Genomic DNA, 57,671 nt, shown 5'->3' on the forward strand with positions numbered 1-57,671 from the left:
TTTCCAACGTCAGCGCCGAGAGCAGCGTCAACTTGATGTCAGGATCGGCACAGGCACGCGCATAGAGAGCGTTGACCACATGATTAGCCTTGCCGAGGCCGAGCGGCAGTCCGACCACCAAATCGGTTCCGACATCGCGAACGATCTCCTCCGCGAGAGCATCGGAATCGGAGAAGAGCTTCGGCATCATCCGTGGGGTCCGGACTACATGACAGGCACCTGACGGATTGGAAGCCGCCAAGCTCCCTATAACGCATCCTGGAGGGGATTGGTGTGTGACGCACCTGCAACAAGCACGGAATACATGGGGGTTTTCCCCGCGGCAGTTTGCCTGCGGGACGTCGGCTGGTTAAACAGTTAAGAGAGCCGCCGTCGGCGGGGGCGGACAGCCGGGATTTGCGGGATTACATGATTGGGCGTGCCGCCAGAGTTGGTCGCGTGATGACGCGGCATCGATCGGGCGTGGCTCCTGTGCTCGCGACATGGACCACGCTGGCGCTCTGTTGCGCCCTGCCCTCCGCCGCATGGGCGGAAGCCCTGCCGGAGGCGCTCGCCAAGGCCTACCAGACCAACCCGCAGCTCAATGCCGAGCGCGCGCGTCAGCGCGCCACCGACGAGAACGTGCCGCAGGCGCTCGCCGGCTATCGGCCGCAGATCGTGGCAAGCCTCAGCGCCGGCCTGCAATCGGTGCGCAATCTGCTGCCCGACAACACCATCCAGACCGCCAATCTGAAGCCGTGGATCATCGGCGTCACTGTGACGCAGACCCTGTTCAACGGTTTCCGCACCGCCAACAACGTGCGCGCCGCAGAACTCCAGGTGCAGTCGGGCCGCGAGGCGCTGCGCAATGTCGGCCAGGGCGTGCTGCTCGACGCGGTCACCGCCTACACCAACGTGCTCGCCAACCAGTCGCTGGTCGAGGCGCAGCGCTCCAACGTCTCCTTCCTGCGCGAAACGCTCGCCGTCACCCAGCGCCGCCTCAACGCCGGCGACGTCACGCCGACCGACAGCGCCCAGGCCGAGGCGCGGCTCAACCGCGGGCTTTCCGATCTCAACGCCGCCGAAGTCGCGCTGGCGGTGAGCCAGGCGATCTACGCGCAGGTGATCGGCAATGCACCGTCGCAGCTTCGAGCCGCCGAAGTCGTCGACCGCTATCTGCCGAAGAGCCGCGAAGACTCGCTGATGATGGCTATCCGTCAGCACCCGGCGGTGATGGCGGCGGGCTTCGACGTCGATGTCGCCTCCACCAACATCCGCGTCGCAGAAGGCGCGCTGCTGCCGAGCGCGAGCATCCAGGGCAGCGCCAGCCGGAGCCGCAACAACGACCCGACGCTCGGCACCTTTGCCGAGGACCAGGCCTCGATCGTCGCCAACGTCACTGCTCCGATCTACGACGGCGGCCAGGCTGCTGCGCAGACCCGGCAGGCCAAGGAGATCACGGCGCAGAGCCGGCTCGTGCTCGATCAGGTGCGCAACCAGGCGCGCACCGCGGCCACCAGCGCCTGGGTTGCCAACGAAGGCGCCAAGATCGCGGTGTCCGCTTCCGAGTCCGAGGTGAAGGCGGCAACCGTCGCACTCCAGGGCGTGCAGCGCGAGGCCGCCGGCGGACAGCGCACGACGGTCGACGTGCTGAACTCGCAGGCCGATTTGATCCAGGCCAAGGCCCGCCTGATCGGCGCCAGCCGCGACCGCGTGATCGCCTCCTACACGCTGCTCAGCGCCGTCGGCCATCTCGACGTCAAGACCTTGGGCCTGAACACGCCGGACTATCTGCCCGAGGTGCACTACCAACAGGTCCGCGACGCCTGGCACGGCCTGCGCACGCCGTCTGGGCAATAATTCCAAATCGTCTGGGGTGGTGCCGATGAAGAGCCGCCGCATCCATCTGATGGGAGCTTCAGGCTCCGGCGTGACGACGATCGGCCGCGCGCTCGCCGGCCGGCTTGCGCTGCCGCATCACGACAGCGATGATTATTTCTGGCTGCCGACCGCGCCGCCCTACCACGCGCCCCGCCGCCGAGCGTCTGCGCCTGATGCGCGAAATGTTTCTGCCGCGTCTCGATTGGGTGCTGAGCGGAACCGTCACCGGCTGGGGCGAGGAGCTTGTCCCGCTTTTCGATCTGGTCGTCTTCGTGAGCACGCCGCGCGAAATCCGGCTGACGCGATTGCGCGCCCGCGAGGCCGCCCATTTCGGCGCTGACGCCGTCGCGCCAGGCGGCTGGCGCCATGATGAGACTGAATCTTTTGTCGAATGGGCATCGCACTACGAAGCCGGAGATCGCGAAGGCCGCAGTCTTGCAAAGGATGAAGCGTGGCTCGCGGGCTTGCCCTCCCCGGTGGTGCGCGTTGACGGCTCACGCCCGCTTGCGGGCCTCGTCGAGCAGCTATGCAGCGAAGCGGAGCAGGTTCCGGACTGATGTGATAGTGTCACTACCTCCAAATGACGAAGCGGGGAGAGAAATCATGCTCAGCCGACGTAGCGTCCTGCTTGCCTCCCTTGCCGCCGGAGTTGCCATGTCCAACAAAGCCCACGCCCGTGCGGCACAGCCCGCGACGCCGGTTAACTTCGACGTTCCGCTGCATGCCTGCGACTGCCACACCCACATTCACGGCGATCCCGAAAAGTTTCCGTTCTTCGCTGGGCGCGTCTACACGCCGGAACAGGCAAGCCCTGAAGAAATGGCCGCGTTGCACAAGTCGCTGCATATGGAACGCGTGGTGATTGTCACCCCAAGTGTCTACGGAACCGACAATTCGTCGACCCTGTTCGGCATGAAAGCACGCGGCGCCAATGCTCGCGGCGTCGCCGTGATCGACGACAAGACGCCGGAGAGCGCGCTGGACGCGATGCATCAGGACGGCTTCCGCGGCGTCCGCCTCAATCTCGCGACCGGCGGCGTCAACGACCCCAATGTCGGCCGACCGCGTTTCACCGCTGCAGTCGAGCGCATGAAGGCGCGCGGCTGGCACGTGCAGCTTTACACCACGCTGCCGATGATCTCTGCGATCAAGGACCTCGTCGAGACGGCGCCGGTGCCTGTCGTGTTCGACCATTTCGGCGGCCTCGAAGCCTCGCGCGGCCTGGAGCAGCCGGGCTTCTCCGATCTCGTCGCGCTGGTGAAGTCGGGGAAGGCCTATGTCAAGATTTCGGGCGCCTATCGCTCGTCAACGCTCGCGCCGGATTACAAGGACATTGTGCCGTTCGCGCAGGCGCTGATCACTGCGAACGCGGACCGCATCGTCTGGGGCACCGACTGGCCGCATCCGGATTCGAGCCGCGTCGAGGGACGCAAGCCAACCGACGTCGCGCCGCTCTACCAGATCGACGACGGGCGTCTCCTCAATCAGCTTCCGGTGTGGGCACCGGATGCGGATGTGCGCAAGAAAATCCTGGTCGACAATCCGGCGCGGCTCTACGGATTTTGATTCGCCAAACTGGTTGAGACTTCGCCGCGCGGACATGGCCGCGAAGCGGAACGCGATTCCAGCTCGAACAGGTCAGCGTGCGCGGCGGGAGAAGAAGGAGATCAGCACCGGCAACGTCACCAGGATCACGATCGGCGCCAGCATCATGCCAGTGACGACGACGACCGCGAGCGGCTTCTGCACCTGCGAGCCGATGCCTCCAGACAGCGCAGCCGGCAGCAGACCGACGCCCGCGACCACGCAGGTCATCAGCACGGGTCGGAGCTGCAATTCGCCGGTGCGGATCACCGCGCTCATGCGGTCCATGCCTTCGTCGATCAACTGGTTGAACTGCGACAGGATGATGATGCCGTCCATCACGGCGATGCCGAACAGCGCGATGAAGCCGATGGCCGCGGAGACACTGAAGGCGGTGCCGGTGATCAAGAGACCGAGCACGCCGCCGAAGATCGCCATCGGGATCACGCTCATGGCGAGTAGCGTGTCGGTCATCGAGCCGAAATTGAACCAGAGCAGGACGCCGATCAGCGCGAGCGAGATCGGCACCACGATCGACAATCGCCGGATCGCGTCCTGGAGATTGCCGAATTCGCCGACCCAGTCCATGTGCGCGCCGGGCGGCAGCTGCACCTGATCGGCGATCTTCTGCTGCGCCTCGCGGATCGCGCTGCCGAGGTCGCGCTCACGCACCGAGAACTTGATCGGCAGATAGCGTTCCTGCTGTTCGCGATAAATGTAGGCCGCGCCCGAGACGAGGCTGATGGTGGCGACCTCGCTCAGGGGTATCTGCGCGACGGTGCCGTTCGGCCCGGGGGCGCCGATCCGCAAATTCTGGATCGCCTCGGCGCTCCTGCGGAATTCCGGCGCAAGGCGAACGATGATCGGGAAGTGGCGGTCGCTTCCGGCCTCGTAGATGTCGCCGGCGGTGTCGCCGCCGATCGCGACCTTGATGGTGGCGTTGATGTCGCCCGGTGCAAGGCCATAGCGCGCAGCCTTGGCACGGTTGATGTCGATCTGGATGGTCGGCTGCCCGAGTGAGGTGAACACCGCAAGGTCGGTGACCCCCTGCACGGTGGCCAGCACCGACTTGATCTTGTTGGCGGTGTCGGTCAGCGCCTGGAGATCGCTGCCGAACAGCTTGATCGAGTTCTCGCCCTTCACGCCCGAGACGGCTTCGGAGACGTTGTCCTGGAGATATTGCGAGAAATTGAACTCGACGCCGGGGAAACGATCGTCGAGCTGCTTGAGCAGTTGCGCGGTCAGCTCTTCCTTGTCGCGGGTGCCGGGCCATTGGCTGGCGGGCTTGAGCGGCGCGAAGAACTCGGCGTTGAAGAAGCCGGCGGCGTCGGTGCCGTCGTCGGGGCGGCCGTGCTGCGACACCACGGATTCCACTTCAGGCCGCGCGCGGATCACCTTGCGCATCTCGTTGACGTAGGAGTTGCCTTCCTGGAGCGAGATGGTCGGCGGCAGCGTCGCACGGATCCAGAGATTGCCCTCCTCCAGCTTGGGCAGGAATTCGAGGCCGAGCAACCGGCTGAGCGCAACCGTCATCAGCACGAGGCCGAGCGCGCCACCGAGCATGATGCCGCGGTTGGCGACCGCCCAATGCAGCAACGGCATGTAGAGCCGATGCAGGATCCGCATCACCCTGGTCTCGGTCTCCCGGACATGAGCCGGCAGGATGATCGCGGACAGCGCTGGCGTCACCGTGAACGTCGCAAGCAGGCCACCGGCAAGCGCGTAGGCATAGGTGCGCGCCATCGGCCCGAAGATGTTGCCCTCGACGCCGGAGAGCGTGAACAGCGGCAGGAAGGCCGCGATGATGATCGCCGCCGCAAAGAAGATCGAACGTGAGACGTCGGCCGCCGCGCTGAGGATGGCGTGGCTTTTCATGCCGAACAGCGTCTCGGACGACATCTGCTCGGATTCCGACATCGGTGTCGTCTGCGTCAGGCGCCGGAAGATCGCCTCCACCATGATGACGGTGGCATCGACGATCAGGCCGAAATCGATCGCACCGACCGACAGCAGGTTCGCCGATTCCCCGCGCAGCACCAGGATGATCACGGCAAAGAACAACGCGAACGGAATCGTGGCGCCGACGATCAGCGCACTGCGGAGATCGCCGAGGAAGATCCACTGCAGCAGCACGATCAGCAAAATGCCGACCACCATGTTGTGCAGCACGGTGTGGGTGGTGAGCTCAATCAGATCCCCGCGGTCGTAGATGCGCTCGATGCGCACGCCCGGCGGCAGGATGCTGGAGTCGTTGATGGTTTGAACGAGCTGGTGGACGCGCTTGATGGTTGGCGAGCTCTGCTCGCCGCGGCGCATCAGGACGATGCCTTGCACGATGTCGTCGGAATCGTCGAGGCCGGCAATGCCGAGACGAGGCTTCTGGCCGACGGTGACGGTGGCGACGTCCTTGACCAGCACCGGGTTGCCGTTGGTCTGCGCCACCATGGTGTTGGCGAGGTCGTCGATCGAGCGAATCAGGCCGACGCCGCGCACCACGGCCGATTGCTGACCGATATTGACGGTGTTGCCGCCGACATTGACGTTGGAATTGCCGACCGCCTGAAGCAATTGCGGCAGCGTCAGGCCGTTGGCGACCAGCTTGTTGAAGTCGACCTGGAGCTCGTAGGTCTTGCTCTTGCCGCCCCAGCCGGTGACGTCGATCACACCAGGCACGGCACGGAAGCGGCGCTGGAGGATCCAGTCCTGGATGGTCTTGAGGTCGAGCACGCTGTAGTTCGGCGGACCGACGAGACGGTAGCGGAAGATTTCGCCAATTGGGCTGAGCGGCGAGATCTGCGGCTGCACGTTGCCGGGTAGTGGCGCGAGCTGCGCCAGGCGGTTCAAGACCTGCTGCAACGCCTCGTCATAGGTGTAGGCGAAGGAAAATTGCAGTTTGACGTCGGAGAGGCCGTAGAGCGAGATGGTGCGAATGGTCGTCAGGTTCTTCAGACCGGCGACCTGGGTCTCGATCGGAATCGTGATGTAGCGCTCGATCTCCTCCGCCGACAGGCCCGGGCTCTGCGTCACGATGTCGACCATCGGCGGGGTCGGATCGGGGTAGGCCTCGATGTTGAGCTGGTTGAACGCAATGAGGCCACCGAAGAGCACGGCGACGAACATGCCGACCATCAGGAAGCGCCGATTGACGGCAAGGGCGACGAGGCGATCCATTCAGGTCTTCAATTTTCTTGGGTCGTCGATCAGCTGCCGGACGCCGCGCGGTCGATGAACAGGCTGCCTTTGGTGACGACCTGCTCGCCGGGCTTCAGATTGCTGGTGACCTCGACGAGGTTGCCATTGATGAGCCCGATCTTGATCTCACGCAGCTCGACCGACTTGTCCTCGCGTGCAACCCAGAGGCGGACCTTGTCGGCTTCATAGATCAAGGCCTGCTTCGGTACCGCCGGCGCGGCGCGGTCGCCGGCCGAATAGATCGTGACGTTGGCGAACATCTCCGGCTTGAGCAGGCCGTCCTTGTTGTCGATGGTGGCGCGGACCAGCAGACGGCGGGTGTTGGCGTCGATCGCAGCGGCGACGTAGTTGATTTTCGCAGTCAGCGGACGACCCGGCAGGGCCATCACGTTGACGGTGATGTCCTGCCCGATGCACACGGCAGCCGCGTCACTCTCGCGCACGAAGGCGGTGAGCCAGACCGTGGAGAGGTCGCCGACGACGAACACCGGATCGCTGGCGCCGGAATTGACGTACTGGCCGGGACCGATCTTACGCTGCACGACCGTGCCCGCGATCGGCGAATAGATCGTGACTTCCGGATTGATGACCCCCTTGTCCTGGAACGCCTTGATGGTCTCGTCGGTGAAGCCGAGGATGCGCAGCTTGTTGCGCGCGGCCTCCAGCGCCGTCGCCGAGGAGCGCATGTCGTTCTGCGCCTGAACCTGGGTCGCTTCAGCCTGCTGATAGTCCTTCAGCGGGATGGCATGCCCCTCGTAGAGGTCCTTGGCGCGCTTGAACTGGATGTCGGCAAGATCGATCGCCGACTTCGCCTTGTTCTGCGAAGTCATCGCCGCGATGAAATCGTTCTGGGCCTGCACAGTGTCGGCGGCCTCGATTGTGAACAGCGGTTGACCTTGCTTCAGCATCTCGCCCGGTTTGGCGAGCAGCTTGGTCACCCGCCCCGCATAGGGCGAGAACACCGGCGTCGAACGGTCCTCGTCGACCGCGACCTTGCCCTCGGTGACATATTCGGCCCGGAAGGTCTTGGCCTTGACCGGCTCGATCGTCAGCGTCGCCCATTCCGACGGCGTCGGTGTGAAGTTCTGCGCATTCCTGCGCGACTGGCTGGAGATCTCGGAGTGGCTCTTGTCCTTGGCTCCCGCATAGAGGAAGCCGTAGGCCCCGGCACCGGCAAGAGCTAGTAAAACTACGGATGTGATCACCCGCTGTTTTGTAAGCACCTGCAATCGCTTGGTATTTCCAACTACCATGGGGCCCGGTCATGTCTGCGATGATACCGGCGGATGCCTGCCTCATCGGTCGCGCTAATAGTGCCGAATTGTGATTTCAAACAACCTAAAAAACGCGGCGCGCCTTTCGGTTTGCGTTAAAATTCTGCAACGCGTCAGGTCCAAGTAAGCTCGGTGTCAGTTTCGTGCCGGCCATTGTGCCGGATGACTGCCAAGCGGCATCGCCGGACGGCTCCATTGCGCGGGCGTCTTCGACAGCAGTGCTGAATGACGCACCGCCTTCAACGTGCCGAAACCAGATGGCATGCTCTCGATGAATGCAGCATGTACGGCCTCGCCCAAAATATCCGGGGTGTTCAGGCCGCCTTCGAGCCGTCCGAGATTCCACAGCCAGCGCCCGGTCTGCGCCAGCGACACGCGCACGTGCCAGCTACCGCCTTCGCGGGCCTGGCGCGCCCTAGCCATCATCGCGCCGAACGCCATCAGATAACCGGTGGCGTGATCGAGCATCTGTGCCGGCAATTCCTTCGGCCCGTCGAGGCCGGCGGCCTGTCCCTCGGCATGGTTGAAGCCGGTCGTGGTCTGCACCAGCGAATCGAAGCCGCGCCGCTCCGCCCAGGGACCGGAATGGCCGTAGGCCGACAGCGTCACGGAGACGATGCCGGGATTGATTTTCGCTGCGTCCTCCGGCGTAAAGCCGAGAGCCGCAAGCGCGCGCGGGCGATAGCCTTGCGAGAAGATGTCTGCGTCCTTCAACAGCGCGCGCATCTGCGCCCTGCCCGTCTCGCTCTTCAACTCGATGAAGGTGGTGAGCTTGCCGCGGCCGGTGTCGATGGTGAGCCACGGGATGGCCGGCAGCTCGGGGCCTGATACGAGCAGAACATCCGCGCCGTGCGCGGCGAGCGTGCGGCCGGCCACGGGGCCCGCGATGACGCGGGAGAGATCGAGCACGCGCAGGCCTGCGAGCGGACGATCGCCGTTCGACAGTCCTTGCGGCCACGGCTTTGGCGGAGCCTCGCCGATCTTCTCGATCGAGACCAGCGGCAATTCGGCGAGCGCGCGGGCCTGCGGCAGCGCCGACCATTCGTCGTAGGAGCGCATGAGGGCAACGACGCCGCCCGCAGCATAGGCCGCAGTCTCAAAATCCTCGCCCTTCCATTGCATCAACGCGGCCTGCACCTTCTCGCGCTCGGGTTCGCAAGCGAGCACCTTGCAGACGGCATCGCGATGATGCGGGAAATTGGTGTGGCAGCGGACGAAGCGGTTGTCGCCGGTCCTGTAGACGCCGGCGATGGCGTCCCAGGCGGGTGGCGGCGGCTTGTCGTCGACGCGTAAATAGCGCTCGGAGCGGCATTCGGCGACAGCATGGCGCATGTCGACATGGACGTCCTGCGCCTCGCCGCTGCGCAATCTCCAGATTTCCGCGGCGGCGAGGCCGGCGGCGGCGATCGTGGTTTGTCCGGCGACGGCGACGCGAAACGAGGACGGGATTTGCGGCTCCTCGCCGGTCAGCCGCACGCGTTCGAGCGCGGCCATATCGCCGCCGACGGAGATCCAGATATCCCTGAGAATGTTGGCGGGGCTTTGCATAGCCGCTTCTCTCCCTTTAGTTTTGCGAACTTCTCACTATCCCGGAAGGAAATGCAATGGCCGCCATCGATCCCCTCACCGCAGGCGCCGTGTTCATCGCAACGGCAGCCACCGACGCGGTCTATGTCATGTTCACCTCGGCCGTGATCGCGCGCAAGCGCGTGCCCGCGGCGAACTGGAGCGCGGTCTGGTACATGCTCTCCTCCTACGCCGTGATCAGCTACACCGAAAACGCTTTCTATGTGGCTTTCGCGGCGATCGGCTCCTGGGCCGGCGCCTACGCCTCGCTGACCTTCCTGCACCGCCCGCCCGGCGGCCCGCCGGTGGGGGCGGCACCGGAGTGAGGGCCCGCCTCTCTCCAATTCGTCATTGCGAGGAGCCCTTGCGACGAAGCAATCCGGATTGTTTCCGCGGATGCATTTCTAGATTGCTTCGCTGCGCTCGCAATGACGAATTGGAGAGTTCAGCATATCCTCCGAAACAGCTACAATACCCTGCATCAACAAGAAGGAGCCAAACAATGGATCTCGGTCTCAAAGGCAAGAACGCCATCGTGCTCGGCGGCACGCGCGGCATCGGGCGGGCAATTGCGGCGACGCTGGCCGGCGAAGGCACCAATGTCGCGGTGTGTGCACGCAACGCCGATCAGGTTGCCGCCACCGTCACGGAGTTGAAGGCCAGCGGGATCCGCGCGACCGGCGGCCCCGTCGACGTCACCGACGGCACGGCGCTGAAATCCTGGATCGAGAATGCTGCAAAGGAGCTTGGCGGCATCGACATGCTGTTCTCTAACGCGGGGGCGATGGCGCAAGGCCATGATGCCGCATCGTGGGAGCAGAATTTTCGGCTCGACCTGCTCGGCGCCGTCCATGCGTTCGACGCCGCGCGGCCGTTTCTCGAGGCCAGCGGTGAGAAGAGTGGCGACGCCGCCTTCGTCATCATCTCCTCGATCTCAGCGGCACAGGCCGATCTCGCCAGCTCCTACGGCCCGATCAAGGCGGCACTGATCCACATGGCCAAGGGGCTGGCGCGGCAATACGCAAAGAAGAAGATCCGCGTCAACGTGGTCTCGCCCGGCACCGTCTACTTCAAGGGCGGCGTCTGGAACATGATCGAACAGAACATGCCAAAACGCTACGAAGATGCGATGAGCCGCAATCCGACCGGCCGCATGGCGACCCCGCAGGAAATCGCGAGCGCGGCGGTGTTCTTGGCAAGCCCGGTGTCGGCGTTCACCACAGGCTCCAATCTGGTGGTGGACGGCGCGATTTCGAACCGGGTGAATTTTTAGCAGTTCCTCATCCTGAAGAGCCGCGCTTACGCGGCGTCTCGAAGGATGAAGGCCCCGCTGGTGGCCACGTGCTTCGAGACGGCCGCTGGGCGGCCTCCTCAGCATGAGGGAGATCGATTTTTCACAACCTCAGTGAAAATCCCGCGACGGCGGCAGGATGCGGACGTTACGGGGGTGGCGGATTTTTTGCGCGGGCGCATCCGCATGGGCGCGGGGATCGTCGTTGAGCGGCTCGATCAGGGCGGCGCCTGCCGGCACCGGGTGCTTGCGGCTCAGGGCGTCGTTGGCGAGGCCGACCAGATCGTGCGAACGGTCGATCATGCGCTGGGCGATAAGGTGCGTCACCTTTTCGGGGCTGCTCTGGATGTAGCCCTCGACCAGGATGAGGCGCGCACCCATCACCTCTTTGCGGTACTGCTCCATGATCTTGGGCCATACCACGACATTGGCGATTCCGGTTTCGTCCTCCAGCGTCATGAACACGACGCCGCTGGCGCTGCCCGGCCGCTGCCGTACCAGGACGACGCCGGCACAGCGCACGCGGCGCCGCTCGTTCTCATGATTGATGTCCTTGCAGGCGACGATGCGCTCGCGCGTAAACATCTCGCGCAAGAATTCCATCGGATGGCCTTTGAGCGAAAGGCGAATGGTCTGGTAGTCTGCGACCACCTGTTCGGCGCGCGGCATCACCGGCAACGGCTTGGCGTGCTCGTCCGGCTGCTCGCGTGCGGTGGCCGCTTCGAACAGCGGCAGCGGCACATCGTCGGGCAGGCGCCGCACCTGCCACAGCGCCTCGCGGCGGTCGAGCCCGAGCGAGCGGAACGCGTCGGCATCGGCGAGCAGGATCAGCGCGCGCTTGGGCAGTCCGGTGTCGCGGGCGAAGTCTTCCAGCGAGGTAAAGGGCCGGCGGTTGCGGGCGGCGACGATGCGGTCGGCCCAGTCTTCCTGGCTGACGTATTTCTTGCCCTGCCGCTCTGCCTGTTGTTTTTTGAGTGCGTCCTCATCCGGATCGAGCCAGTGAAAGCTGTCGATCTGGCGGAAACCGAGACGGACAGCACAATACTTGCCTTCTGTATTTTCCAGCGTGTTTTGTGCGGAACTATGAGACACGTCGATGTCGCGCACCTCGACGCCGTTCTTGCGGGCGTCGCTGACGATTTGCGCCGGGGCGTAAAAGCCCATTGGCTGCGAGTTCAGGAGACCGCAGCAGAACGCATCGGGATGATGAAGCTTCAGCCATGAAGAGACGTAGACAAGCTGCGCAAAGCTCGCCGCGTGACTTTCCGGGAAGCCATAGGAGCCAAACCCCTTGATCTGCTCGAAGCAGTTTTTTGCAAATTGCGGATCGTAACCTCTGCGAATCATGTTGCCGATCATTTTCTCTTCGAAATTGCCGATGGTACCAACGTTGCGAAACGTCGCCATGGCACGACGCAATCCGTTCGCCTCTTCCGGGGTAAATTCTGCGGCCACGATCGCAATTCGCATGGCCTGCTCCTGGAAAAGAGGAACACCAAGCGTCTTGTACAGAACGTCTCGAAGCTCATCTTTATTGCCACCCTTAGGGTAGGGATATTCGATATCCTCGGGCCGCATTTTCCGCCGCCGCAGATACGGATGCACCATGTCGCCCTGGATCGGTCCCGGCCGCACGATCGCGACTTCGATGACGAGATCGTAGAAGGTCTGTGGCTTCAGGCGTGGCAGCATGTTCATCTGTGCGCGGCTTTCGACCTGGAACACGCCGAGCGATTCTCCGAGGCACAGCATGTCGTAGACTTTGCGGTCGTCCTGCGGGACGCTCGCCAGAACCCAGCGCTCACCCTTGTGCTGGTCGATCAGATCAAAACACTTGCGGATGCAGGTCAGCATGCCCAGCGCGAGCACATCGACCTTCATCATGCTGAGCGCGTCGACATCGTCCTTGTCCCATTCGATGAAGGTGCGATCGTCCATCACGGCGTTACCGATCGGCACATAGGTGTCGAGCCGGTCTTGCGTGAGCACATAACCGCCAACATGCTGGGACAGATGACGCGGAAATTCGATCAGCTCGGTCGCCAGCTCGACCGCGAGGTTGATCATGGAGTTTTGCGGATCGAGGCCGGCCTGCCTGACCTGCATGTCGTTGAGGCCCTTGCCCCAGCTGCCCCAGACGGTGTCGGCCAGTGCGGCGGTCACGTCCTCGGTCAGGCCCAGCGCCTTGCCGACGTCGCGGATGGCGCTGCGCGGGCGATAATGAATGACGGTGGCGATGATCGCGGCGCGGTGGCGGCCGTAGCGGCGGTAGACATATTGCATCACCTCCTCGCGCCGCGAATGCTCGAAATCGACGTCGATATCGGGCGGCTCCAGCCGCTCCTTGGAGATGAAGCGCTCGAACAGCAGATCGACCTTGGTCGGGTCGACCGAGGTGATGCCGAGCACGTAGCAGACCGCCGAATTCGCCGCCGATCCCCGCCCCTGGCACAAAATGTTCTGGCTGCGCGCGTAATGCACGATGTCGTGCACGGTGAGGAAGTAATGCGCGTATTTCAGCTCGGCGATCAGCGCGAGCTCTTTCTTCAGGGTGGCACGCAGCTTGTCGTCGATCTCGCCATCGAAATATTTGTCGACACCCGCCCAGGTCATATCCTCCAGATGCCCTTGCGCGGACTTCCCCGGCGGCACCGGCTCGTCCGGATACTGGTATTTGAGCTGGTCGAGCGAGAAGGTGATCTTGTCCGCAAAGCGCATGGTCTCCGCGATAGCCTCAGGGAAATCGCGGAACAGCCGCGACATCTCCCTGGGTGTCTTCAGAAACCGCTCTGCATTGGCTTCCAGCCTCCGGCCGATCGCCTCGATCGTGGTTTTTTCCCGGATGCAGGTCAGCACGTCCTGGAGAGGACGGCGGCCGGCATCGTGATAGAGCACCTCGTTGGTCGCAAGCAGCGGCACTTTTGCTTTTGCGGCGAGATCATCGAGCTGCGCGAGGCGGCGCCGGTCGTCGCCGCGATAGATCAGGCTCGCCGCCAGCCACACGCCCTCGGCGCGGCTCGCCTTCAGCTTGGCGAGAATGTCCTGCGCTTGCGCCGCATCGAAGCGATGCGGCAGCGTCAGGATCAGGAGCTGACCTTCGGAAAACGCAAGCAGATCGGCGAAGGTGAGATGGCACTCGCCCTTCTCGATCCGCGTGATGTCGTCGCCACGCTTGCCCCGGGTGAGAAGCTGGCACAGCCGGCCATAGGCGGCGCGGTCACACGGATAGACCAGAATATCGGGCGTACCGTCGATAAAGACGATGCGCGTGCCGATCAGCAGCTTTGGCTTGTGCAGCACCTTGTCATTGTCGAGCTCCTTGTAAGCGCGCACCACACCGGCCAGCGTGTTGTGATCGGCGATGCCGATTACGGGAATGCCGAGGATACTGGCCTGATGCACATAGGCGCGCGGATCCGAGCCGCCGCGCAGGAAGGAGAAATTCGTGGTGATGCCGATCTCGGCATAAGCGGGCGTATTCATGCGAAGAGACCGTGCACATACCAACCGGGAGGAACGGGCTTGCCGTCGTCATCGAAGCACTCCCCTTCGTAAAGACCGTCGCGAAAGATCCAGAAGCGCAGGCCCTCGGCATCCTCGATACGGAAATAGTCCCGCGTCAGTTGCTTGCCGTCCTGCCGCCACCATTCCATGGCGATGCGTTCGGGCCCTTCGACCCGCACCACCGCATGCTGCGCGCGGCGCCAGGTGAATTGATGCGGCGGGCCGTCGGGCACGGTCGCGAACGGCACCGTAACCGGCTCGGGCTTGTCGAACAGCCGCAAGGGACGCAGCGGCGGCTCACTCTCGGTGCGCGCGGGCCATTCGGCCTGCATGGCCACGGCGAGATGATGCTGCGCCGGCGCGGCCAGCACCGCACATTCGGGGATATGGGTATCCTGCGGCAGGTGCACGACGACGCGCTTTCCGCCGATGCGCGCGGCGATGCGGTCGATCAGCGCGGCAAGCTCGTCATTGTCGTGGACATGGGCGTCGAGATCGCGCTGCTCCTGCACCACGATCTCGGTGCGGCTCGCCGACAGCCGCACCATGTCAAAGCCGAAGCCGGGATCGAGGGGATCGGCGAGCGCATCGAGGCGCTCGCGGAACAACCGGTCGACGACGGCGCTTCGCGTCACGGGACGTCCGGTCTCGACCATGATCGCGCGCACCGCGCCGTCGGTGCGGAAGAAGGCTGCTTCCAGGCGGCGCGCGCCCTTGCCTTGCTTCTCCATCGCCGCGATCAGCGTGTCGGCGAGCCGCGACAGCGTCATCGCGATCATGGTGTCGGTGGCGATCGGCTCGGCAAAGCGTTTTTCCACGATGTAGTCGGGCGGCGGCTTCCGCGGGCTGATCGGCGCATCGCCCTGCCCCAGCGCATGCGCGAGCAGCGTGGAGAACCGCGCACCGAACCGCGCCGTGATTTCATGTGGCTCGCGGGAGGCGACATCGCCGATGGTCTTCAGGCCGGCGCGACGCAAGCCCGTGGTGATGGCCTCGCCCGCACCAAGCGCGGACACCGGAAACCGGCTGATCGCCGCCGCCTCCCTGCCATCGGCGACGATGGTGCCCGTGACCTGGCGCGTCAGCGTGCGTGCGCAAACCGAGGTGCCGGCGATCGCCGCGCTGACGGCAAAGCCCTGGCGATCGAGGGCACGGACGAGGGTCTGCAACAACGCAGTCTCACCGCCGAACAGATGCGCACAGCCGGTGATGTCCAGAAACAACCCGTGCGGCGGATCGAGCGCCACCAGCGGCGTGAAACGATCGCACCAGTCGGCGATGTCGCTGAGCGTCTTCGCATCGGTCACGACATCGGCGTCGAACACCTTTAAATCCGGACACATCGCCCGGGCATTGGCCAAGGGCTGGCCGATATACAGACCAAGGCGCTCGGCGGCCTCGTCCAGCGCATGGATCACCAGCGCGCTGTTGTCCTTGGCAACGACGATGCTGGGCTCGTTATTCTTATGCAGTCCGGCGTTGCCAAAGAACCGCTGGATCCGGTCGATGGGCAGGCGCGGCAGCCACAGGCTGAGGATACGCCGGCGGTTCAGAGAACTGGCACTCATCACATTTCCATTCCATGATCCACCGGCCGCACGGGCCATGACGATTGCGCAGGAGCTCGGCATCGAAGCGCGGCGCGCCCCAGGCACTCCACACCGACCCCGGCGTCGAATGCGCCGCGCGCAGCATCCATCGTGTCTCCGCGGTCGATGGCAAAGGTTGCGCGGCCATCCGCAGCAACAGGCCAGTCACGCCTGAAGATTGCGCGGCCAGCGTCAGCTTGCGGCTCGCCACGAGATCGAACTGCCTGGTTTCGCCCCAGAGCTCGAGCACGACCGCACCCAGCGCATCGCAGGCGAGCGCATCGGCCGAGGTGCGTAGCGCGCTCTCCACATCGGCGGCGCGCACCATCACCACGCGGCGCGGATCGAGGCCGATCTCGGCGAGCCCGCTCATCGACAGCGCGCCGGTTTCAATGTCCGAAAAATCCTGCCGCACCCATAGCAGCGGTTTGCGCGCCGTCACGCGCCCCGCAAGTCCCGTGACAAAGCCCGTCGCGGCCGCGCCCTGACGTCCCTCGCAAAACACCTCGTGGATCGCCGCGCGCGCGAGCCCGCCCTTCAACGCGCCGTCGGCCGCGCCGTGACCAAGCGCGATGCGATCGCGCTGATGCACGACCTCCGCCGTCTCGATGCGCTCGATCTGGCCGCGCAAGGTCGCAAGCGCGCTTGTTCGTGCGGTGGCGCATGATCCGCCAAAGTGTGAGCGGTTTGGCGACAAGATCATGCGCCCTCTTAAAAAGAAGAGCGCGATCGGACGCAAAACCGGCGACCACTTTTGCTGATCGCGCTCTGCATGCTCGCCGCTCCTTCAGGGATGATTGCCGGTGCTCTCAAAAGAGAACCAACGGCTGGCTCAATTGTTCATGGTATGTTCTAATATAAAGCTAACGGCGCCCCAAGAGTCAATCGAATTGGGACTCTTCGGGATTCATAAGCAGAATCAAAGGGATTCACACATGGACGTGCAACGCAAACTGGAGATTCTGGCAGACGCCGCCAAGTACGACGCGTCCTGCGCCTCCAGCGGCACCGAAAGGCGGGATTCCAGCGACGGCAAGGGCATGGGCTCGACCGCGCCCGGCATGGGCATCTGTCATTCCTACGCCCCGGACGGCCGCTGCATCTCGCTGCTCAAGGTGCTGCTGACCAACGCTTGCAATTACGATTGCCTCTATTGCGTCAACCGCGCCTCCTCCAACGTGCCGCGCGCCCGCTTCACCGTCGACGAGGTGGTCAAGCTGACGCTCGACTTCTACCGGCGCAATTACATCGAGGGGCTGTTTCTCTCCTCCGGCATCATCCGCAGCCCCGACTACACCATGGAGCAAGTGGTGAGCGTCGCGCGAAAACTGCGCGAGCAGCATCACTTCCGCGGCTACATCCATCTCAAGACAATCCCGGAGGCCGACGATGCATTGATCTCCGAGGCCGGCAAATATGCCGATCGTCTTTCCATCAACATCGAGATGCCGGAAGAGGCGAGCCTCCAGCAATTCGCGCCCGAGAAAGACGTGCGCGCGATCCGCCGCACCATGGGCCGGCTGCGGCTGAAGCTGGACGAGGCCGAGGAAAACCGTAGCGCGAAAACGAAAGCCAGGCCGCAGCGCTTCGCGCCGGCAGGCCAAAGCACGCAGATGATCGTCGGCGCCGACGCGGCCTCCGACCACACCATTCTCCACACCAGCGCCAATCTCTACGGCTCATACAGGCTGAGGCGCATCTACTATTCCGCGTTCAGCCCGATCCCCGACGCCAGCCGCGCGCTGCCTCTGCGCGCGCCGCCCTTGCTGCGCGAGCACCGACTCTACCAGGCCGACTGGCTGATGCGGTTCTACGGCTTCGATGTCGGCGAGATCGTCGACGACAGCGCGATGCTGCCGCTTGACATCGATCCAAAACTCGCCTGGGCGCTGCGCCACCGCGACCGCTTCCCGCTCGACGTCAACCGCGCCAGCCGCGAGGAATTGTTACGCGTGCCGGGCTTCGGCACCAAGACGGTCGAGCGCATCATCGCGACGCGGCGCACGACCACCATCCGCGTCTCCGATCTCGCACGGCTGCATGTGCCCCGCAATAAGGCGCTGCCGTTCATCGTCCTCAGCGATCACCGGCCCACGCCGCATCGCCTCGACGAGGCACGGCTGATCGAACGGTTCAAACCGAAAGCAACGCAACTGGGGTTTGGCTTCTGATGCAATACATCACCCTCGACACCGAAACCGATTTCGACGGCTGGCGCAAAACCGCGCGTGCGCTCGTGCTTCATCAGGTGAAGCCCGCCGATATCACCTGGGCCGTGCAGGGCGGCGAAGCTGAGCTGTTCGCGCCGTCCTCGCCGTCTCCGCTGCCGGAGGGCGGCAATGGCACCTTCAACGTGCCGGCAAAATTCGTAGAACTCGCCAAGGCCGCGATCCTCCATCGCGACGGCGAGCGTTTTGCGATCCTTTATCGTCTGCTGGTTCGGCTGAAGAACAATCACGACCTCATCGAGGTCGCGACCGATCCCGATGTCGCGCAAGTCACGGCCATGGCAAAGGCGGTCTACCGCGACGAGCACAAGATGCATGCCTTCGTGCGCTTCCGCGAGATCGGCCGGGAACGCGAAGCACATTACGTCGCCTGGTTCGAGCCGGAGCATCACATCGTCGAGCTCGCCGCGCCGTTCTTCGCCAAACGTTTTGCCGACATGCCATGGTCGATCCTGACGCCGGATCTCTGCGCACATTGGGACGGCCACGCGCTCTCGTTCACGTCTGGCGTCAGCAAGCGCGAGGCGCCGGGCGAAGATCGGCTGGAGGAAACCTGGCGGCGTTACTACGCCAGCATCTTCAATCCGGCCCGCCTCAAGGTGAAGGCGATGCAGGCCGAGATGCCGAAGAAATACTGGAGGAACCTGCCCGAGGCTTCGATCATTAAGCCTCTGATCGAGGACGCCGAACGCATGACCGGCGCCATGATCGCCAATGCCGCAACCGATCCACACAAGCCTCAGAAGCGACCGGAGGCTCCGATGAAACGTAAGTCCGCCACCGACGATCTCGAAGCGCTCCGCGAGGAGGCTGCGCATTGCCGCGCCTGCCCGCTCTACAAGGACGCGACGCAGACCGTATTCGGCGAAGGCCCGAAGTCCGCCAATATCGTGCTGGTCGGCGAGCAACCCGGCGACAAGGAAGATCTCGCCGGCCATCCCTTCGTCGGTCCGGCCGGCCAGATGCTGGACCGGGCACTGGCGGAAGCCGGCGTCGACCGCAAGAAGGTCTATGTCACCAACGCGGTGAAACACTTCAAATTCGTGCCGCGCGGCAAAATCCGCCTGCATCAGAAGCCAAATACGCCGGAGATAAAGGCCTGCCGGCAGTGGTATGAGCGGGAAGTCTCCGTAATCCAGCCCGATCTCATCGTCGCGATGGGCGCGACTGCCGCGCAGAGCGTGTTCGGCAAGATCACCCCGATCGGCAAGACCCGCGGCCGGCTGATCGACCTTCCCGACGGTCACAAGGCCCTGGTGACGGTGCACCCGTCCTATCTGCTGCGGCTGCCCGATCCGGAAGCCAAGGTGCTGGAATATCAGCGCTTTGTCGAAGATCTGAAAATCGCCGCCAGTCTGCAGAAGAAAGCGGCGCGCGCCGCCTAAATACAGGCGGGAAAACGGCTTTCAAGCCCTGGTTGTCATCCAGCCTTCAAATCCATCGGGGACAATAGCCCTTACAGAGCTAAGGGGCGTCCAGACATGACCGATGTTGCATTCGACCACGCGGTAGCCGATCCCGCGCCGATCCAGCCGGCCTCGCGGCCAAATCTCGACAAGGGCTTCAATCCGCTGACGATGATCCTGTTCTTCGGCATTCTTGCCGTGGGCCTGCTCTATGTGGCCTACAGCATTTATTCCGATGTCGATGCGACCGGTACCCGGGTCACGAGCTATCTGCCCTATATCCTCCTTATCGTTGCGCTCCTGATCGCGCTCGGCTTCGAATTCGTCAACGGTTTCCACGACACCGCCAACGCGGTTGCGACCGTGATCTACACCCACTCGCTGCCGGCGGAATTCGCAGTGATGTGGTCCGGCCTTTTTAACTTCCTCGGCGTGCTGACGTCGACCGGGGCTGTGGCGTTCGGCATCGTCTCGCTGCTCCCGGTGGAGCTGATCCTGCAGGTCGGCTCAAACGCCGGTTTCGCGATGGTGTTCGCGCTGCTGATCGCCGCGATCCTCTGGAACCTCGGCACCTGGTATTTCGGCCTGCTGGCGTCCTCCTCGCACACGCTGATCGGGTCGATCATCGGCGTCGGCGTGGCGAACGCGCTGGTGCGCGGCCGCGACGGCACCTCGGGCGTGGACTGGGGCAAGGCCACGGAGATCGGCTATGCGCTCTTGCTGTCGCCGCTGGTCGGCTTTGTCTGCGCCGCCGGCCTGCTGCTGCTCCTCAAGGTGATCATCAAGAACCCGACGCTCTATGCCGCCCCTGAGGGCAACAAAGCCCCGCCGATCTGGATTCGCGGCCTGCTGATCCTGACCTGCACCGGCGTCAGCTTCGCCCATGGTTCGAACGACGGACAGAAGGGCATGGGCCTGATCATGCTGATCCTGATCGGCACCGTGCCGACCGCCTATGCGCTCAACCGCGCATTGCCGGAATCGCAGGTCGCCCAGTTCGCGAAGGTCTCGGATGCCGCCTCCAAGGTGGTTGCGGCCAAGGGCGCCGGTCATGCGATCATCGGCGACCCCCGTCCCGCGGTGACGCAGTACGTCACCTCGCATCACATCGGCGAAGGCACCTACCCTTCGCTGTCAGTGCTGGTGAAGGATGTCGGCGACCAGGCGAAATACGGCTCGCTGAACAAGGTGCCGGCGGAAGTCGTCGGCAACACCCGCAACGACATGTACCTGACCTCGGAAGCGATCCGCTTCCTGATGAAGGACAAGGAAAACGACCTCAACAAGGAAGAGGTCGCGACCTTGAACGCCTACAAGGGCGGCCTCGACAGCGCGACCAAGTTCATCCCGACCTGGGTGAAGGTCGCAGTTGCGATCGCGCTCGGCCTCGGCACCATGATCGGCTGGAAGCGCATCGTCGTCACCGTCGGCGAGAAGATCGGCAAGACCCACCTGACCTACGCGCAGGGCGCCTCTGCCGAGCTGGTCGCCGCCGCCACGATCGGCGCCGCCGACATGTTCGGCCTGCCGGTCTCGACGACCCACGTGCTGTCGTCCGGCGTCGCCGGCAGCATGGCCGCGAACGGTTCGGGTCTCCAGGTCGCCACCATCAGGAACATGCTGATGGCCTGGGTGCTGACCCTGCCCGTCGCGATCCTGTTGTCGGGCACGCTGTACGTGATCTTCTCGCGGATCTTCTGAAGCCGGTCGCGTCACTCAAAGACAAAGGGCCCGTGCGATGCACGGGCCGTTTTCATTTGTGCTTTCGGCTTGACCTCACGCTCGACCTTACGATGCCGCGAGCGATTCCTCGACCAGTTTGACCCAGTACGACGTGCCGTAAACGATTGCCTCGTCGTCGAAATTGTAGGCGGGGTGATGCAGGCCGGCGCTGTCGCCGTTGCCGCAGAAGATGAAGGCGCCGGGGCGCGCTTCCAGCATATAGGCGAAATCCTCGCCGCCCATCAGCGGCGACATCTCGTGCACGTTGGCCTCGCCCGCGACCTGCCCGGCGATGCGACGCGCAATTTCGGTCTCCGCGGCGTGGTTGTTCACCACGGGATAATTGCGCTTGTAGTGCAGATCGATCTTGGCACCGGTGATCTGCGCCACGCCCGCGACAACCTCGTGCACGCGCTTCTCGACCAGCTTGCGCACCTCCGGCGACAGCGTGCGAATGGTGCCCCTCAATGTCGCGGTTTGCGGAATGACGTTGCGGGCGTTGCCGGCGTGAAACTCACAGATCGAGATCACGGCCGATTCCAGCGGATCGACGCTGCGCGCGACGATCGACTGCAACGCGGTGATCACCTGCGCGCCGACCAGAACGGAATCGACGCATTTGTGCGGCCGCGCGGCATGGCCGCCGAGGCCCTCGATCATGATATCGACCTCGTCGGTCGCCGCCATGATCGGACCCGGCCGGATCGCGAACGAGCCGATCGGAATGCCCGGGCCATTGTGCATGCCGTAGACCTGCTCGATGCCGAAGCGCTCCATCATTCCGTCCTTGACCATGGCCAGGCCGCCGGCGCCGCCTTCCTCGGCCGGCTGGAAGATCACCACCGCATCACCGGCAAAATTGCGGGTCTCGGCGAGATAGCGCGCAGCACCGAGCAGCATCGCGGTGTGGCCGTCATGGCCGCAGGCGTGCATCTTGCCGGGAGTCTTCGAAGCGTAAGGCAGGTTGGTCTGTTCCTCGACCGGCAGCGCGTCCATGTCGGCACGCAGGCCGATGGTCTTGAGGCCCTCGCCGGCCGGCTTGCTGCCCTTGATCACGCCGACCACGCCGGTCTGTCCGACGCCGGTCACGACCTCATCGCAGCCGAATTCGCGCAGGCGATCCGCGACGAATGCTGCGGTGCGGTGGACGTCATACAGCAGCTCAGGATGCTCGTGGATGTCCCGGCGCCAGGCCTGAATATCGGGTTGAAGGTCGGCGACGCGGTTCACGATGGGCATGGAGGATCTCAAGCTTTGTTGAAAATACAGGACTGTCTACCATGCAAGCACCAGTCCACCCAACTGCCGGGGATCGGGGTCTAGCCTGTCCGCTCGGCATGGCCGGGCTTGTCCCGATCCGCCGTCTCTGCGTATTAGGACGGCATGTTGCATGACCATCCGGGTGGAAGCAGAATGCCAAGGCGGCTCGAAGGTGAGTTTGACTATATTGTCGTTGGGGCCGGCACGGCGGGCTGCATCGTCGCCAACCGGCTGTCGGCCGTGCCAGGCAATCGCGTCCTCATCCTCGAAGCCGGCGGCGACGACAACTGGATCTGGTTCCACATTCCGGTCGGCTATCTCTTCGCGATCGGCAATCCGCGCTCGGACTGGATGTTCAAGACCGAGGCCGAGCCTGGCCTGAACGGCCGCGCACTGGCCTATCCCCGCGGCAAGGTGATCGGCGGCTCTTCGGCGATCAACGCCATGATCTCGATGCGCGGTCAGGCCGCCGATTACGATCACTGGCGCCAGCTCGGCATGACCGGCTGGGGTTATGACGACGTACTGCCGCTGTTCAGGCGGCTCGAGGATCATTTCCTCGGCGCGAGCGAGCACCACGGCGCCGGCGGCGGCTGGCGCATCGAGGCGCCGCGGCTATCGTGGGACGTTCTCGACGCCGTCGGCGACGCCGCCGAGGAGATGGGCATCAAGCGCATTCCCGATTTCAACACCGGCGACAACGAAGGCACCAGCTATTTCCACGTCAACCAGAAGCGCGGCCGGCGCTGGTCGTCGGCACGCGGCTTCCTCAAGCCGGCGCTGAACCGCCCGAACTTGCGGCTCGAGAAGCACGTGCTGGTCGATCGTCTGATCATCGAGCAGGGCCGCGCCGTCGGCGTGCGCTTCGTCCAGAACGGCGAGATCATCGAGGCGCGTGCGAAACGCGAGGTGATCCTTTCGGCCGGCGCGATCGGCTCAGTGCAGGTGCTGCATCGCTCCGGCATCGGGCCCGCCGACTGGCTGGCCCCGCTCGGCATCGACATCGTGATGGACAAGCCCGGCATCGGTCGCAATCTCCAGGATCATCTCCAGCAGCGCGCGATCTACAAGGTCGAGGGCGTGCGCACGCTGAACGAGACCTATTACAATCTGGTCCGTCGCGGCCTGATGGGCCTCGACTACGCCTTCCGCCGCCGCGGCCCGCTGACCATGGCGCCGTCGCAGCTCGGCATCTTCACACGCTCCGATGCGACGCGCGCGCGCGCCAACATCCAGTTCCATGTGCAGCCGCTGTCGCTCGACAAGTTCGGCGATCCGCTGCACCGCTTCCCCGCGATCACGGTGAGCGCCTGCAATCTCCAGCCGACCTCGCGCGGCACCGTACGTCTCCGCGCGGCGACGCCGGACGAGAAGCCGATCATCGCGCCGAATTATCTTTCAACGGACGACGACCGCCGGGTCGGCGCCGACGCCATCCGCACCACCCGCCGCCTCATGCAGCAGAAGGCGCTGGCAAAATACCGCCCGAGCGAATATCTGCCCGGTCCCTCCGTCGGTGACGACGACGCCTCGCTTGCAAAGGCCGCCGGCGACATCGGCACCACCATCTTCCATCCCGTCGGCACGGCGAAGATGGGCGCGGTGAATGACCCGATGGCGGTGGTGGACGAGCGCCTGCGCTTCTACGGCCTCGAAGGCTTACGCATCGTCGACGCCTCGATCATGCCGACGATCACGTCGGGGAATACCAACACGCCGACCGCGATGATCGCCGAGAAGGGCGCGACGATGATCCTGGAAGATGGCAAGTAGCGCCCTACCATGATCCAAGCGCACCGCTTTTCGATCGGCCCCGCGGATGCGCAGATCGCCATGCTGCGATGGGGCGAGAGCGGAAGGACGCCTGCGCTTCTGCTTCACGGCACCGGCTTCGTCGCCGACGTCTGGGACGAGGTCGCACGCGATCTCGCCGCGACCTACACGGTCTATGCGCTCAACCGCCGTGGCCATGGCGCGAGCCACAAGCCCGGGGCCTATCATTTTCTGGACTATGCCGAAGATGTCTGCCGGGTGATCGATGCGCTCGGGCTGCGCAACGTCTACGGGATTGGCCACAGCGCAGGTGCGACCGATCTTCTGCTCGCGGCGAAACTTTTGCCCGGACGTTTCGCACGCCTGTTCGTGATGGAGCCAACTGTAATGGATCCGCGCGCTGCGCGCTCCGGAGAATTGAGCGAAGACTCCTTGTCCCGCGTGCAGGGAGCACTGCGCCGACGTGCCGAGTTCGACAGTGCCGACGCCGTATTCGAGCGCTACCGCGCCGCGCCGACGTTTGCGGACTGGACCGAGACTTCGCTTCGGGCCTATGTGCGCCATGGCTTCGCGCCGCTGGCGAACGGCCGGGTGCAGCTCTGCTGCACGCCCGAGATCGAATCGGCGATCCTGCGTCCGATCTACCAGGCGATGGAGCAGGTCTACGTCGGCGATGCGCGTGGCAATCCGTTTACCTCGCTCTCCGCGATCGACTGCCGGGTGCGGGTCACGACCGCCGCGAAGTCGGGACCGATCTACAAGGAGATGGCCTCGCGCGCCGTGTCGCTGATTCCGCGGGTCAGCACGCTGAAGTTCGACGGTGCAGGGCATTGTGTGGCGCAGGAAGCGCCGGCGATCGTGGTGAAGGCCGTGCGCGAATTCGCGACATAGCGTCGTGCCTCGATCGAAACCACCTCACGAAATCGTCATCTCATCCGGGAATAAACCCACCCCTGCCCCAATCACGTCCCCGAAGCCCAATTCCGGGCGAGAGGAGACGCGCGATGAGCGGACACGATCACGGGGACGACGGCTTAAGCCGCCGCAAGGTTCTGGAATGCATGACCTGGGCCGGCACCGGAGTGCTCTGGACCATCACGGGCGGCGTGCCGCGCTCGCTCGGCATCATTGATTCCGCGCAAGCCGCGACCGCGGCCGCGCCCGGCATGACCTTCCTCCAGATCAGCGACAGCCATGTCGGCTTCGACAAGCCGGCCAATCCCAACGCGCTCGGCACGCTGGAGGAAGCCATCAACAAGATCAACGCGATGCCGGTCAAGCCGTCCTTCATGATCCATACCGGCGACATTACTCATTTGTCGAAGGCCGCCGAATTCGACAACGCCGATCGCATCATCTCGCAGAGCAAGCTGGACGTGCACTACGTGCCCGGCGAGCATGACTTCCTCGACGAGGAGGTAAAGTTCTATCGCGAGCGCTACGGCCGCGGCACCAAGGGGGCGGGCTGGTATTCGTTCGACGCCGGCGGCGTGCACTTCATCGGCCTCGTCAACGTCGTCGATCTCAAGGCCGGCGGCCTCGGCAATCTCGGCGCCGATCAGCTCGCCTGGCTCGAGGACGACCTGCGCGGCAAGTCGAAATCGACGCCGATCGTGCTGTTTGCCCACATCCCGCTCTGGACCGTCTATCCGGAATGGGGCTGGGGCACGGAGGACGGCGGCCGCGCGCTGGAATACGTCAAGGGTTTCGGCTCCGTCACCGTGCTGAACGGCCACATCCATCAAGTGATGCAGAAGGTCGAGGGCAACGTCACCTTCCATACCGCGCGCTCGACTGCGTTCCCGCAGCCGGCGCCGGGGGCAGCTCCGTCGCCCGGACCGATGAAGGTCGAGGACGCAAAGCTGCGCGCCATGCTCGGCGTTGCCAGCGTCAACTTCAAGCAGAACGAGCAGCGGCTCGCGATCATCGACACGCCGCTCCAAGGTTGAGCAGAGCTGAACGGAAGCTGACAATGAAGACACTCAATCGCCGCGACTTCGCTGTCGACCTCGGTCTCGCTTTGGCCGCGGCTATCCTCTTGCCCGCAACAACCGCCCGTGCCGACGACATGGAAGTGCATATCGACAATTTCGTTTTCCAGCCGGCCGAGCTCAAGATCAAGGTCGGCACCACGGTGACCTGGTCCAACCGGGACGACATCCCCCACACCGTGGTGTCGGCCGGCAAGTTCAGGTCCAAGACCCTGGACACCGACGACAAGTTCTCCTTCACCTTCACCAATGCGGGCGACTACAAATATTTTTGTTCGTTGCACCCGCACATGACGGGGATGATCAAGGTTGAGTAACATCTCGAACCAAGGCGTCAACGTCTTGCCCGGCCGGTGGTCCCACGCCGGCCGGGCTCGTGTGCCCTCGGTCACACACGCCGACCAAACGAATGTGGACGAAACGAAGCAACGCGCAGAACAAGAGGCAAAGCGAGGAGCGATGCCCGCCAACGACGATTTGCAGAAGGCGCAGCGCTTCCGCGAGGCAGCGCTGCCTCATCTCGACGACGTCTACACACTCGCACGCTATCTGCTGCGCGACGCCTCCGATGCCGAGGACGCGGTGCAGGAGTGCTATCTGCGCGCGCTGAAGCATTTCGACAGCTATCGCGGGCCGGCGATGAAGCCCTGGCTGTTTGCGATCCTGCGTAACGTCTGCAACGCCGAATATGGACGGCGCGCGCACAGACACAGCGCGATCGAGGATACGCCCGGCGCCGCCGAGCAGACGCCGATCTGGCAAGAGACCGAGGCGAGCCCGGAGACGGAAGTGCTGCGCAGCCGCGACGCCGGCGCGATCCGCAAGCTGATCGACGCCCTCGCCGAACCGTTCAAGGAAACCTTCGTGCTGCGCGAGATCAGCAACCTGTCCTATCGTGAAATCGCCGAGGCCGTCGGCGCACCCGTCGGCACCGTGATGTCCCGCCTCGCACGCGCCCGCGCCATGCTGCGCGCGGCATGGATGGCGGAAGAGGAGCACTCGAAATGAACTGCGACGAAGCAAAAATGCTGCTTCACGCGCTGCTCGACAACGAGCTCGATGCGGGCCATGCACGCGAGGTCGAAGCCCATATCGCAAGCTGCCCGGCCTGCGCCGCCGAGCTTGCCTCACAACGGGAAATGCAGCGCGTGCTCGCTGACACCAATTTGCGCTACACCGCGCCGACGAGTTTGCGCATCCGGATCGAGGCTTCGCTGCCGCAGCCGCAGCGCCAACAACCGAGCCGCCGCTCCGTGCTGCGCGGCTTTGCAATGGGTTCGGCGGTCTCTGCGCTCGCCGCCTCCGGTGTCGTCGCCGTGGTGCTGCGCCAGGACGACCAGCAGCGCATCCTGTCGGAGGTCGTTTCCGCGCATCTGCGCTCGCTCCAGGCCGGCCACCTCATCGACGTGGTCTCGACCGACCAGCACACCGTGAAGCCGTGGTTCAACGGCAAGCTCGACGTCGCCCCGCCCGTGATCGACCTCACCGCGCAGGGTTTTACGCTGGTCGGCGGCAGGCTCGATTATATCGACGCACGTGCCATCGGCGCGGTCGTCTACAAGCGCCGGCAGCACGTGGTCAATTTGTTCGTGGCGCAGACCTCAAGCACCGAACATCGTCCGCCGAAGACCCAGACCATGCAGGGTTTCAACTGCCGCCGCTGGGGCGAGGGGGGCCTGAATTTCTGGGCCGTCAGCGATATCGGCGCCGACGAGCTCGCCGAGTTCGTCGACAAGTTCGAGGCGGCGATGAAGGCGAATGTGGAGGGGTAACCCTGGAGTCGTATCAGAAATTGATACAAATCCCTTGCGCATGTATCAACCAATGATACATTGCCTGAGTGATCAGGACGTTTCGGGACAAAACGACTGAGGCGGTCTTTAACGGCGAAAGCCCTAAACGCTTTCCGGCCGACCTGGTGAAGGTTGCTCGCCGGAAATTGCGCTATCTTCACGCTGCGGGCGAACTCAGCGACTTGAGGGCACCACCCGGAAACCGCCTTGAGGTCCTCACGGGCGATCGCAAGGGACAGCACTCGATCAGGATCAACGACCAGTTCCGAGTGTGCTTCGTGTGGACATCACAAGGTCCCGTTCAGGTCGAGATCGTGGATTATCACTAGGAGAATGCGACGATGGCCAAGAAACTCAAGCCCATGCATCCTGGTGAGGTTCTGCGGGAAGAATTTCTGAGCCCGCTGGACATGTCGGCAGGCGCGCTCGCCAAGACATGCGGCCTGCCGCGTACGCGTATTGAGCGGATTGCGAGTGAGCAGACCGGAATCACCGCTGACACCGCGCTTCGGCTTGCCAAAGCGCTCGGCACGACCGCTGAGCTATGGCTCAATCTCCAGAACGATTACGATATTCAGATCGCCAAACGCGATCTCGGCAAGGCTCTCGACCGCATCGAGACTGTGAACAAGCCCAAGGCGGCCTGAGGGATCAGGTTACGCCGACCGCCTCACAGCGTTGTCCACCAGCGTCTTGCCGAGCGACCAGATCGCGCCGGGGACCTTGTGGCTGCCGGCGATGACGTCGTCGAAGGCGCGCTCGATCCAGCCGCAATCTTCCTCGGTGATGGTGAGCGGCGGCAGCAGCTTGATGGTGTGGCTGCCGTGGCCGGCGACCTGGGTCAGGATCTTGTGATCTTTGAAGAGCGGCACGGTGATGAGCTGGCAGAACAGGCCCTTGTTGGCGGCCTCCAGCACGTTCCACGAAGCTCGCAGCCGCAGCGATTTCGGCGGGCCGAACTCGATGCCAATCATTAAGCCCTTGCCGCGCACTTCCTTCAACAGCTCGTAGCCGGGCACCATGCGCGTGAGCGCAAGGCGCAGCTCGGCACCGCGCTTGGCGGCGGACTCGATCAGCTTCTCGGACTCCATGACGTCGAGCGTCGCGATGCCCGCGGCCATCGCCAGGTCGTTCTTGGAGAAGGTCGAGCCGTGCACCACCGCGCGGTCCATCTGGTTGAATATCTTGTCGAAGATGCTCTTGCGCGTCAGCACGGCGCCGACCGGCACGTGGCCGCCGGACAGCGACTTCGACAGCAGCACCATGTCGGGCTCGACGTTCCAATGCTCGACCGCGAGGAAGCGGCCGGTGCGGCCCATGCCGGTCTGGATCTCGTCGGCGACGAACAGCGTGCCGTATTTCTTGCAGAGCGCAGCCGCACCCGGCAGGAACTCGTCGGTGGGCATGTTGACGCCCTTGCCCTGGATCGGCTCGACGACGAAGGCCGCCACCTCCCGCGAGGCCAGCGCCTTTTCGAGCGCGGCGAGATCGTTGAACGGGATCGAGGTGCAACCCGGCAGCAGCGGCTCGAAGCCGGTGCGGAAGTTCGAATCACCCGTCAATGACAGCGCGCCATAGGTCAGGCCGTGATAGGCATGGGCGCAATAGACGATGCCGGGCCGGCCGGTGGCGCCGCGAGCGAACTTGATCGCGGCTTCGACGCATTCGGCGCCGGAATTGGCGAAGAACGCCTTGTCGAGATAGGGCACGTACTTCAAAAGCCGCTCGGCGAGCACGCCGGCGAGCACCGAGACGTCGAACTGGACGAGGTTGGGCAGGTCGGCATCGAGCACGCTCTTGAGCGCCTCGCGCATGACAGGATGATTGCGCCCGATCGCAAACACGCCAAAGCCGGACAAAAGGTCGAGATAGCGCGCGCCGTCTCGGTCGTAGAGGTACTGCCCCTGCCCCTTCTGGAAGCCGACGTCATAGCCGATGGTCTTGAGCACCCGAACGAACTGCTCGTTCATATGCCGATTATGCAGGGCGCTGCGCTGGGCCTGACGGTCCGCGAATAGCTGAGACATGTCTGGATTTGGGCTGTGCATCCGTTACATACTTCGGTTGAGGGCCGTCTCGTCAACTGAAAACGGACCGTTGCCGAAAACGGTCTGTGCGGCCTTTTGCCCTTTTTCGGACCATCTTCGCAAGCACAGCTTTAGACCATGTTGCACTGCCAAGGAACTATCATGCGTTTAGCCCTTTACACCGGACTAATACTGACTGGCGGTTTCACCTGCCTGACCCCGGCGCTCGCCGCCGATCCGACCGGCGACTGGCGGGTTGCCGACGCCGTGGCCAACATTCGTGTCGCCCAATGCAATGGCAGCATGTGGGGCGCGGTTTCCTGGGAAAAAGAGCCCGGCGGCCACGATGAATACAATCCGGACGCGTCGAAAAAGACCAGGCCCACGCTGGGCATGGCGACCCTGATCGACATGAAGAAAAAGCCCGGCGCCGATCAGTGGGAGGGTCAGGTCTACAACGCCAAGGACGGCCAGCTCTACAGCGCGACCATCACGCCGGTTGGCACCGACCAGCTCGAGATCAAGGGCTGCGTGATGGGCTTCCTCTGCGGTGGCGAAACCTGGACCCGCGTTGGCCCGCCTATTCCCTTGAGCACCGCCAATGCCATTGCCAAGGGCATGCCGAAGTCCACCGGCGCGGCGCCGAAGGCCCCGGGAACGACGGGCGCTACGGCGGCGCAGCCTGCGCCGGCAGCCCCGAAGGCCGCCGGCACTGCCAAACCTGGTCAGAAGGGCGCCGTCGACCCGGTCGGCGACATCTGCCTACTCCCTGAGATTGCGGGGTTTGCCCATTAGCGCCGGCTGAAATAGCAGCACGGCGGCGAGCGTCGTCACCAGCGACAGCGCGAGCAGCTTGCCCATGCTGGACGTTCCCGGATGGCTCGACAGCCACAGGCTGCCGAACGCCGTCGCCGTCGTCATCGCGCTGAAAAAGATCGCACGCGTCAGGCTGGTCTGGAGCAGGTTTGTCCTGCCCGAGCGCCAGGCCACGACATAGTAGATCTTGAAGGCCACGCCGACGCCGAGCAGCAGCGGGAACGCGACGATATTGGCGAAGTTGAGCGGCAAGCCGATCAGCACGCAGATCTCGAGCGTTACCGCGCCGGCAACCAGGAGCGGCACCAAGGTCATCAGCACGTCGACGAACCGGCGCAGCGTGATCCACAGCAACAGGCCGATCACCAACAGCGCATAGATTCCGGCATGGATGAACGCCTTCACCACGGTGTCGCCGGATTTCAGGATCGAGACCGGGCCGCCGATCGCTGTCGGCTCGGCAACGAGCACGGCCGCCGCAAATTTGCGCAGCGTGTCGTTATCGTTGGGATCACCTTTGGGCAGCGCCTCGACGCGGATGATGCCGTCTTTGCTCTTCCAGGCGCTGATGAGGTCGGGTGGCAACGACTTCAGGGTGACCGGCTCGGCCTGCATCGCGTTCCGGAGCTGGTCGAACACGATCTTCATCGGCGCGACGAACACGTCCTGCGCCTTGTTCCGCGTAGCCTCGTCGCCATTGGCGAGCTTTTCCAGCGCGTCCGCGAGCCGACGCGAGGCGACTGCACCCGGGCCCTTCGCATCGCCTGCGGTCCGGCGCAGATTGTCGATCGAGGATTTCAGCGAATCGACGTTCTCCTTGTCCGTCGGCGCCGCGTCGATCTGGTCAGGATTGAGCGCAGGGTTCAGAACCTTGGCGCCCTGTGCAAGCAGTTTCAGCTTCGGCGGCTGGTCCTCAGGGACGAAGCTGTTGAGAGACATCACCCGCAGCACTTCGGGCACCTTCTCCAGCTTCGCCTCCACCTGCTTTGCCTGCTCCTCCGACGTGGTCATCACGTTGATGGCATTGGCGCCGGTGTTGGGATCCTTGCGCAAATCGAGGAAGGTCGCGATCGATTCGGCCTTCGGATTGCGCAGGTTCATCGGGTTGAAGTCGAACTTCATGAAGTAGAGCAGCGGCAGGCCGGCGACCGCGAGAAAGATCGTACCACCGACGACCAGCACGCGGTGCTTCTCAAGGAAGTGATCGAGCGGCGCCAGGAAGGCGTAGCCGACCGGCTCCTTCTCGCCGGGCGGATTCAACAGCTTCAGCATCGCCGGGAGTACGGTGATGCTGGTGAGGAACGCGACCAGCATGCCGACGCCGGCGATCTGGCCGAGCTCCGATATGCCCTTGTAGTCGGTCGGCATGAAGCAGAGGAAGCCGGCCGCGGTTGCCATCGCCGCCAGCGACAGCGGTATTGCCGAGCGCTTCGCGGCCAATACCAGCGCACCCGAAAGGTCGTTATGCTTATAGCGCTCGGAGCGATAGCGGACGCTGTACTGAATGCCGAAATCGACGCCGAGGCCGACGAACAGCACGGCGAACGCGATCGACAGCAAATTGAGCGAGCCCACCATCATCAGACCGGCGGCGGTTGTCAGCGCAAGACCGACGAAGAGATTGACGAACACCGCGAAGATGATCTTCGCCGAATGCAGCGCCAGCCACAGAATTAGCAGCACGACCAGAACCGTGCCGATGCCGTTGACGACAGCGCCTTCCTGGACGGTTGCATATTCCTCGTTGGCGATCGGGACCGGACCGGTCAGCCGCACGCGCGCCTGGTATTTGGTTGCAAACTCCAGATCGGCTGCGGCCTTGCGGATCGCGTCGGTGGCGCCCTTGCCGGGCTCCAGCGCGTTGTAGTCGAGGATCGGCTTGAACTCGATGAAGGCGCGCTTGTCCGAATCCGTCAGCGGCTCGTCACTGACGAGCTCTCGCCAGGAGAAGCTCGCACTGCCCTTGTTGAGCACGGTCTCAACCGTTTGTGCGATCTGGTTGAAGGGCCGTTCGGTGTTGTCGAGCTTCACTTGCCCGCGCTTGACGCCGGCAAGACCCGTCTCGAGCGCACCGGTCAGGCCGCGGATCGAGGGATCGCCCGCCATGATCTCGATCAGGGGTGCGGCGGATTCGAACTGGCTCGTGACCTTGGCGACCTCCTCGGTCGGCAGGAACAACAGGCCGTTCTTCTCGAAGAACTCGCCGGTGCCGAGCTGTTGCATCGACTGGAAGTCGGTTTTGTCGTCCTTCAGCTTGGCATAGAGCGCGTCCGACGCCGCAGTCGCCATCTCCGGCGTTTTGGCTTCGACCACCGCCGTGATCGTCGCATCGCGGTCGAAAGCGCGATCGAATTGCTGGTCGCGTTGGCGCCAGTCCAGATTTTGGGCAATCAGCGAATTGATGTCGGTGTTGATGGCGAAGTGATGGACCGTGTAGTAGCCCGCCCCCACCGCCAGCAGGAGCCCGAGAACGACGACGATGGGGGCAAACCGGGTGCAGGCCCTGACGATGGCAACGACTACGCTTTGCAGCACTTCTTTTCTTTCTGCGTTAACAGCTTCCCGGAAACGCCCGCTGTTTATCGGAGTTCCCGGGCGAAACCTATTGCTGTTTTGAGTGGCTCTTTCCGCCAGGAGGTTCGAGCTGAACGGCGGGAGGCCGTGGCAAAATCATGCGGGGCGGTCGGTATAGCCGAGGAGTTGAGGCGGGAAAGTGACCGAGGGCCGCGCACAAAATGTCGCCGTTTTGCCGACCGGAACGTTCTTTACTATAGTACCGCAAATGGATCCTGCAGGGGAACCAAAGTTCATGGGCCCCCTTTCCTTGCTGCCGATTTTTTGACACAAAGTATTGCGCCTTCCATGTGTACCCGCATGGGCGACGGCTGCGTTGCCGAAACCGATGGTGCGGATATTGCAGCTCATTGGTATCCGGGTGCTCCGGGGACTCAAGATGCGGATCGGTGCAACTTGCGTGATGGACGACCAATGGAAGTTTATCTGGCGCAATCGCGCGGTTTTTGCGCGGGCGTAGTGGGTGCAATGGGGAGCCTGAAGAACAAAGCCGAAACCACGGTGTCCAAGGACATTACCTGGGCACTTCAGGCCCGCTTTACAGATATTCAAGGCCCGGACATCCGGGATATCTGCTATGCGACACAGAACCGCCAATCTGCGGTAAGGAACTGGAGCAAGCTGGTCGATATGATCTTGGTGGTGGGCGCTGCCAATAGCTCGAACCGGCTCCGCGAAATCGGCACTGAGGCCGGCGTCGCGAGTTATATGATTGCCGACGGCAGCGCGCTCGATCCGGAGTGGTTGAAAGATGCCAGGACCGTCGGCGCCACGGCCGGCGCTTCGGCGTCCGGGGTACTCGTGGATGACGTGATCGAAAGCGATGCGGCGGATCGGACCGGTACAGGTCTCGGTGCTGCCGGGCCGCGAGGAGAACATCGAATTTCGGCTTCCGGCCCAACTGGCTGCGAGCTGACCCACCCGAATTTCAAGCCCAGAAAGAAAACTCGTAATGGCTATCCCCTTCTTCAAGGAAATGCGTATCGGCGGCTATTTGATCAAGCAGAAGCTGCTTGGCCGCAAGCGCTATCCGCTCGTGCTGATGCTGGAGCCGCTATTTCGCTGCAACCTCGCCTGCGTCGGCTGCGGCAAGATCGATTATCCGGACGCGATCCTCAACCGCCGCATGAGCGCGCAGGAGTGCTGGGACGCAGCCGATGAATGCGGCGCGCCGATGGTCGCCATTCCCGGCGGCGAGCCGCTGATCCACAAGGAGATCGGCGAGATCGTGCGCGGCCTCGTCGCGCGCAAGAAGTTCGTCTCGCTCTGCACCAACGCGCTGCTGCTCGAGAAGAAGCTCGATTTGTTCGAGCCCTCGCCCTATCTGTTCTTCTCGGTGCATCTCGACGGCCTGAAGGAGCACCACGACAAGGCGGTGTCGCAGAAGGGCGTGTTCGATCGCGCCGTCTCCGCGATCAAGGCGGCCAAGGCCCGCGGCTTCACCGTCAACGTCAACGCCACCATCTTCGACGGCCATCCGGCCGAGGAGATTGCAAAATTCCTCGACCTCACCGTCGAGCTCGGTGTCGGCGTCTCGATGTCGCCGGGCTATGCCTATGAGCGTGCGCCCGACCAGGAGCACTTCCTCAACCGCACCAAGACCAAGAAGCTGTTCCGCGACGTCTTTGCGATGGGCAAGGGCAAGAAGTGGAATTTCATGCATTCCGGCCTGTTCCTCGACTTCCTCGCCGGCAACCAGGAATACGAGTGCACGCCCTGGGGCATGCCCGCGCGCAACATCTTCGGCTGGCAGAAGCCCTGCTATCTGCTCGGCGAAGGCTACGCGAAGACCTTCAAGGAGCTGATGGACACCACCGATTGGGAGACCTACGGCACCGGCAAGTACGAGAAGTGCGCCGACTGTATGGCCCATTGCGGCTACGAGCCGACGGCGGCGACCGCAGCCATCAGCCACCCGCTGAAGGCGATGTGGGTGTCGCTGCGCGGTGTCAGGACCACGGGTCCGATGGCGCCCGAGATCGACATGACCAAGCAGCGCCCTGCGCAGTACATCTTCTCGGCGGAAGTGCAGAAGCGCCTGTCAGAGATTCGCAAGGACGAGGCTGCCGCCGCGCAGGAGAAGGCCGCACGGAAGGCTTCGACGGCGGCGTAAGCGCGCAAGTCGGCCTTGTAGCCCGATCAAAAAACAAAGGCCCGGTCGCCAATGGCGAACCGGGCCTTTTCTTTTGTCGGATCGGAAAACCGCTCAGGCCGCCTCGGAGACCAGAGCCTCGCTCTCGACGAGCTCGGTGCCGATCAGGAAGTCGCGGCAGCCGCGCAAGCTGCGCAGCGCGCGGTTGAAATCGATACCGGTCGAGACCAGTCCATGCAGCGCTGTCGGATTGCGCGCGATGCCGCGCAGCACGGCCAGCACGTCGATCTGGCCGTTCGGCTTGATGGCGGCGCGGGCGAGCGCCGGCAGCGCGCGATGGGCGGGATCGCTGATGACGCGGACCGCGGCGAACGGCAAGCCGGCTTCGGCGGCGTAGGCCGCCGCGATGTGGCTTTCCATGTCGACGGCGGCCGCTCCGGTCTCCGAATGCAGCGCCGCCTTGCAGGAGCGCCCCGTGACCACTTCCTCGGCACCGGCGAGGCTGCCGCGCACCACGCGGCGGCGCCCCGACGTCAGGCGGTCGATGAGGTCGTCGCCGAGCGACAGCCCGGCGGCCCAGCGGGTGTCGCCGGCGAGCACTTCGGTCGCCAGCACGACGTCGCCGGAGCGCAGCGTCGGGTCGAGGCCGCCGGCCACGCCAAAAGAGATCACGCCGCGAATCGTCTCAGGATCCAGCACCGTCAGCAGCGCCCGCAACTGGGTCGGGCTACTCGACGAACAGATGACCGCCATTCCGGGCCCGGCCGCGATGCGGGCCTCCTGAACCAGTCCGGTCACGATCAATATCGGCCGCGGATCAATGGCATTGCCCGCGGTAAAGTAGTCCCCCGTCCCCAAAGTCACATTCCGACCCCTACCACCCTGCTGTTGGTGTCCCTCAAGTTCCGATACCGGGCCAGCGCCCACAGCGGGAAGAACTTCGGGTAACCATGGTACCGCAGATAGAACACGCGGGGGAAGCCTGTGGCGGTATACCGCTGCTCGTCCCACAGTCCTTTTTTGTTCTGTGTTGCAATCAGGTACTCCACCCCGCGGGCGACGGCCGGGTGATCGACCTCGCCGGCAGCCATAAGGGCAAGCAAGGTCCATGCCGTTTGCGAGGCGGTCGAGGGGGCGGCCTCCCAGCCGGCGTAGTCCAGGCGGTAGCTGACGGCGTCCTCACCCCAGCCCCCGTCCTGGTTCTGGATCGAGGCCAGCCAGCCGGCCGCCTTGCGCATCATCGGGTCGTCGTGACGGACACCGGCCATGTTGAGGGCGCACAGCACCGACCAGGTTCCGTAGATGAAGTTCATGCCCCAGCGGCCATACCAGGACCCTTCCGGGTGCTGGGTCTTGCGGAGGTAGGCGATCCCGTCGGCGACGTGCTTGCTGGTCTTCGCGGTCTCGCCGAGCTGGGCCAGCATCGAGACACAGCGCGCGGTGACGTCCTCGGTCGGCGGATCGAGCAGCGCGCCATGGTCGGAGAACGGGATGTTGTTCAGATAATATTCGAGGTTGTTGACGTCGAAGGCAGCCCAGCCGCCGTCGTCACTCTGCATGCCCTCAATCCACTCCCGGGCACGGTCGATCGCGGAATCATAACCGGCCGCATTGTGCTCACGGCGCATGCGGTCCATCGACATCACGACCACCGCGGTGTCGTCGAGATCGGGATAATGGGCATTGTTGTACTGAAAGGCCCAGCCGCCCGGACGCACATTGGGCCGCTTCACCGCCCAGTCGCCCTTCACCGCGAGCTCCTGCTTCGGGATCAGCCAGTCGAGGCCCTGCTTAGCGGCAGGCACCGCCTTGTCACCGCCGGCTTCCAGCAGCGCGTGCGCGGTCAGCGTCGTGTCCCACACCGGTGAGACGCAGGGCTGGCAATAAGCCTCGTCGTCCTTGATCACGAGCAGCTTGTCGATGCCCCGGCGCGTGATCGCACGCGGCGGAAAATTCTCGTCCTTGCCGAGCGCGTCGTACATCATGACGATGTTGGCCATCGGAGGATAGATCGCACCCATGCCGTCCTCGCCGTTGAGCCGATCCTCGGTGAAGGCGAGCGCCGCGTCGATGGCACGCTTGCGCAGGCTCTTGGGAAACATCGGCTCGACCACACGCAGGATGTGGTCAAGCGCGCGGAACAGCGCGAACCAGGCCAGGCTCTGGTGCGGCGCCTTGGCAGTCATGCCGATCGAGCGCGGATCCTGGAGGAACAGCTCGTCGATGCCGACAGCCTTCGGATTCCTCGCGCGCGGCTTGAGCGCTGCGAGCACCATCAACGGCACCATGGTGGTGCGGGCCCAGTAGGAGATCTTGTTGAGATGGAACGGCGACCAGAACGGCAGCAGCACGATTTCGATCGGCAGCACCGGCACGGCGCGCCAGGTCACGATGCCGTACATCGCAAGCAAGAAGCGCGTGAAGACATTGCTGTTGATCGCGCCGCCGCGGGCGTGGATTGCCTCGCGCGCACGCACCATGTGCGGGCTGTCAGTGGAATCGCCGATCATCTTCAGCGCGAAATACGCCTTCACGCTGGCACTCATGTCGAACTCGCCGTCATGCACCAGCGGCCAGCCGCCATGAGCCCCCTGAACGCGGCGAAGATAATTGGCGATCTTGGCCTCGAGCACGGCATCGACCGGCTCGGCAAGATAATGACGAAGCAGGACGTATTCGGCCGGAATGGTGCAATCGGCCTCGAGCTCGAACACCCAATGGCCGTCGGATTGCTGGAAGCCGAGGACGCCTTCGATGGCCGACGCAATGCTCGAGTCCAGGTTCCTGGAGTCCAGGTTCCTGGAGTCCAAGTTCATAGATTCTCGGGCTTCGCGGTTGGTCGCGTTCACGGACTCCATCTCGCTCGATTGCTCCGTTAGTCGATTGAAATTGACCGAAATTGACCGGGGACAAATGCCCGTCAGGGCCGCCTGTCAGTATCCCTTGGCGGCCAGAACCAGATCGGCGGCGCGATCGCCGGATCGGACCGATCCCTCGATGGTTGCAGGCAATCCCGTAGCAGTCCAATCGCCTGCAAGAAACAGGTTTTTGAACGCAGTGACCGGCCCCGGGCGCAGGGCATTCTGCGCCGGCGTCGCCGCAAATGTGGCACGGCGCTCGCGCACGATCTGCCAGGGGGGCAGCTCGCCGGAAACACCGCCGGCCTTGCAGACATCGTTCCAGATCACCTGCGCGAGTTCCTCGCGCGGCATGTCGACCAGGCGGTCGCCGTTGCTGATGGTGACCGAAAGCCGGTTCGGGAACGCAAACAGCCACTCCACGACGCCGCCGATCACGCCGAGGATCGGAGCTGATCCCGCTGGCGGCTCAACGCGGAAATGCGCATTCACGATGGCGCGGAATTCGGTCGGCGTCTTCAGGCCGGGCAGCAGGTTGGAGGCGGCGCGCGGCGGCACCGCCATCACGACGACGTCGCCCGCGCCGATCTGGATCAGATCCTCGCCGCCGAAATTCAGCGCGCCGACCTTGCCGTCATTGGTCGCGAAGGAACGCAGTTCGTGGCCGAGTTGAACGGAGTGCCCGCGCTCGGTCAAGAATTTCACGGCGGGCTCGATCAGAACGTCACTGAGTCCGTCGCGCGCGATCAGGGGGCGGCAGGCCTGCCCGCCGGCGAGCAGCGTCTCGCGCACGATCGCGCCGGCAAGCCCCGCCGAGCCTTCGGGAGGATCGACGTTGAGCGCTGCGAGCAGCAGCGGCTGCACCAGGCGCTGATAAAGCACGCCCTCGCAGGGAATGGATTTGCCGACCAGCGTCTCTTCCGACGCCCAGATCAGCGGCGCCAGCTTCAGATAATCGGTGAGCCCGGTGTCGGGAACGCGGCGACTCTCGTCGAGCACCCAGGTCGGCAGCCGACCGTCGCCGAGATCGATCTGCCAGCGCTGCCCGGTCGTGATATCGACGAAGGGAAACTGCGCGCGCTCCGGTCCGACCAGGCCCGCCTCGGTGCCGATCGATCGCGCATAGGCGCGCGCATGGCTGTTACCCGACAGCAGCAGATGATTGCCATTGTCGATGGTGAGATTGGTGGCGCCGTCGAAATACGAACGGCAGCGGCCGCCGGCGTAGTGCGTCGCCTCGTGCACGGCGACCTTGAAGCCGGCATTGGCGAGCCGCACGGCAGCGGAAAGGCCGGAAATTCCGGCGCCGATGATATGAGCTGTTTTTTGCATCAGATGAGAGCGTAACGGAGCAGGATCAAGATGCGCGTGACTTTCGACACACGCACCGGCTCTCGCGGCGCGTCGAAACCGCGCGCGATCAGGAGGTCCAGAATGGCATGGTAGTATTTCGACATCATCCGCGGCGCGCGCACCGCGCGGCGGCGGTTGCGGTTCATGATCTCGTCCGACTTTTCGAAATACACCTTGGCGCGCTGCGCCAGCGGCAGGCAGACCTTCGGCAGCGCGCGCTCGAGGATCACGCGGTCCGGATCGTTGGAGGTGATGCCGGCATGCAGCAGCGCCTCGCGCGGCAGATAGAGCCGGCCGAGACCCGCGTCCTCGTCAATGTCGCGCAGGATATTGGTGAGCTGGAGCGCCCGGCCAAGATGATGGGCGAGCTCGACGCCGTCTTCTTCCGGCAGGCCGAACACCCGGACCGACAGCCGCCCCACGGCGCTCGCGACGCGATCGCAATAGAGATCCAGCGTCGCCATGTCGGGCGCGCGGATGTCCTGCGGCACGTCCATCTCCATGCCGTCGACGATGGCGAGGAAATCCTCGCGCTTGAGGCCGAAGTTCTTCACCGAGGCGACGTAGTCCTTCAGCCGCGGCGGCGGGTTGCCCTGGTAGAGCGCATCGATGTCGTTGCGCCACGCCTGAAGTGCGGCGAGCCGCTCGTCGCGCGGGCCATCGGAATCGGCGATGTCATCGACCTGACGGCAGAAGCTGTAGATCTGGAACATTGCTTCGCGCTGGTCGTGCGGCAGGATGCGCATCGCGGCGTAGAACGAACTGCCGGATGCGGTCGAGCCATAATTGGCGCCGGGCGAGGTCGCCTCAAGCGTCATGTGCAGTCCCCGGTCTGGAAATGGCCTTACGTCCGATCGCGCGGCGGCCGACTTCGCCGATCATGCCGGCGAGGCTGAAGGTGAGGAGCTCGAACTTGTTCAGGTGCACGCGCTCGCGCAGGGGATCGCGCACCTTCAACAGACGCACGATGCGGTCGGCATAGGCCTGGATCACCGAGACTTCGACGCCGAGGCGGAAGTCCCTGATCTCCGCGCTGAGCGACCTGCCCTCGTTGAGCAGCGCTTCGTTGCGCACGGCAAGCGCCTGAAGGCAGGCCAGCATCGCCGGCGGCGATTGCGTCAGCCCGAGCTGCTCGACCGAGGCGCCGCTTGCGGCCAGCGCATCGCGCGGCAGATAGACGCGGTTGAGCTCGCGGAAATCCTTGCCGCAATCCTGAAGGTGGTTGTTGATCTGCAGCGCCGCGCAGAGCGCATCCGACGCGGCCCAGGTCGACGTGCTCTCGCCATGAACGTCGAGCATGAAGCGGCCGACCGGCATCGCCGAGTAGCGGCAATAATGGATGACCTCGTCCCAGTTCTCGTAGCGTAGCTTGGTCACGTCCATGCGGAACGCGATGAGCACGTCGAGTGCGTGGCGCGGCGCCATGCCGCGTTCGGCCAGTGCGCGCCGCAAGCTGACGGCCTCGGCCTGGGTGTCGCCCGTGCCGAGCAATTCCGCCTCGAGCAGGTCGAGATAAGCGAGCTTCTCGTCGCCCGGCAGCGTGGCGTGGTCGGCAATGTCGTCGGCGGTGCGGACGAAATTGTAGTACGCCAGGATCAAGGCGCGATGACGCGGATGAATGATCCAGGACGCGACGGGAAAATTCTCGTCGCGCTCACCCTTGCCGGATCGCAATTCGCTCGCAGAGGTCATCGAGGGCTGGTCTACAATCGTTTGGACAGGAAGGGCTTTTTCGCTCGCGCGGGCTCATGCCGGCGATGCCGCCGCGGCCCCCATATAGGGGAATACGGCCGCAAAACCAATCCTGTCTCTCGATGGCTGCCCTTCCGGATCCGGCCCGAAAAGGCGACCCCGGGGCCGCCCTTGTGGGCCAGTGGCCGAGCTTACTGGTTGTGGTTCTTCAGGACCTGGTCGCAGGCCTGCGAAATCTTGGCCCGGTTTTCCTTGAGGCAGGCCAGAACGGTGAAATCGCCCTGATCGATGACCGGCCGGCAGAGCTTCTGCACATCGCGCGAGCAGGCCTTCTGCTCGGCGTCCGTGCCGCGCCCTTGCTGGGCGAACGCTGCGGTCGAGAGGGAGGCCGACAGCAAGGTGAGAGCGACGAGAAGCTTACGCATTGTATTCCTTCATTCTGACGGCAGAATCGCGCCGATCCCGGACCACATAGGGGGACGACCGGAAACGGATTGTTCTGATGGCAAGTTGCCGCGGAAAGTGCGGCCTCGGAGAAGGCACAAGCACTGGTAAATGCGGCCAAATTGGCGCCAGATCCACCAAATCAGGTCTTCCCTGCACCTTCTCTGGCAAATGTAAGAGATTGATACTACGTCATAATTCAGGCACGCCGCGTTTTGCTGCGCACCTGTTGCAGAGCTGCATCTCTCGACCCGGCCTTGGGCGCCAGAAACATGCCGAAACACCGCAAATCGCGAGGTCGGAGCATGGCGCGAGGCGTCGTGAACCGCCATCTCTGGCAGTCAGGCATTGAACCTGACACTGGCTCGGAACACTAAACTTTCGATGTGGCGAGACGTTCTTGGTGAAAAGCGGGCGTCCTTCTAAAACGGGATATTTTGAGATGAAATTCTTTGGGCGATCTGGACAGGCAATCAAGGCGGCCGGCATCGGGGCTGCGCTGCTCTTCTCAGTTTCGGCAAGCCAGGCTCAGTCGTCCGGACCATTTGCAGGTTTCGAAGGCGCGTGGACCGGCACCGGCACGGTGTCGCTGTCCGACGGCTCCACCGAGCGCATCCGCTGCAAGGCGGACTACAAGGTCGCCGGTACCGGTCTCAGCCTCAAGCAGGCGTTGCACTGCGCGTCCGACAGTTACAAGTTCGACCTCACCAGCGACGTGACGAGCCAGGGCGAGCGCATCTCCGGCAATTGGAGCGAGGCCAACCGCAACATCTTCGGCAATTTGCAGGGCACCGCCGGCGGCGGCCAGATCGAGGTGTTCGTCGAGGCCAACGGTTTCGCCGCCAATTTGTCGCTGCGCACCAATGGCACCAAGCAGACGGTGCAGATTTCCTCCAAGGGCGAGATCCGCGGCGTCAACATCACGATGACGAAGGGCTGATAGCCTTCACGCTTCCCAGACTTCAGATCAAAACAAACCCCTGGCTTTCGCGAGCCAGGGGTTTTTCTTTTATCAGAATATGGTCGATCGTTCGTCGCGATCGATTCAGATCGCGCGCTTGTCAGCGCCCTGAAGCTTGGCGTGCAGATTGATCAGCCACATCGCCGTCGGCCGCAGGATGAAGAGATCGGCGACGAGGGCCATGACCATCGAGAAGGCGCTGAGCCAGCCGAACAGCCGCAGCGACGGCAGGTCCGAGAACACGGTGACGACGAGGCCGCAGGCCAGCACCAGCGTCGTCAAGATCAGCGCCGGGCCGACCAGCACGGTCGCGCGCTCCACCGCGAGCGCCGAACCGACGCCCGGCTTGCTCTCGAGCCTGAGGCGGTTGAGGAAGTGGATGGTTGCGCTCAGCCCCAGGCCGAACGAGACGGTCAGCGCCACGACACTGGCGAATTGCAGGCCCTCGTCCATTGCCCACAGCACCGTTCCCGACATCACCACCGGGAAGATGCCCGGCAGGATGCAGGCGAACATCACGACCCAGGAGCGGAAGGCGAGGCCGATGAAGATCGCGACCAGCGCGAATTCGACGGTGAGCCCGCGATTCAGCTTCTCGATCATGCCGGCCGAGTTGCGCGCCGCGATCGCGGCAAGACCCGTCACCGCCACCTCGTAGCCGGGGTGCTTCTTGCGAACGGCGTCGAGCTCGGAATCGAGCTTGTCGACAATCGGCAGGAGCTGGCTGGAATCCTTGTCCGGCACGCGGCCGGCCACCAAGACCGCATCCTGTTGGGCATCGATGAAACGCCGCACCAGATGCTCAGGAATGACGCTGACATATTCCTTCAGCGTCGCGACGTCGGCGGTGCCGGCCTTGTCCGCAAGCCAGCGGCGCAGAGTCTCGACCGACCAGACGTTGCCGACACCAGCCGCCTTCTCCACGGTCGCGTGCACGTCCGCGATTGTTTGCAGCGTCTCCGGCGAATAGAGCGTTTCATCCTTGGGGAACTTGATCAGCACGTTGATCGGGTTGGCGCCGGTGAGCTTGGCATCGAGCCGGTCGCTGGCGGCGACGGCCTGGCGCTTGTCCGGCACCTGGTCGGCGAGCCGGTAGCGCGGCTCCAGATTGGCGTAGATGACGCCGAGGCCGGCGACGAACACCACCGCGATCAGACTGAACAGGCCGGGGCGGCCCACCATGCGCACCGCGATCCAGTAGCAGAAATTGCGCAGTGCCTGCACACCCGCATCGGCACTCTGGAATTTGGTCGCGAACGTCTGCTCGTTGCGCACCAGCAGTACGCCGAACACCGGCACCAGTGACAGCACCGCGACCAGAGCGATCATGGTTGCGGCGAGACCCGCCTCGCCGAATTTGCGGATCAGGTCGGAGTCGGAGAACTGGAGCGCAATGAACGAAATGCCGGCGGTGCCGTGCGTCAGCACGCAGGCCGGCCCCACCACCAGCACCGCGTTCTTGAACGCGGTATACTTGTCCTGACCTGCGATCAGCCGGTCGCGCGCCGCGAAGGTGAGCTGCATCGAATCGGAGAAGCTGATGACCATGATGAGCGGCGTCATCACGTTCAGGAACATGTTGAGATTGAAATTGGCCCAGCCGAGCGCGCCGAGCGCCAGCAGGATCGCGATCATCGGCGGGAACGCCGCCGCCACCATGAACGAAACCTTGCGGAAGAAGATGATGGCGATGACGCAGCCGGCGAGAATGCCCAGGATGTTGTAGGTGAGTCCGTCGCGCTCGACCGCGTTGCGGATCTCGAGCTGCATGACCGGCACGCCGGAGAGCTGCACGTTGAGCCCGGTGTCGCTGAGGTCTTCCTTCATCAGCGCGCGGATGTCGGCGACGGTCTTGGTCAGCTTGTTGGAGGCGACCACCTCCGGATCGAGCGAAAGCACGATCAGCGCCAGCGTGCCGTCCTCCGACAACAGCTTGCCGCGAATGATCTCGTTGTTTTTGACGGTCTCGATGAACTTGTCATAGGCCTCGCCTTCAGGCAGGTCGGCCGGGAACAGCGCGGCCGGCAGCTTGCCCGGCGCCGGCGCCTGACGCGCGGAGAACAGCGAGACCAGGCCGCGCGTGCCCTCGACCAATTGCATGTCGGTGACGAAGTCGCGCAGCTTCTCGAGGTTTTTCCGCGCCAGCAGGGTCTTGCCCTCGACCACGACGAGGACGTCGAACTCCTCGGCCGGGAACTTCTTGGTCACCTCTTCATACTGGTGGAATTCGCGGGAATTGGAGCGGAAGAGCTGCGACAGCGAATCGTCGATCTTGATCCGGTGAATGCCGAACACGGCGCCGATGATAAGCACGAGCAGGACGATGCAGGAAACGATCGGTGCCCGGACGGCGATCAGCCCGATGCGCTCAAGCCCGAAGGCGATCGAGGACGCAGGTCCCTGCTCGACCTTCTCGACATGAACCTCATTCTCACGGTGCTTTTCGAGCATGCCTTGTCCAGTTCCTAAATCGGCTCGGTCTGTGAGCTTGTTGCGCCCCGCGAACGGCTTGAAAATGCCATACCAATGGGAGGCTTGCCTTTGAAAATGCGCGGAAAATCGCCGCGAGGGGTTTAGCAGGACAATCACCCTTCTCGCAAGCAGGCGAAGTGTGGCCAAATCGATCAAGATGTGGCGATTTTGCCGTAATGCCCGTCATAAGGGCAAAGCCATGCCAATTCGACGCGGCGCGCGGTCCGCGCTCTCGTCTTTCAGCGCCACGCCGGTGACCTCCCGGGCCAGCCCTTCGCGAACCAGCCAGGCGATCTTGAAAGCAGCCTCGTCATAGCTCAAACCCGCCTTGTGGATGTTCGACACGCAATTGCGCTCGGCATCGGTGCGGCCCGGCTTCGGTGCGAAAGTCAGATAGGCGCCGAGGCTGTCGGGCGCCGACAGGCCCGGCCTCTCGCCGATCAGCGTCAGGACCATGCGCGCACCGAGAATGGCACCGATCTCGTCGCCGAGCGCGACGCGCACGCCTGAGGCGACGACGACATGGCCGATCGCGACATCATCGTCGGCTGCGAGCAGCCGCACCAGACGTGTCATCAGCGCGGCCGCATGGGCGTGGACCGCTGCCGCCGACAGGCCGTCGCCGATCACGACCACAAGTGGGCACGGCCCCGAGGCACTTCGCGTCAGAGCCTCGACTGATCCGGCATCGAGCTGCCTGCCCAGATCGGGACGCCGCAAATAGTCCCTGCGCTCGACCGCCCGGCTCCGTGCCTCGGTGGCGACGAGGCCAAGCGCGCGGAGATCGGCGACCAGTCGCGGCGCGTCGAAGGCGGCATGCACGGCATCGCGGGCACGGGCATGGTCCAGCGTGAAGTCGAGCAGCGCGCGCGTCGGCACGCTCGCGCCGCTGCGCCCGAGTGCGACGCGCGCAGGCGTGAGCGACCGCAGATCGAGGGTCGGGCGGCGCGGAATGGCCGGGTCAGACATGTTGCGTCATTCGGCGGGAACGGAAGCCTCGCGCAGCCGCAGCGAATAGTTCGACGCATTCGTCTCGCCGCTCGATGCTTCACGCGCGAAGGTGATGAGATGATGCGCAATCAGGGTGCAGCCGATCAGGCCTTCGAGATCGCCGCGCTTGATGCGCCCCAGCGCGAACTTCCAGAACACGCGCTTGTAGTCGCCGAGCACGCCGACCTTCCAGAAGATATTTCGCAGCATGACGAGGCCGCGCCTGATGTTGGGCCAGGTCTTCATCTCGTCCGGCGTCGGCACCTTCAGGCGGTGCACGTAAACGTGGTCGCATTGATATTGGAAGCGCGCGTAGACCTTCTCGGGCTCGTAGGCGACGGCCATGGCGTGCTTCCAGGATGCGACGACGTCGTCATAGGGCAACAGGAAGTTGACATTGGAATCGCGGCCGTCGTCCTCGACCAGGCGTCCCTCGCGCTCCAGGCGGTCCCACAGCGGCGTCTTCGGCAGCGCCTGAAGCAGATTGATGGTGAGAAGCGGAATCTGGGACTCCTCGACGAAGTCGAGCAGCACCTCGGACGTGTTCGGCTTGTCAGTGTCGAGCCCCATGATGATGCCGGACACGACCTCCATGCCGTAGGAGTTGATGGTCTGCACGCCCTCGAGGATCGGGACCATCATGTTGTGGTCCTTGTGCATCGCCTTCAGCGCATCGGGGTCGGGCGTCTCGATGCCGCAGAAGATGGTGACGAAATAGGCCTCGCGCATCTTCTCGAGGATTTCGGGCCGCTTGGCGATATTGAGCGTCGCCTCGCAGGCGAGCCGCACCACGTAGCCGGTCCTCTTCTGCCATTCGATCAGGTGCGGCAAGAGGTCCAGCGCCGCCTTGCGGTTGCCGATGAAATTGTCGTCGACAAAATAGACCGTGTCGGTCATGCCGCATTCGCGCAGTCGGTCGAGCTCGGCGATGATCTGCTCGGGCGATTTGAGGCGCGGGTTGCGGCCGTAGAGCCCGGGGATGTCGCAGAATTCGCACTGATAGGGACAGCCGCTGGAATACTGGATGCTGCCGAGAAAGTATTTCTTCACGTCGGCGAGCTCGTAGGCCGGGATCGGAAACTCCGTCATCGGCACACGGTCCTTGGTGGTCAACACCACCTGGGCCTCGGGACGCGAGATGTCGCGCGACAGGATCTCGAACAGCTGGTTGGTGGCGTCGCCGAGTTCGCCGACATGGAGATAGTCGAACGACGGATAATAGTCCGGACAGGCGCTGACCGAGGGACCGCCGAGCGCGACCGGCAAGTCGTATTCATGGGCGCGCCGGCAGATATCGTTCATGTGCTGGCGCTGGATGTGCATGCCGCTGACGAAGACCGCCTCCGCCCATTCGAACTCCTCCTTCGTCGTGCGGCGAAGGTTCTCGTCAACGAATTTGACCTGCCATTCCCTGGGTAGATAGGCCGCGAGCAGCAAAAGCCCCTGCGGCGGCATGAAGGCGCGGACGCCATCCGTCAGGGGATAGGAATGCTCGAACGTTCCGAACGACGATGTGTATCGCGGAAACACGCAGAGAATTCGCCGGGAGGTACCGTTACTTTCAGCTCGCATCAAAGCTCCCCCGCCACGCTTGACATAGCTGCGGAAATTGCCAGCCCGACGTATAGCGTAATGCTGTCGCCGGAATTTCTCAATATTGTGGCATGAGCATAATTCCCGGAGGGACCAATGGTTTCCTCAAGCCGCCGGGTGCTTCCGCCGCGTCACGCGATCAGCCGGGAGGCAAAATCGGGCAGCAGGCCAGCATCGCCGGCAAGCCGGAAGTCAGCGCCCACAATGCCCGACTGCGCCAGCCAGTCGTCGAATTCCGGCGCACGACGCAGTCCGAAGACGTCGCGGACGTAGAGCGCGTCGTGAAAAGACGTGGACTGATAGTTCAGCATGACGTCATCGGCGCCGGGGACGCCCATGATGAAGGTGACGCCGGCGGCCGCGAGCAGCGTCAGCAGATTGTCCATGTCGTCCTGGTCCGCCTCGGCATGGTTAGTGTAGCAGATGTCGATCCCCAGCGGCAGGCCGAGCAGCTTGCCGCAAAAGTGATCCTCCAGCCCCGCCCGGATGATTTCCTTGCCGTCGTAGAGATATTCCGGGCCGATGAAGCCGACCACGCTGTTGACCAGGAGGGGCGCAAAGGCGCGGGCGACCGCATAGGCGCGGGCCTCGCAGGTCTGCTGGTCGACGCCGTGATGGGCATTGGCCGACAGCGCCGAGCCCTGCCCGGTCTCGAAATACATCACGTTCTGCCCGACCGTGCCGCGCTTCTGCGACAGCCCGGCGTCCTGCGCCTCCTTCAACAGCGCGAGGTCGACACCAAAACTGCGGTTGGCAGCTTCGGTGCCGGCGACCGACTGGAAGACGAGGTCGACCGGCGCACCCTGCCCGATCAGCGATAGCGTCGTGGTGACATGGGTCAGCACGCAAGCCTGGGTCGGGATTTTCAGCCGCGCGATGATCTCGTCGAGCAGCCGCAGCAATTGGCCGATCACAGCCGGGTCGTCGCTCGCCGGGTTGATGCCGATGCAGGCATCGCCGGCGCCGAGCAGGATGCCGTCGAGGATCGAGGCGGTGATGCCCCTGGCGTCGTCAAAGGGATGGTTGGGCTGGAGCCGGGTGCTCATCCGGCCCCTCAGGCCGATGGTGTTGCGGAACGCGGTGGTGACCTCGCATTTTCGCGCCGCCAGGATCAGATCCTGGTTGCGCATCAGCTTTGAGACCGCGGCCGCCATCTCCGGCGTGATACCGGGCGCCAGCTTGCGCAGGATTTCTGGCGTCGCGGCATCCGACAGCAGCCAGTCGCGGAAGGCGCCGACGGTCAACGAGGCCACCGGCGCGAAGGCCCTGGCGTCGTGGTAGTCGATGACGAGGCGGGTGACCTCGTCGGCTTCATAGGGGACGACGGCTTCCTGCAAGAACTGCCCGAGCGGGACGTCGGCGAGCGCCATCCGCGCCGCGATCATCTGCTCGGCGCTGGCGGCGGCAATCCCGGCCAGCCGGTCGCCGGAGCGCGGCGGGGTCGCTTTGGCGAGCAGGTCGCGCAAATCCGGGAACGTGTAGGTCGTGGCGTCGATGGTGTGGCGGTAGACCAAGGGTCTCTCCGGGTGTTCGTCGGCCAGTGACCGAGTCCAGCACGATCCCAAGACTATCACGAACCCAAGACTATGCCTCCAGATCAAGACGCTGAAATATCTTACCTTTCTTTCGACCAAGGGCGAAGACGGGGGCAAATCCCGCGTTAACGCAGCGTCCATCTTCATTCTGCATAGTTTTGCATCAATTTTGTACGACCGCGCTCTCCCGGCCGCTCCCGGCCATTCAGGGCCCTTGAACATCATGACCATCAACCAATCTGGGAATGCCGCCGGCCTGGCAGGCCGCTTCACGCTTGCCAACAAGCTGCACGCAATCTTCGCGCTGTTCGCGCTGCTGACGGCGGCGATCGCGATGCTGTCCGACTACAACAGCCGCCGCGGCGCCGACCTGACCAGCGCGATCGAGACCGCGAACGCCGCCGCGCTCAACGTCGAGCGGGTCAACTCGCTGGTCTATGCGGTCGTGATGGAATCGCGCGGCGTCTATATGTCGACGGAGCCTGCCGTCGTCAAGAAATACGGCGAGGGCCTGCTCAAGTTCAACGCCCAGATCCTCGACGTCGTGAAACGCTGGGAAACCATCGTCCGGGCTGACGATGCAGAACAGTTCGCCACCTTCAAGAAGCGCATCGAGCAGTTCGTCGAATTCCGCAAGGAGCTGGTGCGGCGCGGCGTCGAGATCAATGCGGCCGCGGGCCGCGAATGGGGCGACAACGACGCCAACCGCGCCGTGCGCTCGGCTCTGAACAAGGATCTCGAGGCGCTGTCCAAGGTCTATGCTGAGCGCGGCAGGCAGATCGCGCATGAGACCGAGACCAATCGCATCCTCTCGCTCGTCCTGACCTGCCTCGGCGGCGTGGCGCTGGCGCTGGTCGTGATCGGCATCGTCATCATCGCCCGCTCGATCGCCCGTCCCCTCTCCGCCATCACCGCGACCATCAAGCAGGTCGCAGACGGCGCCGAGAACGTCGTGGTGCCGCACTCCGACCGCGCCGACGAGATCGGCGCGCTGGCACGCGCGATCCAGATCTTCCAGGACGCGATGGGGCGCAACCGCAACCTCGCCTCGCAGGTCTCGCAGGACTCCGCTGCGCGCGAGGAGCGCGCCCGCCATATCGAGCAATCCGTCGACATTTTTCGCGAGGCGATCGGCGCGATCATGCGCGGCCTCAGCGACAGCGCCTCCGTCATGCGCGAGACGGCGCAGACCATCACCCGCGTCACCGCGGATGCGAGCAGCCGCGCCGGCACGGCGGCGAACGCCACCGAGCAGGCCTCCCACAACGTCACGGCGGTCGCGGGTGCGGCCGAGGAGCTGTCGGCGTCGGTGGTGGAGATCGGCCGGCAGGTGCGGCAGTCGGCCAGCGCTGTCGAGCAGACCGGCCAGCGCACCGAGAAATCAATCGCCGAGATCGAGAGCCTGGCGGCTGCCACGCAACGCATCGACGGTGTGCTCAGCCTGATCCAGGCGATCGCCGAGCAGACCAATCTGCTCGCGCTCAACGCGACCATCGAAGCCGCCCGTGCGGGCGACGCCGGCCGCGGCTTTGCCGTTGTCGCACACGAAGTGAAGGCGCTGGCCGGCCAGACCGCGAAAGCGACCGCCGATATCAGCGAGAACGTCTCGATGATCCAGTCTTCCACCCGCAACGCGGTCGAGGCCGTGCGCGAGATCGGCGGCGCGGTCCGCGAGATCAACGACGTCACCTCGGCAATCGCCGGCGCCATCGGCCAGCAGGACGCCGCCACGCGCGAGATCTCGTCCAACGCGCAGTCGGCTGCCCAGGGCAACGAAACCCTCGTCGCCAACATCACCTCGCTCCGCGACGCCATCGGCGAGACCGATACGGCGGCGTCCTCGGTGCTCACGGCGGCGAGCAGCCTGACCGCAACCGCGGACACGCTGTCACGCGAGGTGGAGAAGTTCTTCCGGAATTTGCGGTCGGGAGCGGCGGACAGCGGTATCGCAAAGGCGGGATGACGGCGCGTCCACCGCCAGATGAGCCGGCGGTGGGGTCGCTTCACCAAAAAACGCGAAAACAACCCCATGCACAGTAGCCGGGGATAGCGATATCAATGACTTGGCGGCCTCCGCGACGCATTGCGGATTTTACGAAGCCGTTTGACTCGTCGGGCAAAACACCGGCAGGATGGCATCATGCAGTCCTGCTCGAACCATCCGTTCAATCCTGCACGCCTCCGGGACTAGGGCGGCACCCTTGATCCGGTCAGCCAGCGAGAGCATCCCTTACCCGCATCCTTCGAAGATGCATGCCAATCGATAGAAGAGTTGGGCCACGAGGCGAAGCTGGAGACATCAGCAACTGCTGTGTCCTCGCCAGAGTCATGTGGAACTTGCAGTCGCCGCTGGATGCCTTCCCGCTCTCTGAGGCAGCAACAGCAGGCACGCGAGGATACACGCAGCCAACACCGCTGAGGCAAAGGGCCGGCTTAGATGAAGCCCACCCTGGCTTACCGGCTTATCGAGGAAGTCTCCGACCGTCGCACCGAGAGGTCGGGTGAGAATAAAGGCCGCCCAGAACAGAACCACGTGGGAGATGTTGGTCCAGTAGTAGGCAGCGACAAGGACAGCCAGTCCAGCGCCAAACACAAGTGCGCCACCTTCGTATCCAAGTCCCGCATCCGCGACCCAATCACCAAGCGCTGTGCCGAGCGTCTGGGAAAACGTGATTGTCATCCAATAGAAGGCTTCCACCTTCGGCGTGGCCACCGTCTGAACATTCACCGAGCCGAGGGCAAGATACCAAGCGGCGAGCGAGCACAATACGCAGGCTAACAAAATAGACGAGCCTCCCGTGTAGCCGACACCCAACGAGCGATCAAAAAGGTCGGCCATCGCCGTGCCAACCGTCGTCGAGGCCACAATGGCCAGCCAATAAATCCAGGCGTTGAACCGCCTCATCGAAATTTGCACAATCACTGCCGCAACAAACACGGCAAAGAAGATGGCCGTGCCGATCAAATAGCCGCCATTTTGAGCATTTTGGTCAGCGTGCAGCCAGCCCATCGTAACCAAGTCACCGCCGGTTTCGCCGAGCGTCGTGGCAAGGATCTTGATGATCCAAAATCCAAGTGTGACCTCAGGAACTTTGCTGAGCACCTCATCACTATTCTGCATTTGGATCTCGCAATCGCGGGCCGGTCAAGTCGCTGTCGCACAACGCGCTCAGCCGCTCCAGGATACACTTCGGAAATATAAATCTTCGTGATGTTCCCGGCCTGGGCTGCTGTCTGGTGGTCTCCTTTTCGGCGTGTCGGCGAGGCTGCGTCACAAGGCCGGGCTCGCCGACCCGCAAGCAGCGAATCGAGCGTCGGCTGTTGCCTTGCGACGCAGGGCTTCGACCAAAATGACGGACGATGAGAGAGCAAGGATGACGGCGCTGAACAGAAAGGTGCTTTGATAGCCGCTGTAGTCGAAGAGAACGCCGCCGCCCGCCGCTCCCGTGGTGATGGCCAGTTGCACCACCGCGACCATCAGGCCGCCGCCTGCTTCGGCATCATTGGGCAAAGCCTTGCTGACCCACGTCCACCAACCCACGGGCGCGGCCGTCCCGATGAAGCCCCACAGGAACATCAGCGGGGCAATTGCAATCGGTGACGAACCGAATGCCGTCACTGCGACGGCTATCAGAGCCATCGCGAACGGCATGATAATGAGGGACATGTAGAGACGTTCGCGGATGACGAACCCGATGATCGATGTCCCGATGAGACCCGCAACCCCCATGAGGAGCAGGAGCGCCGAGATCGTCGTGACATCGACGCGCGTCACCGTTTCGAGGAACGGCCGCAAATACGTGAAGAGTGCGAACTGTCCGAGGAAGAACAGCGCGGCTGCGAGCATGCCGTAAGGCACGCGCGGGTGGCGCAAGACCTTGAACGCTGCCGCCACGCTGGCCCGCTCCCGGCTCGGCATCGCAGGCAGCGTGAGGAACTGCCAGACAAAAATAAGCGCGGCGACGGGAACAACACAGAAGAACGCGCCGCGCCAGCCGATGTATTGGCCGAGAAAGCTGCCGAGCGGCGCAGCAATCGTGGTCGCGAGCGCATTGCCGCCATTGAGAACCGCAAGAGCGCGCGGCACGTCGGTGGTCGGGACCAAGCGGATCATCGTCGCGGCCGACAGCGACCAGAAACCGCCGATCGTGATCCCGACAAGCGCCCGTCCGGCGATGAAGACGGGATAATTGGGAGCGAAGGCTACGATGACGCCAGATACCAGCATCAAGCCGGTCAGCCACAGCAATAGCGAGCGACGATCGAACCCAGCCGTCGCCGCCGAGATGAACAGACTGGCCAGAACGGCGAACAGCCCGGAAACGGAAATGGCCTGTCCTGCCTGTCCTTCCGTCAGGTGAAGGCCGCTGGCGATCGGCGTAAGCAGGCTGACGGGCATGAACTCGGACGCGACGAGCGTCGAGGCGCAAAGCGACAGCGCGAAAACCGCACTCCATGCGGCCATTGGCTGCGTTGTGTTCTGATCGGTTGTGACGTCCATCGGGCATCCATATGTCGAGAGGCGCCCAGGCAGGCGCTGTTCCTGACAACAGATAGAGGCCCCGCCGGCATTCGATTAGACGATATAATTTGCTTGCATTGATCGATGGGGGCCATGAATATTCGCAGCCATGGCAAGCCAGGATTTCAACGATCTGCTGGCTTTCGTAGCCGTCGCCCGCGAGCGCAGCTTTACGAAAGCCGCCGCGAAACTGGGCGTCGTGCAGTCGACGCTCAGCCATACGATCAAGCGCCTGGAATCGCAGATGGGCCTGCGGCTTCTCACGCGCACGACCCGCAGCGTCGGCCTGACCGAGGCGGGCGAGCGACTTCAGGCCTCGGTTGCGCCCCGCATCGAAGAGATCGAGCGCGATATCGCGGCGCTGATGTCCCTGCGCGACAAGCCGTCGGGGACGGTCCGGATCACGCTCTCCGACCATGCGCTGGAAACGGTCGTCTGGCCAAAGCTGTCGCCGGCCCTGAAAAAATATCCAGACCTCAAAGTCGAGTTCAGCCTCGACACGGCCTTCCGCAACATCGTCGAAGACGGTTTCGATGCAGGCATACGCCTCGGTGAGAGTGTCGAGAAAGACATGATCGCGGTGCGCATCGGCCCGGATTGGCGGCTCGTCGCGGTCGCCTCGCCCGGATATCTGAAAGACCACCCGAAACCAAAGCATCCGCAAGATCTGTTAGATCACGTCTGCATCAAACGTCGCGAGGCGGCGGGCGGTCATTATGTATGGGAGTTCGCCAAGAAAGGTTCTGACTTGCGGGTACGCATCGAGGGACAAGTGACCTTCAATGAGTCGCGCGCGATGATCGACGCCGCCGTGAAGGGCTTCGGCATCGCCTATGTCCCCGAAGACATGGTGGCGCAGCACATCCGGTCCGGCGAACTCGTCATCGTGCTCGACGACTGGTCGCCGAAGTTCGATGGCTATTATGTCTATTATCCGACCTCGCGGCAGAACTCGGCTGCACTCAAGGTGATCGTCGACGCGCTACGCCATCACGACGCGCGAAGGAAGCGCGGTTAGTATGAAGCTTTTCCGCCATCCCGGAGGGCTGTGCTGTGCCTCCCTCGGGTATAGCGTTCAGCCAACAGGCCCAGGAATCCAATCGTCGCCGGACAGTGGCTTGACCGTGACGTCTGGAATGACACCAAGCTCCATGCTCGGATCGAAATGGCGCATCGTCCGCTCATTGAGGTCAATGATGCGGCCGGGCCTGAGCGGCCCCACGTCATTTATCTTGACGATGACCTTCTTGCCGACGGCCTCGACGAGAGCATATTTCGGTCGCGCCCCGAATTGGACCCCACCAAATTTCCGACGCAAGCTCGTCTTGATCGCAGCCGTCCATACCGAGGGATCATAACGCTCGCCGGAGGCTGTGCTCGGGCCGCCTTCCTCCTTACCGGGCTTGAACGGATTATACGTGGATGCTGCGCCAACGATCGCATCCCCAGAGGCGGCATCGACCACAGCGCTTGGCTGAACCTCACTTGTTGCGCTTCGAGCAACGGTAACGGAAACGGCAAGCGTAACCAGGGCGCCGCAAATTGCGGCGCTCGAGCGGAACAACATCAGATCTCCTTTGATTTTCCGGATCGTGCGGTTCCCGATGCCGCAGAACATGGTCAAGCGAACGCGGAGGCGTTTCGAACTTGCGCCAATTCTTTGCGGATTCGAGCCAACCCCGGCTGCGGAACCTTTGTGGGAACCAGATCGGTCCCGCACAGTGTTTTAGTCGTAGCCGTCTAAGACAGGAATTGCGTCAGCAGCATGACTCCGAGAGTCACGGATTTCGGCTTCCGGAGTCTTACGTGCTCAGCGGTAGAAGCGGATTGCGGGACTTCCGTGAAAACCGCAACAGCGCGAGATTGCAGGAGACGTTGCCTATCGTCGCATATCGTCGTTCGGCAGCAGGAGGTTCTAGCCTACGCCGATCACCCCGCCGCGCTTGATCAACTCCTTGCCGACCGCGGCCAGATGCACCTGATCCGGTCCGTCGCCGATACGGATGAAGCGGGCGTAGACGTAAGCACGTGCGAGGAACGTATCCTGCGAGACGCCGGCAGCGCCGTGGATCTGGATGGAGCGGTCGATGACGCGGGCGGCCATGCCGGGCACCACGATCTTGGCCGCGGCGATCAGGTCGCGCGCGGCCTTGTTGCCTGCGCGGTCCATCCTGTCGGCGGCTTGCAGCGTCAAGAGCCGCGCCTGCGCGATCTCGCAGAAGGAGTGTGCGATGTCCTCGCGCACCGAGCCCTGCTCGGCGAGCGGCTTGCCGAAGGCTGTGCGGGAGACTGCGCGCTGGCACATCAATTCCAGCGCGCGCTGGGCGCAACCGATCAGTCGCATGCAATGATGGATGCGGCCGGGGCCGAGCCTACCTTGCGCGATTTCGAAGCCGCGGCCTTCGCCAAGCAGGATGTTCTCGGCGGGCACACGGACGTTCTCGTAGACGATCTCAGGGTGGCCGACCGGCGCGTCGTCGTAGCCGTAAGTGAGCATGTCCCGGACGATGCGCACGCCAGGCGTCGCCTTCGGCACCAGGATCATGGATTGCTGGCGATGACGATCGGGATCGTCGGGCGCGGTCTTGCCCATCACGATCAGGATCTCGCAATCCTCGTTCATTGCGCCTGACGTGAACCACTTCCGGCCGTTGACGACGTAGTCGCCGCCGTCGCGCTTGATCTGGCACTGGATGTTGGTGGCGTCGCTGGAGGCGACCTGCGGCTCCGTCATCGAGAAGCCGGAGCGGATGCGTCCTTCCAGCAGCGGCTTCAGCCAGCGCTCCTGCTGCGCGGGCGTTCCGTAATTTGCCAGCACCTCCATGTTGCCGACATCGGGCGCCGAGCAGTTGAAGATTTCGGGCGCCCAGAGGATGCGGCCCATGATCTCCTTCACGGGCGCATATTCGAGATTTGTCAGCCCTGGTCCGTGCTCGCCGGAGAGGAACAGGTTCCAGAGCCCCTGCTCGCGCGCCAGCCGTTTCAGGTCCTGCAACACTTGCGGCGTCTTGTAGCGCGTCGCTTCCGGCTTCACCTGCTCGTAATAGAGCTCTTCGACCGGCTCGACATGCGTCCGCATGAACTGGCGGACGCGCTCCTGCAGCTCCAGCGAACGGTCGGAGTGGTGGAAATCCATTTTGCTCTCCTGTTCGCTGAACGTGATCGCACTTTGCTTCCGTGGTAGGTGGAGCGCACGCTTCGCCCTTCGTGACGACCGCTCTGCGGTCTCCTCAGGGTGAGGCTAAGCGGCATTCGCGCCTGTTGAACCTGCCGCCGCGCACTCCGCCCTCATCCTGAGGAGCCCGCCAAAGCGGGCGTCTCGAAGGATGCGCCGCCATCAACCGCGATAGCCAGCCCGCCTCACGTGCCGCGCAACAGCTCGCTCGCCACGATCCAGTCGTTGCCGTCGAACTGGAGCATATAGCCGTCCTTGATCGGGCGGAAATCCTGCGGCGTGGTGTTGAGCGTGATGCCGGGCATCAGCAGCGACAGCGGCACGTTCTTCAGGTTCGCCGCCTGCGCCATGATGTTCTCGCGCGTCAGATTGTCCTTGCACTGCTTGAGCAGCACCACCAGCGCCTCGGCGACGGTGTAGCCGTAGAGACCGGCGACATTGTTGACGTCGGCATTGGGCAGGCGCTTCTTCATGAAGTCGATATAGGCTGTCATCGCCGGATCGTCCTTCGGCACCTCGACGAACGGCTTGAGC

At 63.7% G+C, this 57,671-nt stretch carries 45 protein-coding genes and 2 pseudogenes (2 of these 47 running past the window's edge); 22 read left to right on the forward strand and 25 right to left on the reverse strand.

Annotated elements, in window-relative coordinates:
• Positions 1-187, reverse strand: partial view of an acetyl-CoA hydrolase/transferase C-terminal domain-containing protein gene (locus ABIB06_RS12990; protein ID WP_354047328.1) — the 5' end (the start) only. Its footprint begins 1,673 nt before the window's first position; 187 of the gene's 1,860 nt are visible here — the first part of the coding sequence; its start codon is at positions 185-187; the stop codon falls past the left edge of the window.
• Positions 188-408: 221 nt separating this feature from the next.
• Here ABIB06_RS12990 and ABIB06_RS12995 point away from each other — a divergent pair, with 221 nt between their 5' ends.
• The 3 genes and pseudogenes from ABIB06_RS12995 to ABIB06_RS13005 all read left to right on the forward strand — a co-directional run bounded on the left by ABIB06_RS12995 (position 409) and on the right by ABIB06_RS13005 (position 3,426).
• Positions 409-1,839 carry a TolC family outer membrane protein gene (locus ABIB06_RS12995; protein ID WP_247349880.1) on the forward strand — a complete coding sequence of 477 codons (1,431 nt, stop codon included), beginning with the start codon at positions 409-411 and terminating at the stop codon, positions 1,837-1,839.
• A 25-nt stretch (positions 1,840-1,864) separates the two neighbouring features.
• Positions 1,865-2,417, forward strand: a pseudogene (locus ABIB06_RS13000) (P-loop NTPase family protein).
• 46 nt (positions 2,418-2,463) lie between these two features.
• A complete protein-coding gene (locus ABIB06_RS13005; protein ID WP_354047087.1) occupies positions 2,464-3,426 on the forward strand; it encodes an amidohydrolase family protein in 963 nt (320 codons plus the stop codon).
• Between the two features lie 72 nt (positions 3,427-3,498).
• Here ABIB06_RS13005 and ABIB06_RS13010 read toward each other — a convergent pair whose 3' ends face one another.
• The 3 genes from ABIB06_RS13010 to ABIB06_RS13020 form a co-directional block, all read right to left on the reverse strand.
• Positions 3,499-6,615 (reverse strand): efflux RND transporter permease subunit, encoded by a 3,117-nt coding sequence (locus tag ABIB06_RS13010; protein WP_354047085.1) that lies wholly within the window; start codon positions 6,613-6,615, stop codon positions 3,499-3,501.
• A 29-nt stretch (positions 6,616-6,644) separates the two neighbouring features.
• Positions 6,645-7,889, reverse strand: a complete 1,245-nt coding sequence (locus ABIB06_RS13015) for an efflux RND transporter periplasmic adaptor subunit (protein WP_354047083.1) — start codon at positions 7,887-7,889, stop codon at positions 6,645-6,647.
• A 156-nt stretch (positions 7,890-8,045) separates the two neighbouring features.
• The gene (locus ABIB06_RS13020) at positions 8,046-9,458 is read right to left on the reverse strand and encodes a CoA transferase (protein ID WP_354047081.1); all 1,413 of its coding nucleotides are present in this window, start codon (positions 9,456-9,458) and stop codon (positions 8,046-8,048) included.
• A 56-nt stretch (positions 9,459-9,514) separates the two neighbouring features.
• Between ABIB06_RS13020 and ABIB06_RS13025 the strand changes: the two genes are divergently transcribed.
• Positions 9,515-9,802, forward strand: coding sequence for a hypothetical protein (locus tag ABIB06_RS13025; protein ID WP_092024185.1), 288 nt, complete (start codon positions 9,515-9,517; stop codon positions 9,800-9,802).
• 176 nt (positions 9,803-9,978) lie between these two features.
• A complete protein-coding gene (locus ABIB06_RS13030; protein ID WP_354047079.1) occupies positions 9,979-10,749 on the forward strand; it encodes an SDR family NAD(P)-dependent oxidoreductase in 771 nt (256 codons plus the stop codon).
• A gap of 129 nt (positions 10,750-10,878) precedes the next feature.
• On the opposite strand, the gene ABIB06_RS13035 is transcribed toward ABIB06_RS13030, so the two are convergent.
• The 3 genes from ABIB06_RS13035 to ABIB06_RS13045 are packed head-to-tail and all read right to left on the reverse strand — an operon-like array spanning position 10,879 to position 16,563.
• Positions 10,879-14,250, reverse strand: a complete 3,372-nt coding sequence (locus ABIB06_RS13035) for an error-prone DNA polymerase (RefSeq protein WP_354047077.1) — start codon at positions 14,248-14,250, stop codon at positions 10,879-10,881.
• Positions 14,247-15,839: a Y-family DNA polymerase gene (locus ABIB06_RS13040; protein ID WP_354047075.1), complete on the reverse strand. Its 1,593-nt coding sequence runs from the start codon at positions 15,837-15,839 to the stop codon at positions 14,247-14,249. Before ABIB06_RS13040 ends, ABIB06_RS13035 begins: the two co-directional genes overlap by 4 nt.
• A complete protein-coding gene (locus ABIB06_RS13045; RefSeq protein WP_354047073.1) occupies positions 15,736-16,563 on the reverse strand; it encodes an ImuA family protein in 828 nt (275 codons plus the stop codon). Before ABIB06_RS13045 ends, ABIB06_RS13040 begins: the two co-directional genes overlap by 104 nt.
• A gap of 232 nt (positions 16,564-16,795) precedes the next feature.
• Here ABIB06_RS13045 and ABIB06_RS13050 point away from each other — a divergent pair, with 232 nt between their 5' ends.
• The 3 genes from ABIB06_RS13050 to ABIB06_RS13060 all read left to right on the forward strand — a co-directional run bounded on the left by ABIB06_RS13050 (position 16,796) and on the right by ABIB06_RS13060 (position 21,195).
• Positions 16,796-18,031, forward strand: coding sequence for a putative DNA modification/repair radical SAM protein (locus ABIB06_RS13050; RefSeq protein WP_247349868.1), 1,236 nt, complete (start codon positions 16,796-16,798; stop codon positions 18,029-18,031).
• Entirely contained in the window at positions 18,031-19,473 is a 1,443-nt protein-coding gene (locus tag ABIB06_RS13055) for a UdgX family uracil-DNA binding protein (RefSeq protein ID WP_354047071.1), read from the forward strand. The genes ABIB06_RS13050 and ABIB06_RS13055 overlap by 1 nt, the downstream gene beginning before the upstream one ends.
• A gap of 96 nt (positions 19,474-19,569) precedes the next feature.
• A complete protein-coding gene (locus ABIB06_RS13060; RefSeq protein ID WP_354047069.1) occupies positions 19,570-21,195 on the forward strand; it encodes an inorganic phosphate transporter in 1,626 nt (541 codons plus the stop codon).
• Positions 21,196-21,282: 87 nt separating this feature from the next.
• Here the strand turns inward: ABIB06_RS13060 and ABIB06_RS13065 are convergent, their stop codons facing one another.
• On the reverse strand, positions 21,283-22,455 hold the full coding sequence (locus ABIB06_RS13065; protein WP_354047067.1) for a M20 aminoacylase family protein: 1,173 nt from the start codon (positions 22,453-22,455) through the stop codon (positions 21,283-21,285).
• 174 nt (positions 22,456-22,629) lie between these two features.
• On the opposite strand from ABIB06_RS13065, the gene ABIB06_RS13070 reads away from it, so the two are divergent.
• The 8 genes from ABIB06_RS13070 to ABIB06_RS13105 all read left to right on the forward strand — a co-directional run bounded on the left by ABIB06_RS13070 (position 22,630) and on the right by ABIB06_RS13105 (position 28,680).
• The gene (locus ABIB06_RS13070) at positions 22,630-24,249 is read left to right on the forward strand and encodes a GMC family oxidoreductase (RefSeq protein ID WP_354068751.1); all 1,620 of its coding nucleotides are present in this window, start codon (positions 22,630-22,632) and stop codon (positions 24,247-24,249) included.
• Between the two features lie 9 nt (positions 24,250-24,258).
• Positions 24,259-25,140, forward strand: coding sequence for an alpha/beta fold hydrolase (locus tag ABIB06_RS13075; protein ID WP_354047063.1), 882 nt, complete (start codon positions 24,259-24,261; stop codon positions 25,138-25,140).
• A 113-nt stretch (positions 25,141-25,253) separates the two neighbouring features.
• On the forward strand, positions 25,254-26,198 hold the full coding sequence (locus ABIB06_RS13080; protein WP_247447270.1) for a metallophosphoesterase family protein: 945 nt from the start codon (positions 25,254-25,256) through the stop codon (positions 26,196-26,198).
• A 23-nt stretch (positions 26,199-26,221) separates the two neighbouring features.
• A complete protein-coding gene (locus ABIB06_RS13085; RefSeq protein WP_247349860.1) occupies positions 26,222-26,557 on the forward strand; it encodes a cupredoxin domain-containing protein in 336 nt (111 codons plus the stop codon).
• A 142-nt stretch (positions 26,558-26,699) separates the two neighbouring features.
• Positions 26,700-27,248, forward strand: coding sequence for a sigma-70 family RNA polymerase sigma factor (locus ABIB06_RS13090; protein ID WP_247349859.1), 549 nt, complete (start codon positions 26,700-26,702; stop codon positions 27,246-27,248).
• Positions 27,245-28,012 carry an anti-sigma factor family protein gene (locus tag ABIB06_RS13095; protein ID WP_354047060.1) on the forward strand — a complete coding sequence of 256 codons (768 nt, stop codon included), beginning with the start codon at positions 27,245-27,247 and terminating at the stop codon, positions 28,010-28,012. The genes ABIB06_RS13090 and ABIB06_RS13095 overlap by 4 nt, the downstream gene beginning before the upstream one ends.
• 68 nt (positions 28,013-28,080) lie before the next feature.
• A complete protein-coding gene (locus ABIB06_RS13100; RefSeq protein ID WP_247349856.1) occupies positions 28,081-28,362 on the forward strand; it encodes a type II toxin-antitoxin system RelE/ParE family toxin in 282 nt (93 codons plus the stop codon).
• A gap of 12 nt (positions 28,363-28,374) precedes the next feature.
• Positions 28,375-28,680 carry a HigA family addiction module antitoxin gene (locus tag ABIB06_RS13105; protein ID WP_247349855.1) on the forward strand — a complete coding sequence of 102 codons (306 nt, stop codon included), beginning with the start codon at positions 28,375-28,377 and terminating at the stop codon, positions 28,678-28,680.
• 9 nt (positions 28,681-28,689) lie between these two features.
• Here the strand turns inward: ABIB06_RS13105 and hpnO are convergent, their stop codons facing one another.
• Positions 28,690-30,081 (reverse strand): aminobacteriohopanetriol synthase HpnO, encoded by a 1,392-nt coding sequence (gene hpnO / locus ABIB06_RS13110; protein ID WP_247447273.1) that lies wholly within the window; start codon positions 30,079-30,081, stop codon positions 28,690-28,692.
• Between the two features lie 141 nt (positions 30,082-30,222).
• Between hpnO and ABIB06_RS13115 the strand changes: the two genes are divergently transcribed.
• Complete coding sequence (locus tag ABIB06_RS13115) at positions 30,223-30,855, forward strand: DUF2147 domain-containing protein (RefSeq protein WP_354047057.1); 633 nt, start codon at positions 30,223-30,225, stop codon at positions 30,853-30,855.
• Here the strand turns inward: ABIB06_RS13115 and hpnN are convergent.
• Entirely contained in the window at positions 30,823-33,411 is a 2,589-nt protein-coding gene (hpnN, locus tag ABIB06_RS13120) for a hopanoid transporter HpnN (protein ID WP_354047055.1), read from the reverse strand. The genes ABIB06_RS13115 and hpnN overlap by 33 nt on opposite strands.
• Positions 33,412-33,957: 546 nt before the next feature.
• On the opposite strand from hpnN, the pseudogene ABIB06_RS13125 reads away from it, so the two are divergent.
• Positions 33,958-34,366 (forward strand): annotated as a pseudogene (locus ABIB06_RS13125) (4-hydroxy-3-methylbut-2-enyl diphosphate reductase); the annotation flags it as partial.
• A gap of 36 nt (positions 34,367-34,402) precedes the next feature.
• Positions 34,403-35,563: an adenosyl-hopene transferase HpnH gene (hpnH, locus tag ABIB06_RS13130; RefSeq protein ID WP_247349851.1), complete on the forward strand. Its 1,161-nt coding sequence runs from the start codon at positions 34,403-34,405 to the stop codon at positions 35,561-35,563.
• A 93-nt stretch (positions 35,564-35,656) separates the two neighbouring features.
• Here hpnH and ABIB06_RS13135 read toward each other — a convergent pair whose 3' ends face one another.
• From ABIB06_RS13135 to ABIB06_RS13160, 6 genes are all read right to left on the reverse strand, one after another.
• A complete protein-coding gene (locus tag ABIB06_RS13135; protein ID WP_354047053.1) occupies positions 35,657-36,406 on the reverse strand; it encodes a phosphorylase in 750 nt (249 codons plus the stop codon).
• Entirely contained in the window at positions 36,403-38,400 is a 1,998-nt protein-coding gene (shc, locus tag ABIB06_RS13140; RefSeq protein ID WP_354047051.1) for a squalene--hopene cyclase, read from the reverse strand. Before shc ends, ABIB06_RS13135 begins: the two co-directional genes overlap by 4 nt.
• A 75-nt stretch (positions 38,401-38,475) precedes the next feature.
• Positions 38,476-39,732 (reverse strand): hydroxysqualene dehydroxylase HpnE, encoded by a 1,257-nt coding sequence (gene hpnE / locus ABIB06_RS13145; RefSeq protein WP_354047049.1) that lies wholly within the window; start codon positions 39,730-39,732, stop codon positions 38,476-38,478.
• On the reverse strand, positions 39,732-40,571 hold the full coding sequence (gene hpnD, locus ABIB06_RS13150) for a presqualene diphosphate synthase HpnD (RefSeq protein ID WP_247447278.1): 840 nt from the start codon (positions 40,569-40,571) through the stop codon (positions 39,732-39,734). The genes hpnE and hpnD overlap by 1 nt, the downstream gene beginning before the upstream one ends.
• The gene (hpnC, locus tag ABIB06_RS13155; protein ID WP_354047047.1) at positions 40,561-41,445 is read right to left on the reverse strand and encodes a squalene synthase HpnC; all 885 of its coding nucleotides are present in this window, start codon (positions 41,443-41,445) and stop codon (positions 40,561-40,563) included. Before hpnC ends, hpnD begins: the two co-directional genes overlap by 11 nt.
• A gap of 191 nt (positions 41,446-41,636) precedes the next feature.
• Positions 41,637-41,870 (reverse strand): hypothetical protein, encoded by a 234-nt coding sequence (locus tag ABIB06_RS13160; RefSeq protein WP_354047045.1) that lies wholly within the window; start codon positions 41,868-41,870, stop codon positions 41,637-41,639.
• 461 nt (positions 41,871-42,331) lie between these two features.
• Here ABIB06_RS13160 and ABIB06_RS13165 point away from each other — a divergent pair, with 461 nt between their 5' ends.
• Entirely contained in the window at positions 42,332-42,829 is a 498-nt protein-coding gene (locus ABIB06_RS13165; protein WP_247447280.1) for a hypothetical protein, read from the forward strand.
• Positions 42,830-42,934: 105 nt separating this feature from the next.
• Here the strand turns inward: ABIB06_RS13165 and ABIB06_RS13170 are convergent, their stop codons facing one another.
• From ABIB06_RS13170 to ABIB06_RS13185, 4 genes are all read right to left on the reverse strand, one after another.
• A complete protein-coding gene (locus ABIB06_RS13170; protein WP_247349841.1) occupies positions 42,935-45,301 on the reverse strand; it encodes an efflux RND transporter permease subunit in 2,367 nt (788 codons plus the stop codon).
• A 204-nt stretch (positions 45,302-45,505) separates the two neighbouring features.
• Positions 45,506-46,291, reverse strand: a complete 786-nt coding sequence (gene eutC / locus ABIB06_RS13175) for an ethanolamine ammonia-lyase subunit EutC (protein ID WP_354047042.1) — start codon at positions 46,289-46,291, stop codon at positions 45,506-45,508.
• A gap of 6 nt (positions 46,292-46,297) precedes the next feature.
• Positions 46,298-47,884 (reverse strand): B12-binding domain-containing radical SAM protein, encoded by a 1,587-nt coding sequence (locus tag ABIB06_RS13180; protein ID WP_354047040.1) that lies wholly within the window; start codon positions 47,882-47,884, stop codon positions 46,298-46,300.
• A 152-nt stretch (positions 47,885-48,036) separates the two neighbouring features.
• Positions 48,037-49,419: an ethanolamine ammonia-lyase subunit EutB gene (locus ABIB06_RS13185; RefSeq protein WP_354047038.1), complete on the reverse strand. Its 1,383-nt coding sequence runs from the start codon at positions 49,417-49,419 to the stop codon at positions 48,037-48,039.
• A 244-nt stretch (positions 49,420-49,663) separates the two neighbouring features.
• Between ABIB06_RS13185 and ABIB06_RS13190 the strand changes: the two genes are divergently transcribed.
• Positions 49,664-51,403: a methyl-accepting chemotaxis protein gene (locus ABIB06_RS13190; RefSeq protein WP_354047036.1), complete on the forward strand. Its 1,740-nt coding sequence runs from the start codon at positions 49,664-49,666 to the stop codon at positions 51,401-51,403.
• Positions 51,404-51,766: 363 nt separating this feature from the next.
• Here ABIB06_RS13190 and ABIB06_RS13195 read toward each other — a convergent pair whose 3' ends face one another.
• Complete coding sequence (locus ABIB06_RS13195; protein ID WP_247349836.1) at positions 51,767-52,561, reverse strand: COG4705 family protein; 795 nt, start codon at positions 52,559-52,561, stop codon at positions 51,767-51,769.
• 150 nt (positions 52,562-52,711) lie between these two features.
• Positions 52,712-53,941 (reverse strand): MFS transporter, encoded by a 1,230-nt coding sequence (locus ABIB06_RS13200; protein WP_354047034.1) that lies wholly within the window; start codon positions 53,939-53,941, stop codon positions 52,712-52,714.
• A gap of 130 nt (positions 53,942-54,071) precedes the next feature.
• Between ABIB06_RS13200 and ABIB06_RS13205 the strand changes: the two genes are divergently transcribed.
• The gene (locus tag ABIB06_RS13205) at positions 54,072-54,980 is read left to right on the forward strand and encodes a LysR family transcriptional regulator (protein WP_354047032.1); all 909 of its coding nucleotides are present in this window, start codon (positions 54,072-54,074) and stop codon (positions 54,978-54,980) included.
• A 57-nt stretch (positions 54,981-55,037) separates the two neighbouring features.
• On the opposite strand, the gene ABIB06_RS13210 is transcribed toward ABIB06_RS13205, so the two are convergent.
• The 3 genes from ABIB06_RS13210 to ABIB06_RS13220 all read right to left on the reverse strand — a co-directional run.
• Positions 55,038-55,529, reverse strand: coding sequence for a septal ring lytic transglycosylase RlpA family protein (locus tag ABIB06_RS13210; protein ID WP_354047326.1), 492 nt, complete (start codon positions 55,527-55,529; stop codon positions 55,038-55,040).
• A gap of 348 nt (positions 55,530-55,877) precedes the next feature.
• A complete protein-coding gene (locus tag ABIB06_RS13215; protein ID WP_354047030.1) occupies positions 55,878-57,098 on the reverse strand; it encodes an acyl-CoA dehydrogenase family protein in 1,221 nt (406 codons plus the stop codon).
• Positions 57,099-57,322: 224 nt separating this feature from the next.
• Positions 57,323-57,671: the final stretch of an ABC transporter substrate-binding protein gene (locus tag ABIB06_RS13220; RefSeq protein ID WP_354047028.1), read on the reverse strand. The gene runs 860 nt beyond the window's last position; only the last 349 of its 1,209 coding nucleotides appear in the window; its start codon lies off the right edge, out of view; the stop codon is at positions 57,323-57,325.

This window comes from Bradyrhizobium sp. LB8.2 (assembly GCF_040548035.1).
GTDB lineage: Bacteria > Pseudomonadota > Alphaproteobacteria > Rhizobiales > Xanthobacteraceae > Bradyrhizobium.

What these genes read in the sequence shown, in the direction of transcription:
- ABIB06_RS13005 (WP_354047087.1), top strand. Translation starts at nt 2,464, where the DNA reads ATGCTCAGCCGACGTAGCGTCCTGCTTGCCTCCCTTGCCGCCGGAGTT.
- hpnO (WP_247447273.1), bottom strand. Translation starts at nt 30,081, where the DNA reads ATGCACAGCCCAAATCCAGACATGTCTCAGCTATTCGCGGACCGTCAG.
- ABIB06_RS13020 (WP_354047081.1), bottom strand. Translation starts at nt 9,458, where the DNA reads ATGCAAAGCCCCGCCAACATTCTCAGGGATATCTGGATCTCCGTCGGC.
- hpnC (WP_354047047.1), bottom strand. Translation starts at nt 41,445, where the DNA reads ATGACCTCTGCGAGCGAATTGCGATCCGGCAAGGGTGAGCGCGACGAG.
- ABIB06_RS13085 (WP_247349860.1), top strand. Translation starts at nt 26,222, where the DNA reads ATGAAGACACTCAATCGCCGCGACTTCGCTGTCGACCTCGGTCTCGCT.
- ABIB06_RS13105 (WP_247349855.1), top strand. Translation starts at nt 28,375, where the DNA reads ATGGCCAAGAAACTCAAGCCCATGCATCCTGGTGAGGTTCTGCGGGAA.
- ABIB06_RS13030 (WP_354047079.1), top strand. Translation starts at nt 9,979, where the DNA reads ATGGATCTCGGTCTCAAAGGCAAGAACGCCATCGTGCTCGGCGGCACG.
- ABIB06_RS13010 (WP_354047085.1), bottom strand. Translation starts at nt 6,615, where the DNA reads ATGGATCGCCTCGTCGCCCTTGCCGTCAATCGGCGCTTCCTGATGGTC.
- ABIB06_RS13065 (WP_354047067.1), bottom strand. Translation starts at nt 22,455, where the DNA reads ATGCCCATCGTGAACCGCGTCGCCGACCTTCAACCCGATATTCAGGCC.
- ABIB06_RS13165 (WP_247447280.1), top strand. Translation starts at nt 42,332, where the DNA reads ATGAAATTCTTTGGGCGATCTGGACAGGCAATCAAGGCGGCCGGCATC.
- ABIB06_RS13025 (WP_092024185.1), top strand. Translation starts at nt 9,515, where the DNA reads ATGGCCGCCATCGATCCCCTCACCGCAGGCGCCGTGTTCATCGCAACG.
- ABIB06_RS13160 (WP_354047045.1), bottom strand. Translation starts at nt 41,870, where the DNA reads ATGCGTAAGCTTCTCGTCGCTCTCACCTTGCTGTCGGCCTCCCTCTCG.
- ABIB06_RS13115 (WP_354047057.1), top strand. Translation starts at nt 30,223, where the DNA reads ATGCGTTTAGCCCTTTACACCGGACTAATACTGACTGGCGGTTTCACC.
- ABIB06_RS13195 (WP_247349836.1), bottom strand. Translation starts at nt 52,561, where the DNA reads ATGCAGAATAGTGATGAGGTGCTCAGCAAAGTTCCTGAGGTCACACTT.
- ABIB06_RS13190 (WP_354047036.1), top strand. Translation starts at nt 49,664, where the DNA reads ATGACCATCAACCAATCTGGGAATGCCGCCGGCCTGGCAGGCCGCTTC.
- ABIB06_RS13040 (WP_354047075.1), bottom strand. Translation starts at nt 15,839, where the DNA reads ATGAGTGCCAGTTCTCTGAACCGCCGGCGTATCCTCAGCCTGTGGCTG.
- ABIB06_RS13200 (WP_354047034.1), bottom strand. Translation starts at nt 53,941, where the DNA reads ATGGACGTCACAACCGATCAGAACACAACGCAGCCAATGGCCGCATGG.
- ABIB06_RS13070 (WP_354068751.1), top strand. Translation starts at nt 22,630, where the DNA reads ATGCCAAGGCGGCTCGAAGGTGAGTTTGACTATATTGTCGTTGGGGCC.
- ABIB06_RS13215 (WP_354047030.1), bottom strand. Translation starts at nt 57,098, where the DNA reads ATGGATTTCCACCACTCCGACCGTTCGCTGGAGCTGCAGGAGCGCGTC.
- ABIB06_RS13075 (WP_354047063.1), top strand. Translation starts at nt 24,259, where the DNA reads ATGATCCAAGCGCACCGCTTTTCGATCGGCCCCGCGGATGCGCAGATC.
- eutC (WP_354047042.1), bottom strand. Translation starts at nt 46,291, where the DNA reads ATGTCTGACCCGGCCATTCCGCGCCGCCCGACCCTCGATCTGCGGTCG.
- ABIB06_RS13095 (WP_354047060.1), top strand. Translation starts at nt 27,245, where the DNA reads ATGAACTGCGACGAAGCAAAAATGCTGCTTCACGCGCTGCTCGACAAC.
- ABIB06_RS13210 (WP_354047326.1), bottom strand. Translation starts at nt 55,529, where the DNA reads ATGTTGTTCCGCTCGAGCGCCGCAATTTGCGGCGCCCTGGTTACGCTT.
- ABIB06_RS13205 (WP_354047032.1), top strand. Translation starts at nt 54,072, where the DNA reads ATGGCAAGCCAGGATTTCAACGATCTGCTGGCTTTCGTAGCCGTCGCC.
- ABIB06_RS13060 (WP_354047069.1), top strand. Translation starts at nt 19,570, where the DNA reads ATGACCGATGTTGCATTCGACCACGCGGTAGCCGATCCCGCGCCGATC.
- ABIB06_RS13045 (WP_354047073.1), bottom strand. Translation starts at nt 16,563, where the DNA reads ATGATCTTGTCGCCAAACCGCTCACACTTTGGCGGATCATGCGCCACC.
- ABIB06_RS12995 (WP_247349880.1), top strand. Translation starts at nt 409, where the DNA reads ATGATTGGGCGTGCCGCCAGAGTTGGTCGCGTGATGACGCGGCATCGA.
- ABIB06_RS13015 (WP_354047083.1), bottom strand. Translation starts at nt 7,889, where the DNA reads ATGGTAGTTGGAAATACCAAGCGATTGCAGGTGCTTACAAAACAGCGG.
- hpnE (WP_354047049.1), bottom strand. Translation starts at nt 39,732, where the DNA reads ATGCAAAAAACAGCTCATATCATCGGCGCCGGAATTTCCGGCCTTTCC.
- hpnD (WP_247447278.1), bottom strand. Translation starts at nt 40,571, where the DNA reads ATGACGCTTGAGGCGACCTCGCCCGGCGCCAATTATGGCTCGACCGCA.
- ABIB06_RS13170 (WP_247349841.1), bottom strand. Translation starts at nt 45,301, where the DNA reads ATGCTCGAAAAGCACCGTGAGAATGAGGTTCATGTCGAGAAGGTCGAG.
- shc (WP_354047051.1), bottom strand. Translation starts at nt 38,400, where the DNA reads ATGGAGTCCGTGAACGCGACCAACCGCGAAGCCCGAGAATCTATGAAC.
- ABIB06_RS13080 (WP_247447270.1), top strand. Translation starts at nt 25,254, where the DNA reads ATGAGCGGACACGATCACGGGGACGACGGCTTAAGCCGCCGCAAGGTT.
- ABIB06_RS13035 (WP_354047077.1), bottom strand. Translation starts at nt 14,250, where the DNA reads ATGAATACGCCCGCTTATGCCGAGATCGGCATCACCACGAATTTCTCC.
- ABIB06_RS13055 (WP_354047071.1), top strand. Translation starts at nt 18,031, where the DNA reads ATGCAATACATCACCCTCGACACCGAAACCGATTTCGACGGCTGGCGC.
- ABIB06_RS13180 (WP_354047040.1), bottom strand. Translation starts at nt 47,884, where the DNA reads ATGCGAGCTGAAAGTAACGGTACCTCCCGGCGAATTCTCTGCGTGTTT.
- ABIB06_RS13090 (WP_247349859.1), top strand. Translation starts at nt 26,700, where the DNA reads ATGCCCGCCAACGACGATTTGCAGAAGGCGCAGCGCTTCCGCGAGGCA.
- ABIB06_RS13050 (WP_247349868.1), top strand. Translation starts at nt 16,796, where the DNA reads ATGGACGTGCAACGCAAACTGGAGATTCTGGCAGACGCCGCCAAGTAC.
- hpnH (WP_247349851.1), top strand. Translation starts at nt 34,403, where the DNA reads ATGGCTATCCCCTTCTTCAAGGAAATGCGTATCGGCGGCTATTTGATC.